The sequence below is a fragment of the Pseudomonas sp. BF-B-15 genome (genome assembly GCF_019946675.1).
Classification (GTDB): Bacteria; Pseudomonadota; Gammaproteobacteria; order Pseudomonadales; family Pseudomonadaceae; genus Aquipseudomonas; species Aquipseudomonas migulae.
This window is the reverse complement of record NZ_JAGYFZ010000003.1, coordinates 1-57,671: the sequence shown is the minus strand read 5'-3', so window position 1 is coordinate 57,671 and position 57,671 is coordinate 1. Positions and strand designations below refer to the sequence as shown.

53 protein-coding genes (1 of these 53 running past the window's edge) are annotated in these 57,671 nt (G+C 58.9%); 23 read left to right on the top strand and 30 right to left on the bottom strand.

Annotated elements, in window-relative coordinates; genetic code table 11:
* The 12 genes from tssG to tssA all read right to left on the bottom strand — a co-directional run.
* A protein-coding gene (tssG, locus tag KGA97_RS01850) for a type VI secretion system baseplate subunit TssG (protein ID WP_223434099.1) crosses the window boundary here: on the bottom strand, nt 1-741 show its 5' portion. Its footprint begins 267 nt before the window's first position; 741 of the gene's 1,008 nt are visible here — the first part of the coding sequence; it begins with the start codon at nt 739-741; the stop codon falls past the left edge of the window.
* Nucleotides 705-2,492 (bottom strand): type VI secretion system baseplate subunit TssF, encoded by a 1,788-nt coding sequence (gene tssF, locus KGA97_RS01845; RefSeq protein WP_207284967.1) that lies wholly within the window; start codon nt 2,490-2,492, stop codon nt 705-707. Before tssF ends, tssG begins: the two co-directional genes overlap by 37 nt.
* Nucleotides 2,493-2,561: 69 nt before the next feature.
* Nucleotides 2,562-2,984: a hypothetical protein gene (locus tag KGA97_RS01840; RefSeq protein WP_223480122.1), complete on the bottom strand. Its 423-nt coding sequence runs from the start codon at nt 2,982-2,984 to the stop codon at nt 2,562-2,564.
* Entirely contained in the window at nt 2,981-3,253 is a 273-nt protein-coding gene (locus KGA97_RS01835; protein ID WP_223480121.1) for a hypothetical protein, read from the bottom strand. The genes KGA97_RS01840 and KGA97_RS01835 overlap by 4 nt, the downstream gene beginning before the upstream one ends.
* Before the next feature lie 41 nt (nt 3,254-3,294).
* Entirely contained in the window at nt 3,295-3,681 is a 387-nt protein-coding gene (locus tag KGA97_RS01830; protein ID WP_223480120.1) for a hypothetical protein, read from the bottom strand.
* Nucleotides 3,678-4,670 carry a DUF6402 family protein gene (locus tag KGA97_RS01825; protein ID WP_223480119.1) on the bottom strand — a complete coding sequence of 331 codons (993 nt, stop codon included), beginning with the start codon at nt 4,668-4,670 and terminating at the stop codon, nt 3,678-3,680. Before KGA97_RS01825 ends, KGA97_RS01830 begins: the two co-directional genes overlap by 4 nt.
* Nucleotides 4,671-4,681: 11 nt before the next feature.
* On the bottom strand, nt 4,682-5,206 hold the full coding sequence (locus tag KGA97_RS01820; protein WP_223480118.1) for a PAAR domain-containing protein: 525 nt from the start codon (nt 5,204-5,206) through the stop codon (nt 4,682-4,684).
* Between the two features lie 43 nt (nt 5,207-5,249).
* Nucleotides 5,250-5,633 carry a hypothetical protein gene (locus KGA97_RS01815; RefSeq protein WP_223480117.1) on the bottom strand — a complete coding sequence of 128 codons (384 nt, stop codon included), beginning with the start codon at nt 5,631-5,633 and terminating at the stop codon, nt 5,250-5,252.
* Nucleotides 5,634-5,661: 28 nt separating this feature from the next.
* Nucleotides 5,662-6,069, bottom strand: coding sequence for a type VI secretion system baseplate subunit TssE (gene tssE / locus KGA97_RS01810; protein WP_008030677.1), 408 nt, complete (start codon nt 6,067-6,069; stop codon nt 5,662-5,664).
* Between the two features lie 13 nt (nt 6,070-6,082).
* Nucleotides 6,083-7,558, bottom strand: coding sequence for a type VI secretion system contractile sheath large subunit (tssC, locus tag KGA97_RS01805; protein WP_008030678.1), 1,476 nt, complete (start codon nt 7,556-7,558; stop codon nt 6,083-6,085).
* 25 nt (nt 7,559-7,583) lie between these two features.
* Nucleotides 7,584-8,087 carry a type VI secretion system contractile sheath small subunit gene (gene tssB, locus KGA97_RS01800; RefSeq protein WP_223480116.1) on the bottom strand — a complete coding sequence of 168 codons (504 nt, stop codon included), beginning with the start codon at nt 8,085-8,087 and terminating at the stop codon, nt 7,584-7,586.
* A gap of 32 nt (nt 8,088-8,119) precedes the next feature.
* Nucleotides 8,120-9,676: a type VI secretion system protein TssA gene (tssA, locus tag KGA97_RS01795; RefSeq protein WP_008038109.1), complete on the bottom strand. Its 1,557-nt coding sequence runs from the start codon at nt 9,674-9,676 to the stop codon at nt 8,120-8,122.
* 674 nt (nt 9,677-10,350) lie between these two features.
* Between tssA and tssI the strand changes: the two genes are divergently transcribed.
* From tssI to KGA97_RS01780, 3 genes are all read left to right on the top strand, one after another.
* Nucleotides 10,351-13,773 (top strand): type VI secretion system tip protein TssI/VgrG, encoded by a 3,423-nt coding sequence (gene tssI, locus KGA97_RS01790; RefSeq protein WP_223480115.1) that lies wholly within the window; start codon nt 10,351-10,353, stop codon nt 13,771-13,773.
* Nucleotides 13,766-14,434: a DUF2931 family protein gene (locus KGA97_RS01785; protein ID WP_223480114.1), complete on the top strand. Its 669-nt coding sequence runs from the start codon at nt 13,766-13,768 to the stop codon at nt 14,432-14,434. The genes tssI and KGA97_RS01785 overlap by 8 nt, the downstream gene beginning before the upstream one ends.
* Nucleotides 14,435-14,820: 386 nt before the next feature.
* Nucleotides 14,821-15,216, top strand: coding sequence for a DUF6124 family protein (locus KGA97_RS01780; RefSeq protein WP_223480113.1), 396 nt, complete (start codon nt 14,821-14,823; stop codon nt 15,214-15,216).
* A 389-nt stretch (nt 15,217-15,605) separates the two neighbouring features.
* On the opposite strand, the gene KGA97_RS01775 is transcribed toward KGA97_RS01780, so the two are convergent.
* The 3 genes from KGA97_RS01775 to KGA97_RS01765 form a co-directional block, all read right to left on the bottom strand.
* Nucleotides 15,606-15,881, bottom strand: coding sequence for an HU family DNA-binding protein (locus KGA97_RS01775; RefSeq protein ID WP_003213368.1), 276 nt, complete (start codon nt 15,879-15,881; stop codon nt 15,606-15,608).
* A gap of 192 nt (nt 15,882-16,073) precedes the next feature.
* Nucleotides 16,074-17,222, bottom strand: coding sequence for an NAD(P)/FAD-dependent oxidoreductase (locus tag KGA97_RS01770; RefSeq protein ID WP_207284973.1), 1,149 nt, complete (start codon nt 17,220-17,222; stop codon nt 16,074-16,076).
* Nucleotides 17,223-17,242: 20 nt separating this feature from the next.
* Nucleotides 17,243-17,410 (bottom strand): rubredoxin, encoded by a 168-nt coding sequence (locus KGA97_RS01765; protein WP_007954349.1) that lies wholly within the window; start codon nt 17,408-17,410, stop codon nt 17,243-17,245.
* A 201-nt stretch (nt 17,411-17,611) separates the two neighbouring features.
* On the opposite strand from KGA97_RS01765, the gene KGA97_RS01760 reads away from it, so the two are divergent.
* Together KGA97_RS01760 and ubiA are read left to right on the top strand one after the other, a co-directional pair.
* Complete coding sequence (locus KGA97_RS01760) at nt 17,612-18,163, top strand: chorismate--pyruvate lyase family protein (RefSeq protein ID WP_008038114.1); 552 nt, start codon at nt 17,612-17,614, stop codon at nt 18,161-18,163.
* Entirely contained in the window at nt 18,163-19,053 is an 891-nt protein-coding gene (ubiA, locus tag KGA97_RS01755) for a 4-hydroxybenzoate octaprenyltransferase (protein ID WP_223480112.1), read from the top strand. Before KGA97_RS01760 ends, ubiA begins: the two co-directional genes overlap by 1 nt.
* A gap of 66 nt (nt 19,054-19,119) precedes the next feature.
* Here the strand turns inward: ubiA and KGA97_RS01750 are convergent, their stop codons facing one another.
* Nucleotides 19,120-19,509: a hypothetical protein gene (locus KGA97_RS01750; RefSeq protein ID WP_223480111.1), complete on the bottom strand. Its 390-nt coding sequence runs from the start codon at nt 19,507-19,509 to the stop codon at nt 19,120-19,122.
* 153 nt (nt 19,510-19,662) lie between these two features.
* On the opposite strand from KGA97_RS01750, the gene phoB reads away from it, so the two are divergent.
* The 3 genes from phoB to KGA97_RS01735 all read left to right on the top strand — a co-directional run bounded on the left by phoB (nt 19,663) and on the right by KGA97_RS01735 (nt 23,184).
* Nucleotides 19,663-20,352, top strand: coding sequence for a phosphate regulon transcriptional regulator PhoB (phoB, locus tag KGA97_RS01745; RefSeq protein ID WP_007896474.1), 690 nt, complete (start codon nt 19,663-19,665; stop codon nt 20,350-20,352).
* Between the two features lie 81 nt (nt 20,353-20,433).
* On the top strand, nt 20,434-21,720 hold the full coding sequence (gene phoR / locus KGA97_RS01740) for a phosphate regulon sensor histidine kinase PhoR (RefSeq protein ID WP_219739792.1): 1,287 nt from the start codon (nt 20,434-20,436) through the stop codon (nt 21,718-21,720).
* A gap of 123 nt (nt 21,721-21,843) precedes the next feature.
* Nucleotides 21,844-23,184, top strand: a complete 1,341-nt coding sequence (locus tag KGA97_RS01735) for a hemolysin family protein (RefSeq protein ID WP_008030693.1) — start codon at nt 21,844-21,846, stop codon at nt 23,182-23,184.
* A 113-nt stretch (nt 23,185-23,297) separates the two neighbouring features.
* Here KGA97_RS01735 and KGA97_RS01730 read toward each other — a convergent pair whose 3' ends face one another.
* From KGA97_RS01730 to KGA97_RS01705, 6 genes are all read right to left on the bottom strand, one after another.
* On the bottom strand, nt 23,298-24,194 hold the full coding sequence (locus tag KGA97_RS01730) for a peptidoglycan DD-metalloendopeptidase family protein (RefSeq protein WP_223434113.1): 897 nt from the start codon (nt 24,192-24,194) through the stop codon (nt 23,298-23,300).
* Between the two features lie 206 nt (nt 24,195-24,400).
* Nucleotides 24,401-25,357: a response regulator gene (locus tag KGA97_RS01725; RefSeq protein ID WP_008038130.1), complete on the bottom strand. Its 957-nt coding sequence runs from the start codon at nt 25,355-25,357 to the stop codon at nt 24,401-24,403.
* A gap of 168 nt (nt 25,358-25,525) precedes the next feature.
* Nucleotides 25,526-26,287 (bottom strand): phosphate signaling complex protein PhoU, encoded by a 762-nt coding sequence (gene phoU / locus KGA97_RS01720; RefSeq protein WP_008030696.1) that lies wholly within the window; start codon nt 26,285-26,287, stop codon nt 25,526-25,528.
* Nucleotides 26,288-26,358: 71 nt separating this feature from the next.
* Entirely contained in the window at nt 26,359-27,192 is an 834-nt protein-coding gene (gene pstB, locus KGA97_RS01715) for a phosphate ABC transporter ATP-binding protein PstB (protein ID WP_008030698.1), read from the bottom strand.
* A 159-nt stretch (nt 27,193-27,351) separates the two neighbouring features.
* On the bottom strand, nt 27,352-29,022 hold the full coding sequence (pstA, locus tag KGA97_RS01710) for a phosphate ABC transporter permease PstA (protein ID WP_008030699.1): 1,671 nt from the start codon (nt 29,020-29,022) through the stop codon (nt 27,352-27,354).
* A gap of 15 nt (nt 29,023-29,037) precedes the next feature.
* Nucleotides 29,038-31,320 carry an ABC transporter permease subunit gene (locus KGA97_RS01705; RefSeq protein WP_008030700.1) on the bottom strand — a complete coding sequence of 761 codons (2,283 nt, stop codon included), beginning with the start codon at nt 31,318-31,320 and terminating at the stop codon, nt 29,038-29,040.
* 44 nt (nt 31,321-31,364) lie between these two features.
* Between KGA97_RS01705 and KGA97_RS01700 the strand changes: the two genes are divergently transcribed.
* Nucleotides 31,365-31,511 (top strand): hypothetical protein, encoded by a 147-nt coding sequence (locus tag KGA97_RS01700; protein ID WP_157222763.1) that lies wholly within the window; start codon nt 31,365-31,367, stop codon nt 31,509-31,511.
* Nucleotides 31,512-31,573: 62 nt separating this feature from the next.
* Here the strand turns inward: KGA97_RS01700 and KGA97_RS01695 are convergent, their stop codons facing one another.
* Complete coding sequence (locus tag KGA97_RS01695) at nt 31,574-32,575, bottom strand: phosphate ABC transporter substrate-binding protein PstS (RefSeq protein ID WP_008038131.1); 1,002 nt, start codon at nt 32,573-32,575, stop codon at nt 31,574-31,576.
* 232 nt (nt 32,576-32,807) lie between these two features.
* Complete coding sequence (locus tag KGA97_RS01690; protein ID WP_223450079.1) at nt 32,808-34,106, bottom strand: MFS transporter; 1,299 nt, start codon at nt 34,104-34,106, stop codon at nt 32,808-32,810.
* A 361-nt stretch (nt 34,107-34,467) separates the two neighbouring features.
* Between KGA97_RS01690 and KGA97_RS01685 the strand changes: the two genes are divergently transcribed.
* Both KGA97_RS01685 and KGA97_RS01680 read left to right on the top strand, forming a co-directional pair.
* Nucleotides 34,468-34,872 (top strand): acyl-CoA thioesterase, encoded by a 405-nt coding sequence (locus KGA97_RS01685; protein WP_007896491.1) that lies wholly within the window; start codon nt 34,468-34,470, stop codon nt 34,870-34,872.
* Nucleotides 34,873-34,929: 57 nt separating this feature from the next.
* Nucleotides 34,930-35,829, top strand: coding sequence for a D-hexose-6-phosphate mutarotase (locus KGA97_RS01680; protein ID WP_223480110.1), 900 nt, complete (start codon nt 34,930-34,932; stop codon nt 35,827-35,829).
* Nucleotides 35,830-35,949: 120 nt separating this feature from the next.
* On the opposite strand, the gene KGA97_RS01675 is transcribed toward KGA97_RS01680, so the two are convergent.
* From KGA97_RS01675 to purE, 4 genes are all read right to left on the bottom strand, one after another.
* Nucleotides 35,950-36,486: a DUF3299 domain-containing protein gene (locus tag KGA97_RS01675; protein WP_223480109.1), complete on the bottom strand. Its 537-nt coding sequence runs from the start codon at nt 36,484-36,486 to the stop codon at nt 35,950-35,952.
* A gap of 87 nt (nt 36,487-36,573) precedes the next feature.
* A complete protein-coding gene (locus KGA97_RS01670; protein WP_008030708.1) occupies nt 36,574-36,819 on the bottom strand; it encodes a GlsB/YeaQ/YmgE family stress response membrane protein in 246 nt (81 codons plus the stop codon).
* A gap of 110 nt (nt 36,820-36,929) precedes the next feature.
* Entirely contained in the window at nt 36,930-38,012 is a 1,083-nt protein-coding gene (locus KGA97_RS01665) for a 5-(carboxyamino)imidazole ribonucleotide synthase (protein WP_008030711.1), read from the bottom strand.
* Between the two features lie 11 nt (nt 38,013-38,023).
* Nucleotides 38,024-38,515 (bottom strand): 5-(carboxyamino)imidazole ribonucleotide mutase, encoded by a 492-nt coding sequence (purE, locus tag KGA97_RS01660; RefSeq protein WP_008030713.1) that lies wholly within the window; start codon nt 38,513-38,515, stop codon nt 38,024-38,026.
* Between the two features lie 389 nt (nt 38,516-38,904).
* Between purE and KGA97_RS01655 the strand changes: the two genes are divergently transcribed.
* Nucleotides 38,905-39,624, top strand: a complete 720-nt coding sequence (locus tag KGA97_RS01655) for a zinc-dependent metalloprotease (RefSeq protein WP_223480108.1) — start codon at nt 38,905-38,907, stop codon at nt 39,622-39,624.
* A gap of 140 nt (nt 39,625-39,764) precedes the next feature.
* Complete coding sequence (locus KGA97_RS01650; protein ID WP_223480107.1) at nt 39,765-40,361, top strand: zinc-dependent metalloprotease; 597 nt, start codon at nt 39,765-39,767, stop codon at nt 40,359-40,361.
* A gap of 55 nt (nt 40,362-40,416) precedes the next feature.
* Here KGA97_RS01650 and KGA97_RS01645 read toward each other — a convergent pair whose 3' ends face one another.
* Nucleotides 40,417-41,328, bottom strand: coding sequence for a LysR substrate-binding domain-containing protein (locus tag KGA97_RS01645; RefSeq protein ID WP_223480106.1), 912 nt, complete (start codon nt 41,326-41,328; stop codon nt 40,417-40,419).
* A gap of 180 nt (nt 41,329-41,508) precedes the next feature.
* Between KGA97_RS01645 and aspA the strand changes: the two genes are divergently transcribed.
* The 7 genes from aspA (at nt 41,509) to KGA97_RS01610 (ending at nt 54,291) form a co-directional block, all read left to right on the top strand.
* Nucleotides 41,509-42,933 carry an aspartate ammonia-lyase gene (aspA, locus tag KGA97_RS01640; protein WP_008030715.1) on the top strand — a complete coding sequence of 475 codons (1,425 nt, stop codon included), beginning with the start codon at nt 41,509-41,511 and terminating at the stop codon, nt 42,931-42,933.
* 501 nt (nt 42,934-43,434) lie between these two features.
* Nucleotides 43,435-44,886: an alanine/glycine:cation symporter family protein gene (locus KGA97_RS01635; protein WP_192228179.1), complete on the top strand. Its 1,452-nt coding sequence runs from the start codon at nt 43,435-43,437 to the stop codon at nt 44,884-44,886.
* Between the two features lie 141 nt (nt 44,887-45,027).
* Complete coding sequence (locus tag KGA97_RS01630; protein ID WP_008038134.1) at nt 45,028-46,032, top strand: asparaginase; 1,005 nt, start codon at nt 45,028-45,030, stop codon at nt 46,030-46,032.
* Between the two features lie 144 nt (nt 46,033-46,176).
* Nucleotides 46,177-47,169: an AraC family transcriptional regulator gene (locus KGA97_RS01625; protein WP_223480105.1), complete on the top strand. Its 993-nt coding sequence runs from the start codon at nt 46,177-46,179 to the stop codon at nt 47,167-47,169.
* Nucleotides 47,170-47,409: 240 nt separating this feature from the next.
* Nucleotides 47,410-48,447 carry a histone deacetylase family protein gene (locus tag KGA97_RS01620; protein WP_223480104.1) on the top strand — a complete coding sequence of 346 codons (1,038 nt, stop codon included), beginning with the start codon at nt 47,410-47,412 and terminating at the stop codon, nt 48,445-48,447.
* 5 nt (nt 48,448-48,452) lie between these two features.
* A complete protein-coding gene (locus tag KGA97_RS01615; protein WP_008038136.1) occupies nt 48,453-49,553 on the top strand; it encodes a polyamine ABC transporter substrate-binding protein in 1,101 nt (366 codons plus the stop codon).
* A gap of 151 nt (nt 49,554-49,704) precedes the next feature.
* Nucleotides 49,705-54,291: a dermonecrotic toxin domain-containing protein gene (locus KGA97_RS01610; protein WP_223480103.1), complete on the top strand. Its 4,587-nt coding sequence runs from the start codon at nt 49,705-49,707 to the stop codon at nt 54,289-54,291.
* A 28-nt stretch (nt 54,292-54,319) separates the two neighbouring features.
* Here KGA97_RS01610 and KGA97_RS01605 read toward each other — a convergent pair whose 3' ends face one another.
* Nucleotides 54,320-55,870, bottom strand: a complete 1,551-nt coding sequence (locus KGA97_RS01605; protein WP_223480102.1) for a PLP-dependent aminotransferase family protein — start codon at nt 55,868-55,870, stop codon at nt 54,320-54,322.
* Nucleotides 55,871-55,960: 90 nt separating this feature from the next.
* Between KGA97_RS01605 and KGA97_RS01600 the strand changes: the two genes are divergently transcribed.
* The 3 genes from KGA97_RS01600 to KGA97_RS01590 form a co-directional block, all read left to right on the top strand.
* Nucleotides 55,961-56,584, top strand: a complete 624-nt coding sequence (locus KGA97_RS01600; protein ID WP_207284980.1) for an FMN-binding negative transcriptional regulator — start codon at nt 55,961-55,963, stop codon at nt 56,582-56,584.
* A gap of 9 nt (nt 56,585-56,593) precedes the next feature.
* On the top strand, nt 56,594-57,040 hold the full coding sequence (locus KGA97_RS01595; protein WP_008038140.1) for a GNAT family N-acetyltransferase: 447 nt from the start codon (nt 56,594-56,596) through the stop codon (nt 57,038-57,040).
* A gap of 17 nt (nt 57,041-57,057) precedes the next feature.
* The coding region (locus KGA97_RS01590; protein WP_223480101.1) for a GNAT family N-acetyltransferase at nt 57,058-57,671 on the top strand (614 nt) is incomplete at its 3' end.

Genomic DNA, 57,671 nt, shown 5'->3' with positions numbered 1-57,671 from the left:
GCTGCGGTCGCGCACGTGTTCGCCCAGCACCAGGTCTTCGCCGAGCAGGCTGTTGGCGCGACCCAGACGGTTGCGCTGCTCGTCGAGAATTTCCACGCGGCGCTCGATGCATTGCTCGATGGTCAGCTCGGCGTGCTTGAAGTAGTAACGCAGCACCGCTTCGATCAGCGCCGCCGAGTGCGCCCGCAAGCTGAGCAAACCGAGGTACGGCAGCAGACGTTTCCAGTTCAGTTCCTGGGCCTTGCGGATCTCTTCGCCGCCAAGGCCGATCAAGGCAAACAGCTGCGCCGAGAACGGGTCGAGCGCGCCGCTCTGGAAGCTGGCGCGGTAGCGGTATTTGCGCCAGATCGGCAGCATCAGCCGTTGCAGGCGATGGTGAAACAGGTCGAGAAAATTGCGGGTCGGGTTGCCGTCTTCGCTGTCGCCCAGCGCCTGTTCGCCGTAGAACGCCGGCAGCGGCGAACCGGAACCGACCAGGCCGATCAGGTTGAACCGCAGGCGCGCACGCATGTGCCCGTGCTCATTGAAAAACTCCACGCGATCAACGTCGCTGCCAGGGAAACCCAGGCTCGGGTTGGCCTGGAACTCCAGCTGGTCGTACAGGTCGTCTTCGCTCAGGTGCGGGTGGGCCTCGCGCAGCCGGTCAATCACCAGCAGCACGGCCTGAAACAGCGAGTACTCGCGTATTCCTCGGGTCAGTCCGCTTAAAGAAGCGGCTGCAGGCCCATACGTGGTGTCCATTGGTACACCTCTCCCTGTGTGCTTTTTACCCGCAGCTCGTGGTACGAATTGAGACTGGCGTAAAGCGCGAAAAACTCGTTGAGAACCGAAGCGAAAACGAACAGATCGCCCTCGCCGATATACCCTTCCGGGTCGATGGTCAGCTCGGTGCGCAACCCGCGAACCGGCAACCCTCTGTGCAACCGGTCGACGTGGTGGTGCTTGATCGACTTGAGCCCGCCGAGCAGGCGCTTGCTGACTTTTTCCGCGTGTTGGTCGTAGTAGCGCGGCAAGTCGTAGGTTTCGAGAATCACCTTCAACGCATTGACGTCGGCCAGGGACAAATAGTTAAGCGACATGTTGCTGATCAACTTCCAGAGGAAGTCGCGGTTCAGCGGCGGCGCGAAACTCGACGTGGCCGGGGTGATGTTGCGGAAGCTCAAAAACTCCGGCGTCTCTTCGCAGGCCATGCAGATGTCGCCGAGCTTGAGCTTGCGCGGCAGGTTCTGGTTGGTGCACATCAGCTCGATCGACAGGGTTTCGTGGGCTTCGGTGTGGCGGATGCCGAAGCTCAGGTAGGTGTCGAGGCCGTCGTGCAGCAAGGAGGAACGCTGGCGAATGCTGTAATGGGGACGGCTGTTGGGCACGTCGAAACTCGGGTCGTGCTCGAAGGATTCGAACGGCACGTACTCCTGATAACCGAGGCCGCCGGGCTTCCAGCCGGTCACGGTTTCCACCGAGAACACGCCGCAATTTTGCAGATCGAATTCGGCGGGCAGCAGCAGGTATTCGTCCTGCTTGCCGTCGAGGCGGATCGGCAAGGCGTCGTGCTTGAACAGGTTGACGATGGGCGTGCAGTAGAGCTTCACGTTATCCAGCGTCGGACGCATGCGCATGATGCCGCTCTTGCGAATGTCGAAGCGCAATTCGAGGCCGCGCATCTGCTTGAGCGTGTCTTCCGGCAAGGCTTTGAGCAGGTCCAGACCGTTGATATCAACGAAGAGGAATTTGTCCTGGAAGGCGAAGTATTCCTGCAAGTAGCGGTAGCCGCGGAAGGTGTTCAGCGGATACGGGATCAACGCTTCTTCTTCGGCAAAACCCACCGGTTGCACACGGTCGCCAGGCATCTTGAACGCCATCGGCGTGCCGTTGACACCGTTGATGGGCTTACCGGCGCCGTCCAGCGGGATCAACTCGATGCCTTCCAGATTGCGCAGCAGGCTCAGGTACAGCATCTGGCTGATGTAGCGCTCACCGGCGAAGTGCAGACGCAGGCGGCTCAGTTCCAACTCACCGAGATGACCGTCAGCACTCATCTCCAAACGCAGGCTCAACAGCGAACCGTCGCCCTTCACCGAGTAATTCAGCGCGGCCAGATCCAGCGGCAACACCTCGGTTGGGTAGCAGGTGCGGAAGCGGCAACGCACGTCATCGATTGGCACGCTCTCGATCGGCGTGTCGCGCTCGACCATCAGCGCCGGACCCGAGCGTTTCAACGGGTCGAACTGCAAAATGCTGAACGCCGGCAGCGGCCGCATGTAGTTGGGCCACAGCAGGTGCATCAGGGAATGGCTGAGCTCCGGCAGCTCGTCGTCGAGCTTCTGACGCAGGCGGCCGGTCAGGAACGCAAAACCCTCCAGCAACCGCTCCACGTCTGGATCTCGGCCGGCCTGCCCGAGAAAAGGCGCCAACGCCGGGCTACGCTCGGCGAATCGACGACCTAACTGGCGAAGTGCGGTGAGTTCGCTTTGGTAGTAGTGGTTAAAGGACACGGGGTACCTTCCTGGTGGTGGATCTCATGAAAAAACTGTCCTGTGGATTTCGCTCGACGCTCGACCTGATCATTGGATGGCACCTGCAAGTCGGCTCGGCTGATTACGATCAGCGATGTTTCGCAATGACCAACGCAACTCGATGACTTGAGTAGCGAGAATCGCCAGCAGCGTGGCACTGCCTTGGGCCACGCCGTAAAACAAAGCTCTAAGCGGATTCTCTGGCAGCATCCAGAGCAAGATGAAGCCCACCATCAGACACAAGATCACAAGCTTGGCGATGAGGCTCGGAATCAACGCAGCGAACAGATTGACGCCCAGAAAAATATAAAACAGCGCGTAACTGGCCATGCCGATCGCAACACCGTGTGATGTGAAACCGCCATTCAGATTCTTGTAAGCATGCACAACCGCGTCATTCAAAAACGCGTAGGCCACACATCCGAAGGCATGGACAAACAGACACATGGCGAGACGGGCGTAGTTACTCATGCGGGCCTCAGATTCCCGTACCACGTACCAACGCCATGGATAACTACAACAACCGCCAGAACGAAAAGCGTTAGAACGCGGTGCAGGCGCGATTCCCGAGCAGTGCGATTCAGGGCCGTCACGAGCAATGCCAGGCTCAACAAGGCCAGACAGCCGAAAAGATCACTGTCGGCAACGACAGCCAAGTAGCCTTCAATTTCATATGCCCGGTACATGTCGATCAATTTTCCATGTGGGTATAAAGGTGTATTGTTAACATCAATTGCCATTCACACTTAATTAAAAGCTGGACAGCCCTTAACCTCAAAGATCAGCGACATTCTGGAACTATCCAACTTTCCCAACCTTCGGAGCCTGGATACACAATCATCTCACCACGAAACTCTGGAGCGACGCCGGCATTTCCTTCACTCATCCAGAGATACCATTCCGACGTTTTCAATAACTCATCATTCTTTGTGTAAACACGATAAAAATACGGACTACTGAAATACTTAAATATACGATCAGCCACTACGCCCAGAAACTTATAATCTGGTACATACGTACCGATGAAACATTCGCCCGAATCATTCCAATCCTTGTGCAAAGGCTTAGCAGCCCATGAGCTCTGCACCTTCAACCCAAGAAGGACGAATACCGGTAAAAGCATAAACAATGAGAGAATGATCACTCGTTTTCTAGGAGCAGCTCTCATGGCGCAACCTTAGGCTTGATTGACCGTTGCGAAAACTCGGAAAAATCTACAGAAGTAAAACGATGATGAATTGCTACGGGTATTTTTTTAACAGTTGAATACACAAACAGATCGCCACCCTTACCAAACTTATTACGATAGTTATTGTAACTATCATTGGTAACTTTGAAATAAACTTTCCCGTCAGTCTCGTAGGTTTCCGGCGCAGTGAAGAATGCAAAAACACTAGGTTTAACAACGCCAGTGTGGTTCCAGTACCCTAATAGCTGATCAGAGCCATCCTCATTCAAAAACTCATACGTATCACGCACATAACATCCAATCTCTTCAATTTGCAGTGTGGCCGCCATTCTTTTGGTCTTGGGCGTAGTAGTGAATTTTGTAACTGCAAACTTAATTACAAACCCCCCTAAAGTCCCGTACACATCATCTAGAGGATTATTCTTTTTTTCCGACGTCGATATCCCAATGGACTTGAAGTTATATTGCGTAGCGGTTTCCAGCATCCTCGCACTCAATGCACTGTAATCATGAATTCCCCCTACAAGATCCTGGTTTGCCTCATCGAGAATCCCAAGTTTTCTCATACACGTCATAAACTGCAAAAGACCTGGCGCCAGTTGCGTCAAACCTTTTTGACGACCGATAAGTTCATTGTATTGACTGGGATTTGTCGCCTTGGCGATAAGCCCTTTGATGAGTTCACCCGTGTGGGGTGAAGCAGTCGTGAGCCAATCAAAATTCAGATCATCGAACAGCTTCTCCTGGGTAATCTTGTCAACGGCCAGACGCCCCCGTTTTTCGTTTGAAGACATCACAAAAGGCGCACCGTCAAACCACCGCTGCATGAGCCGGGCGCTTTCCTTCCAGCCCATCTTCGTCATCACACCTGGAATATCCGTGATCTGGAACTCTTCCACAGTCGCCTCCACTGGCTTCTTGTCAGAAGAAGGAGTGAGTTGAGCTGTTACGGGGGCTGGTGCAGACATGTGATGGTCCCTTATGCAATCACGAGAGAAGACTGTGCTTCGAAGGTGAGCGTGACACTTTCAGCCAGGTGAGAAGCGATCGGTGCCGTTTTGCCCTGTGCATCCGTAACGCCTTTAATCTCTTTGCCAGAAGCCGTGCGCAAGGTGTATGCACGGTCAGCAACCGGCGCTCCGGTTTTCGGATTACGCACCACAAAGTGCTGGCTGAACGGCCACTTGATATCCACGGGCACCGGCGCCACAAATGGCACCGGCGAATGCGAATTCCCGATAATCACCGTCCCGGACCCGGCCGTAACCTTGTTGCCATGAGTCCCGACGGAATCCACTGTCGCAGCCGGTTTCCCGTTAATCAAAACCGTCGTCGCCAACTCGCCCGACATCGCACCACCACACGCCGAGGCATCGCCTTGGCGGGCGGCCGCGAGGCCGTCGAAGAAGACGTCGCCGGAACCGGCGGCGATCGGGTTGGTGCCGTGGCCGGGGAGCGGGCAAGCGGTGGGGTCGGATACGCGTGCTGCTGGTTTTCCTGACATTGGGCTCTCCTTAATTGACCTTGGCTTGATGACTGTTCATTGCTCAACCACACACTGGAATTTTCCAGCCCTCGTAACCCGTCACTGTCGGATAGATCGCATGAGCGTTTACCCATTGCGCCCGTTCATCCGTCGTGAATTCGTTCTGCCAGATCAACCATTCAGACGACTTCAACAACGTGCCGTCTTTTGCGTACACCCTGAAAAAGGCTTCACTGGTGAAAAGACGGAAGATCTTTCCGGGAATGCCAAGAGCCGAATACTGCGGAATGTAGGAATTGATGTAACAAGTCCCAGACTCGTTCCAGACTGTGGAGTACATGTGAGCGAGCCTTGAAGCCGTCACTTTCATGTAGCAAGCAGCCAACACCAGAGCAGCGGCAGTCAGGGCGATCAGCAGCAAAGCGCGACGCACGATCGTTGCCACGGTACTTAGCCCCCTCATTCGCATATCCCTAGCTCACCTTTACTTGACCGCTGCCATCCAGGCGCGCGGCGAAACTGACCTGGCGCTTGAAACCATCAACTTCCAGCAGGCCTTCGATGCTGAAGGACAGGCGAAGCTGATCGTTGTCACGCGGCAGGGAGATGACACGCACGTTGCTCAGGCGCGGTTCGTAGGCTTCGATGAAGCTTTCGATGGCCAGGCGGGCCTGACTCAGGGAGTCGTGCAGGCTCAGGCGCATGTCATTGAGATCGGGTAGCCCGTAATCGGACAGCGTTTGCACGCTGCCCGCACGGGTGCTGAGCATCTTGGCCAGATGGGCAGCCACGGACGCCATGGCGGAGACCTCGCGGCTCCAGCCGACGCGTTTGTCCGCGTCGCCACCCAGGCGTTCGAAAAGGCTGCCGTATCCAGTCATGAGTTAGCTCCGCTTACTCTTTGTCCAGCTTGCCAACCAGCGACAGGGTGAAATCGGCACCCATGTACTTGAAGTGCGGACGCACGTTCAGGCTGACGCGGTACCAGCCAGGCTCGCCTTCGACATCGCTGACGATGATCTGGGCAGCACGCAGCGGACGACGACCACGGACTTCGGCGCTCGGGTTTTCCTGGTCGGCCACGTACTGGCGGATCCACTTGTTCAGTTCCAGCTCGAGGTCGGTGCGCTCTTTCCACGAACCGAGTTGCTCGCGCTGCAGCACTTTCAAGTAGTGAGCCAGGCGGTTGACGATCATCATGTACGGCAGTTGGGTGCCGAGCTTGTAGTTCAGCTCTGCTGCCTTGCCTTCTGCGCTGATGCCGAAGAACTTCGGCTTCTGCACCGAGCTTGCGGAGAAGAACGCCGCGTTGTCGGAGCCTTTGCGCATGGTCAGGGAGATGAAGCCTTCCTCGGCCAGTTCGTATTCACGACGGTCGCTGACCAATACCTCGGTAGGGATCTTGGTTTCGATTTCGCCCATGCTTTCGAAGTGGTGCAACGGCAGGTCTTCAACCGCGCCACCGCTCTGCGGGCCGATGATGTTCGGGCACCAGCGGAATTTGGCGAAGCTGTCGGTCAGCTTGGTGCCGAACGCGTAGGCGGTGTTGCCCCACAGGTAGTGCTCGTGGCTGTTGGCGACGGTTTCTTTGTACACGAACGATTTGACCGGGTTTTCTTCCGGATCGTACGGGTTGCGCAGCAGGAAACGCGGCACGGTCAGGCCAATGTAACGGGAGTCTTCCGACTGGCGGAAGCTCTGCCATTTGGCGAATTGCGGACCTTCGAAGTGATCTTTCAGATCCTTCAGGTCCGGCAGGCCGGTGAAGCTTTCCAGGCCGAAGAATTTCGGGCCGGCGGCGGCAATGAACGGCGCGTGGGACATGCACGCAACGCTGGACACGTACTGCATCAGTTTCACGTCCGGCGAGCTTGGGGACATGAAGTAGTTAGCGATGATCGCGCCTACCGGCTGACCACCGAACTGGCCGTATTCAGCGGTGTAGATGTGCTTGTACAGGCCAGCCTGCATCACTTCCGGCGAATCTTCGAAGTCGTCCAACAGGTCTTCTTTGGAGACGTTGAGGATTTCGATCTTGATGTTTTCGCGGAAGTTGGTGCGGTCGACCAGCAACTGCAGGCCACGCCACGACGATTCCAGGGACTGGAAGTCCGGGTGGTGGAGGATCTCGTCCATCTGACGGCTGAGCTTGGCATCGATCTCGGCGATCATGCGGTCAACCATGGCTTTCTTGACCGGCTCACCGTTGTTCTGCGGCTTGAGCAGCTCTTCGATGAAGGCCGACACACCGCGCTTGGCGATGTCGTAGGCTTCGTCGTCCGGCGTCAGGCGGGTTTCGGCGATGATGCTGTCGAGAATGCTGTATTCGCCGTTCTCGTTACTCTTTTGCTGCGCTGCACTCGTGCTCATGTTGGCTTCCTTGGCTGATGTAGACTCAGGCGTCCTGGGCTGCGGCGTTCAGGCCCAGCTCACCCAGTACGCGACCGCGGGATTCGTCGTCGGCGAGAACGCCTTCGATGGCTTTGCGGAACGCAGGCGCGTTACCCAGCGGGCCTTTGAGGGCCACCAGCGCGTCGCGCAGTTCCATCAGTTTTTTCAGCTCAGGCACTTGCTCGACCAGGCTGGCCGGGTTGAAGTCCTTCATCGAGTTGACGCGCAGTTTCACGGCCAGTTCTTCAGTGTCGCTTTCTTCCTGAAGACGGTTCGGTACGCTCAGTGTCAGCTGCAGCTCTTGCTTGGCCAGCACCTCGTCGAAGGTCATCTTGTCGATGCTGATCGGCTTGCGATCTTCGACTTTGCGGTCGTCCTTGCGGTGGGTGTAGTCACCGATTGCCAGTAGTTTCAACGGCAGTTCGATCTCTTCCTGGGCACCACCGGTGGCAGGTTTGAACGTGACGTTGATGCGTTCCTTGGGGGCTACCGAGCCTTCTTTGGCCATGGCTTTTCTCCTTGCGGTTGTGGCCCTGGGGCCTATTCGAGTACCACTTCGAGATCGAGGTGGCACAGCCTGCGATAAATCTCTTCCTTGCGTTCACGTACGGCATGGTTCTGCGGCAACAACTCGCAGCAGCTATGCAGTAAATGCAGCACTTCCAGCGCAAGATCGGGCTCCCAGGCGTGCAGGCCTGAGTCCTGTAATGTTTGGTCGAGGGTTTCGAGTTGGGTCTTGGCCAGTTCGTATTTCTTGGCCATGAAGCACAGCCGCGCGAGGGCGAACTGCCAGAAGAACCGCACGCGCCCGCCGTTGGCGCTTTGCAGGCCCTGCTTGAGGATTTGCACAGCGGCCTTGAGGCCGTCCTTGCGCAGAATCGGCAGGACCTCTTCGAGGGCCAGTTCCCAGGCGGGCTGGGTGTCGGCGACTTCGACTTTGCGTGGCGCACTGGCGCTTTGCAGGTGCGGCATGACGTTGGCGCTGATCCAGGCGCGAGTGGCCGGATCGGCAAACGGCGCGCCGTCATGGAAACGCAATTCGACAATGCCGGGCAGGCGCTGAACCAAAAGCGCGAAGTGGATTTCCACTTCGCGCATCGCCATTTCTGCGTTGAGTGCCTGGAGGCATTCCCAGACCATTCGCTGGCCATCGAACCAGAACGGCGCCTTCGCCAGGCTCGCCTCCAGTTCCACCAACAGGTCAGCGTATTTGCCTTGGTCGTAACGGTCCTGATAGGCCTTGAGCTTGTCCGCCGGCAAGCCGCGCAGCACGGTGATCTGCTCGGCATTACGTTCGGGGACAGCGTCGATGGGCAACCACAACAGCGTGCGATTGAGGCGCAGGGCACGCAGGTCGGTGGCTTTCTGCTTGAGCCACCAGGCGCACAATGGCCGGGCGCTTTCTTGCTGGGCGCGCAGGGCTTTGTGGGCTTCTTTTTCGTTGTCGATCGGCGCGCCGGGCGTCAGCAGTTGCGTCGCGACTTGTTTGACCTGAGCCACGGCTGCACCGACCACGCCAGGTTCCGGCTGGTTGTCGGCGGCGCGTTGCACCATGTTTTTCAGACGGCGGGAGATTGGCAGCAGCAACGGCGCGTCGTCACCCAGGTGCTCGGTGCACGCGGCGTCGAGGCCTTCCAGGTGTTCCACCAGACGGCGGAACATCGGCAACTGCTCTTTGATCGCGACGTTTTCGGTCAGCACCTGCTCAAGACGCGGCACCAGCCAACTGATCGCAGCGGAGCGCGTACGTGCCTTGTTCGGGTGGACTTCAGCCCAGTGGCTTTCGCACAGGTAGTGCAGCAAACCGAGGCCGGCGAGCAGGCCTTGGAAGGATTCGCGCTGGTACAGGGCCCAGGTCAGCCAGGCGCCGACGCGCAAATCCTTGGACTGGGTGCGCAGCAGGTTTTCGCTGTTTTCACGGATTTTCAGCCAGTCGATCTGACCGCTTTCGTGCATGGACGAGGCTTTGGCCAGCTCGCTTTCCAGTGACTCATATTCGCTCGAAAAGCGAACATCCTCGCCCGCGAAATTCTCTTTGGAAACAGAGGCTTTTGCGAGATCGAGGTAATGAGCAGAAAGTTTGCTTGAGTAGGACATCCATGGCCTTTAGTTTGGATTACGGTCATACGCTCATTGGAGTTCCAACGGCGTGAGACAGAATCAAAGAGCTGCGAAATGTCTCATCCAATTGAGATCGTGCTCTTTCAAAGTGGGCGCATCGTACTCACGATGATGGCCACTAGCAAGCACCCGATTAAACAATAAGACGAAGCGCGTTTATCTCTCGTAGGAGATCTCCCTATATGTAGCAAGGGGATCCCTGATGTCAGTTTAATAATTCAGCGCTCGACCAAACGCCCTGAAACCGTTGAGGTAGAGGCCTCCGCTTCTTTCACCTGAATTAATCGCATATTCATTGCCGATTGCTCCCTTTGGCAGGCGCGCAGCATGCCAAAAACTAAAAAATATAAATGTAGGAGCATTCCGAAATGTTACGACATCGATGAATAAAGCGACGAGTGACAACTGCCGATAAGAAAAGTGCCATCACTATGATGGCCACTTTGAATTTAAAACAAAGTTCCAAAATGGAACTTCGGGTATCTGGGAAATATCACACCACTCTTCAAGATCCTTCCTACATCAATACTTTGCATGCCTTGTTAGCGTGCCCGGCATTTTGGCGACTTAATCCGGGCACGTATGGCTCGGTTTCGCCGATTTTTCTTTCAGCTTAAGGACGAGCGACTACGTAGCAAAAGGATAAGCGCATGCTTGCATCGGCCAACGTTGCCCACTTCACCCTCCTTATCCCGACGATTCGCAACGACTTCAAAGTGCTGGCCTTCGAAGGCACGGAAACCATCAGCGCCTTGTATTCGATCCAGGTTGACCTGGTCAGCGAGCATCCGGATTTCGATCTGGAAAGCTTGCTCAACCAACCCGCCTTTCTACAGTTCGGCCTCAACGGCGAGGGCATTCATGGCCATGTCACCAGGGTGTCCGTAGGCGAAGTCGGCAAGCGCCTGACCCGCTATCGCATGCACCTGGTGCCGGCGCTGCATGACTTGCAGTTCAGTCACGATCAGCGAATTTTCCAGGGCCTGACGGCGCCGCAAATCATCGCTCAGGTACTCAAGGGGCATGGCATTCAAGCCGATGCATTTAGCTTCCACGTCAGAACGAGTCCCGAGCGCGAATACTGCACCCAATATGGGGAAAGTTGTTTTGAGTTCGTCCGGCGACTGTGCGCCGAGGATGGCATTGCGTGGCATCACCAGCACTCACGGGAAGGCCATGTGCTGGTGTTCAGCGATGATCAGACCGCCTTTGCGAAATTGGGCGAAACGCCCTACCTGCAAGGCGCCGGCATGGTGGCGGAGCATCCGGTCGTCAGCCAGTTTTCCATGCGTTACAGCACTCGCCCCAGCAAAGTCACCCGCCGAAACTACGACCCGAAACACCCGAGCTTGCTGCTGGAAAGTCGCTTCATCGCCGAGTTCAGCCCCGAGCTTGAAGACTATCGTTACCCGCTGTTTTTCGAGACCGAAAAGCACGGCAAACAGCTCACTCGGCAAGCACTGGAGCGGCACCGCGCCGACTATCAATTGGCCAAGGGCAAAAGCGATCAACCGTGCCTGCGCAGCGGCCACTTTTTCAGCCTGACGGATCACCCACGCGCCACGTACAACGACCTGTGGCTGTTGCTCAGCGTTACTCATATCGGCAAACAGCCGCAGGTGCTGGAAGAGTCAATCACTGACACCGAGGGCAGTTTTACCCAGGGCTACCAAAACAGCTTCAGCGCGATTCCCTGGGACGTGTTTTATCGGCCGCCGATGCCCGCACAACGCCCCGTGCTCGTCTGCCAGACCGCCCGCGTCACCGGGCCTATCGGGGAAGAGATCTACTGCGATGAAGACGGTCGCGTCAAAGTCGAATTCCATTGGGACCGCGCTGAGCACAACAGCGAACAAAGCAGTTGCTGGCTGCGGGTGGCGTCCAGTTGGGCGGGGGATCATTTCGGCGCGGTGACCATTCCGCGCATCGGCATGGAAGTCCTCGTCACCTACCTCGAAGGCAATCCAGATAACCCACTCATAACCGGTTGCCTGATCAACAAGGTCACACCGGCGCCCTACCCCTTGCCCGAAAACAAAACCAGAACCGTGCTGCGCAGCCACAGCTCGCCGCATACCGGTGGCTATAACGAACTGTCGATCGAAGACCGCGCCGGGCTGGAGTTGATCTACCTGCGAGCGCAGCGGGACATGGAGCAGAAGGTCGGGAACGACAGCCGACTGGACGTGGGGAATGAGCGTCGGGAAGCGATCAAGGGCAACAGCATCGCGGTGCTCGGCGCGGAGGAACATCGCACGGTTACAGCGGATAGAAAGGTTCAGCTCAAGGCCAATGACTATCTGCAAATTGCCGGGAGTAGCCACAACCAGATTGGCGAAGCGTGGGTGGTTGAGGCCGGTGAGCACGTTCATATCAAGGCTGGCGCCCATCTGGTGCTGGACGCGGGCGCCAGCATTACGTTGAAGGCCGGTGGTCACCATGTCGTGATCGATGCGGGTGGGGTGTTCAGCAGTAGTGAGGTTGAGGTCGGTGGTTCGCCGGGAACGGGGATGGCGGCGCATGCGTTGTTGCCGGGGACGGTCGCGGGGTTGTTGGCGGCGGTTGTGCCTGAGCCGTTGGAAGAGGATGAGCTGGAGGAAGAAGAGGAAGAGGTTGAAGAAGAAGGGATTACGTTGCGGATCGGGGTGTTCTTCGATGGTACGGGGAACAACAAAGCCAACAGTGAGACCGTGGCAGCCTGCTATGCGCCGGACGCCAAATTGGAGGAGGCTGCCGAGGAGGTACAGAAGTATTGCGCGGCTTATGGGTATGACGGCAATGGGAGCTCGCCGGACAATAGTTATGGGAATGATGTGAGCAATATCGCGAGGCTTTATGACCTGTATGCAGATCACTCATCCAAACCTATTCCCGCGGACGAGGAAAAAGCCTTTTTGCGCATCTATGTGGAAGGAATCGGCACAAAAAGCAACGGTGAAGACTCGTACCACGGGCTTATCACAGGTAGGGGCGAAACTGGCGTAGTTGCCCGCGTTGAACAGACCCCTGCAAAAATCCTGGAGCAAATACGGTTGTTCCAAGAGGGAAACCCAAACGTAGTTATCGAAAAAATCGAGTTCGACATTTTTGGTTTTAGTCGAGGAGCTGCAGCGGCCCGGCATTTCGCGAACGAAGTGCTTAACGGTGAGAAAAGCGTTTTAGCGCTGGCACTCCCCGCTACGTCCACGATCTTTTCACGTAGTTTTAACTGGCGCATAAAAGCCGGGGTTGCCATCAATTTTATCGGCCTGTTCGATACCGTTGCAGCCATTGCCAAGCCTGGTTTTTTCGATTTTACGGTCGCCAACGGTAGAAACCCTGGAGTGAATCTGAGACTCCCCAACGGCTGTGCCAATAAGGTTGTGCACCTGGTCGCGCGAGACGAAGTTCGCGAAAACTTCGCTCTCAACAGCCTAGGTAGCACCGATCTGGTTTTGCCCGGCGTGCACTCAGACCTTGGCGGTGGTTATTTGCCAATAGCCCATGAAAAACTCCTGCTAGGTAAACCTACAACTAGCACAGTGAGCGAGAGCATGGCGGCAACCCGAAGTGCCGCTTACCTTTCCGCTGAAAAAGAGGCATTCGCCTGGTATGGAAAAGGCGTCATCGACGTAGAAGGTCCGCGTAACAATATCAAAGTGGCGTATTGGGAAAGGCCGGCGCCTTATTCAAAGGAGCTTGGTGGAACCAACACCGACCCACTGAAGAAGGTATACGCAGCTGCCTCCATCGAACGCCCGGTTCGTGGCGAACTGTCGTTAGTGTATTTGCGGATCATGCGTGAGTTGGCAGTTAGACACGATGTGCCGTTTGACCTTATCGATGCCAATGACCCGAAACTCGCCCTACCGTCCGATTTGGTTTCCATCCACAAAAAGCTGCAAGCCTACGCCCTTGGTGACACAGAGATCGAAGGACTGACGGTTGAAGAAAGAGCGGTGTTACGCAGTCGCTACATCCACCTTTCCGCTTGCTGGAACGCAGCTAGAGACTTTGATAGCAGCGACATGAACATCATGTTTATCAACCGGCCTGCCAATGGCGGCAAACGTGTGGTGCATTCTCATGAGTAATTTCCTCCGTCATTCAAAAATAAGCGTCGGTCTACTTTTAGGTTTGCTGCTGACCGCAAACCTACAAAGTTTAGCGCAATCAAGGCACGACGGGCCTTGGTCGCTGGGCTTCGGGGCGCCGGATTACATGGAAGTCTGGATTGAAACAGCGGACGTTGTAGATATCCGCGAACGTGTTTTTCGTCGTGCGGGCTCTGGGATCGCATCGGTACTAACCCCAAGAGACAACAAAGGAGAGCCCGCTGGTTGGCCCAAAAGTCCCGGCCGAGGTGCAGGTCGTGACGTAATTGGCGCGGACCTGCCTCGTCTGATTTACGTGCGCTGGCAGTCATTGGCGGAACCACAAACCTACGAGGCTTACATCGTCATACCCGAATCGGCGCGGGAGATCATGAGCAAACCTGAAAAGGCTTTTTGCAGAGCTGACAGTAAATGGATCACCGATTACCGCGATGACATTGGCATTGGTCTGGCGCCGGGCGGTATTGCCAAGATATGGCTGGGCGGTCCTTGCTTGAAGTCGGTCGAGATTGCTCGAGTCGAAGGAACCATTAACCCAAGGGGTCCCTATGAAGGAAAATCCGGTGGCAAGCATCGACCCTTGTCTGAGGCATCCAAGGCTTACGTAGAAAAGTTCGGAATCCCCTATGGAAGCTGGTAAGGAATGCCAACATTTCCGATGGTTAAACACCGATCAATAGCGCTTGTTTAAAACGCCTCAAGGTAACGTCCTGCAAGCTACAACACCTTGCGTCGTTGCCTACGGCTACGCCAGAATCCGCCGGCTTGTGCGCCTTGGGGGCGGTCGGTAACTTGGTTCGTGTCACTGCTCATCAGTGATCGGGTTTAGTCGCTCGCTGGTAATTGAAGATGCACAAGCGTCCGTCAGGCAGGTATTTCCAACCTGCATTTGATGGTGGCTGTGCGTAGGGCACCTTCGGGTGCGCCGGCTTCTTCAATTCCCCGGTCCGACTAACCTGCGTACAGCTGCCACCCCTTCGTTTAGTCGGCGAAGTGGTGTCGGCATCACTCAAGGAATTGAAGATCATGTTCAAGGTAACTCCCAACCCGCCAGACACCGACCCAATCTCCCCATACGAAAGCCCCGCCTCAAACAAACTCAACGAAGCCGCCGAACGCGCCCTCGACCATCACTTCCCGCCAACCGAACCCAAACCACCGAAACGCAACGGCCAGCTCTTCAGCGTCTGCCCCGGCATCAACACCGAAGCCCTCCTCGCCAACGCCTCGGAAGATCTGCTATCCATCAGCGCCATCGCCGCCGACCTTGCCGACGATGTGGACGGCTCACGCCGCTCCGTAGCCCTGGCGCTCAGCCGCATGGCCGACGGGGTGCATTTGTTGGTGGAGCGTGCGCTGGATCATCTGGATGAGCCCGAGATGGCGGCGGTTTTCGCCAAGCAACAAAGTCGGACCGTTTGATCCGTCACGCACGTATACCTGTAGGAGCCGGCTTGCTGGCGATGGCGGTGTGTCAGGCGACATTGATGTTGATTGATAGGACGCTATCGCCGGCAAGCCGGCTCCTACAGTGAGTGTTGTCGTTCGACATTCCGTTGGCATGCCCATTTTTATGTCGCGGCCTCGCCGCGCGGGAAGCCGGGGGATTCGCCCGGCACGCAGATCTGTAGGAGCCAGCTTGCTGGCGATGGCGGTGTGTCAGGCGACGTTGATGTTGGTTGATAGGACGCTATCGCCAGCAAGCCGGCTCCTACAAAGAGCACCTCGTCAGCCATAAAAAATGGGCACCCAACCTGGTTGGCGTGCCCATTTTTTGTTCCGCTCACCCGCTATGCGGGCGTCGGTGCGTGTTACGGATTAACGCTGTCTTTCAACGATTTGCCTGGCTTGAACGCAACGGTGTTGCTGGCCTTGATTTTTACTGGCTCACCGGTTTGCGGGTTTTTGCCGGTGCGGGCGCCGCGGTGGCGTTGCAGGAAGGTGCCGAAGCCGACCAGCGTCACGCTGTCCTTGCGGTGCAGGGCGCCGGTGATTTCTTCGAGAACGGCGTTGAGAACGCGGTTGGCCTGTTCTTTGGTGAGATCTGCTTTTTCCGCGATGGCGGCGGCGAGTTCTGGTTTACGCATTAGTGAAGCCCCTTTGACGGTTTTTTGTTGTTATGTCCGTGCTGTTCTCGTTGGAACAGCGCCCAAAGCGCCGCAGGTGCTCTACTCTGCGGCAGACGGGAGTGAGAATGGCACGCACGGAAGAGCCGCGCCAGTCTCGGCGCGACGTTTGTGGGGGCAAAAGAGGGGTGATTCCGACAGAACGACCGGTATTTACGCCAGCAGCGGTGGAAGCTCTTTGTTCAGTGCGAGTTTTTCCATCACCGCCGCGCCTGTCAGGGCATAACCGAGCAGTTTTCCGGCGGCATCGCGGCATAAAACCTTGATGTCAGCGCCCTGCCCTTCGACGGTCCAGACGCCCTCCAAACCCCGTGGCGGCGGCGAAACCACCAACGGGCAAACCGGCGTTTTGACGGTGATCGGCATCGCGCCGTAGCTCACGGCTGTCGGGTTGCCGGCGAGGGTTTGTGCCAGCGCTCTCGCACAGCTCATGAGGGGCATCACGTACAGCAAATTCAGCCCGTCGACTTCGGCGCAGTCGCCCAGGGCGTAGATGTTGGCGTGAGAAGTTTTCAGGTGGCGATCGACCACCACGCCGCGATTGACCTGCACACCGGCGGCGGCGGCCAGGTCGATGCGCGGACGCAGGCCGATGGCGGAGACCACCACGTCGCACGGGATGACCTGACCGTCAGACAGATGCGCTTCCAAACCCTCTTCAACACGCTGCAAGCGGTTGAGCACCGGCCCGAGGTGGAAACGCGCGCCGAGGCTTTCCAGCCCGGCCTGGACCGCAGCGGCTGCCGCCGGGTGCAGCAAGGTCGGCATGACCTGTTCGCACGGTGCAACCAGTTGCACCTCGTAACCGCCAAGGATCAGGTCGTTGGCGAATTCACAGCCGATCAGGCCGGCACCGAGCAACAGCACCCGGCGTTTGCCGGCCGCTGCCGCACGAAAGCGCGCGTAGTCTTCGAGGTCGTTGATCGGGAACACGGCGTCCGCCGCATCGCCTTCGATGGGCACACGCACGGTTTCGGCGCCCCAGGCCAGGATCAGGTCGCGGTAGATCACCGATTCTTCGCCGATCCACAGGCGCTTGTGGCCAGGATCGATGCCGCTGATGCGCGTGTGGGTGCGCACTTCGGCCTTCAGCTGTTCGGCCATGGCGCCGGGTTCGGCCATGCTCAGGCCGTCGGCGTCTTTGTTCTTGCCGAAGCCCGTGGAAAGCATCGGCTTGGAGTAGGAGCGCCCGTCATCGGCGGTAATCAGCAGCAGCGGGGTTTCGCTATCGAGTTTGCGAAACTCCCGGGCGAGGTTGTAGCCAGCCAGCCCGGTGCCGACGATCACGACAGGTGCGTTCATTCCTTACTCCTCTAAATGTCTTAGTTGATTTCGATCATTTCGAAATCCATCTTGCCGACGCCGCAGTCCGGGCACAGCCAGTCTTCCGGCACGTCTTGCCACAGGGTGCCCGGCGCAATGCCGTCATCCGGCCAGCCGTCGGCTTCGTTGTAGATCAGGCCGCAGACCACACATTGCCACTTTTTCATTCAGGTACATCCTCAGGATTCAGGCTTATTGCCGGCGCGAACGGTCGATGGTTGCAGCGCTGCCGTCCGGCTCAGGGCGTTTTGTACTGATCGGGCCCGGCAGATGCAAGCCTGTTCGACGCAATGGGGCGCCGGATCAATCAAAATCACCGACCGACATGGTAAGCTCGCCGCCTCATTTGCTGCCAATAATGACTCACTGTGCCGCACTCAAAACCTCCTTTCTGGCTTCCCCAAAGCCGACTTTCGCCGCTCCCCGACACGTCTACCCTCGACTGGTTGTTCGACGAAGGTTCGCTGACCCGACGGCTGACCCGCCTGTCGAATGACAGCTTCAGCGTCACGCCGCTGTTCGAAGGCTGGCAACCGCTGCGCGCGGACGAATGTGCGGCACTGGACCTGGCCGAAGACAGTGAAGGCTGGGTGCGCGAGGTGTATCTGCGCGGCCACGGTGAAGCCTGGGTGTTCGCCCGCAGTGTGGCGGCACGCAGCGCGTTGCAGGGCGACGGGTTGCACATGGACGAGTTGGGCAGCCGCTCGCTGGGCGAGTTGCTGTTTTGCGATCAGGCGTTTCAGCGTCGCGCCATCGAGGTTTGTCACTATCCTCAGGAGTGGCTGCCGGTGGAGTGCCGGGCACCTGAGTTGTGGGGCCGTCGCTCGCGCTTCGACCGTGGCGCCTTGAGCGTGCTGGTGGCCGAGATTTTCCTGCCGACCTTGTGGCACGCCACCCGCGCCCATCCGGAGAACTGCTGATGTACCAGAGCCTGCTCAAGTCCCTGAACCGCTTGAACCCTCGGGCCTGGGATTTCATTCAGTTGACGCGCATGGACAAACCCATCGGCATTTACCTGCTGCTGTGGCCGACGCTGTGGGCGTTGTGGATTGCCGGCAAAGGTTCGCCGTCGCTGGCCAACGTGGTGATCTTCGTGCTCGGCGTGGTGCTGACCCGCGCCGGCGGTTGCGTGATCAACGACTGGGCGGACCGCAAGGTCGATGGCCATGTGAAACGCACCGAACAGCGCCCGCTGCCGAGCGGCAAGATCAGCTCCAAAGAAGCCCTGGTGTTCTTTGCATTGCTGATGGGCGTGAGTTTCCTGCTGGTGTTGTGCACCAATGCGGCAACGGTGTGGTTGTCGTTCGGCGGTTTGGCGCTGGCCTTCACTTACCCGTTCATGAAGCGCTACACCTATTACCCGCAAGTGGTGCTGGGCGCGGCGTTTTCCTGGGGGATGCCGATGGCATTCACCGCCGAAACCGGCGAACTGCCGGCGGCGGCGTGGCTGCTGTGGATCGCCAACCTGCTGTGGACGGTGGGTTATGACACCTATTACGCGATGACTGATCGCGACGACGACTTGAAGATCGGTGTGAAATCCACGGCGATTCTGTTTGGCGAGGCGGACCGGGTGATCATCCTGACCTTGCAAGGGTTGGCGTTGGGTTGCCTGTTACTGGCCGGGTCGAAATTCGAGTTGGGTGGCTGGTTCCACCTGGGACTGCTGGCGGCGGCGGGCTGTTTTGCGTGGGAGTTTTGGTACACCCGTGACAAGGACCGGATGCGCTGCTTCAAGGCGTTTTTGCACAACCATTGGGCGGGGTTGGCGATTTTTGTGGGGATTGTTTTGGATTACGCGATGCGGTGAGGCGGCTGACGCCTTCGCGGGCAAGCCTCGCTCCTACGGAAACGAGGCCGCCGTTTCGGATCGGCCTTACATCTTCGGCCCTTGGAGCACGTGCCAGACGTCCTTCACTTTGTCGCCCGTTTTGTCACCCGGTTTCGCGTCCTTCTTGAAGTAGTACAGCGGTTTGCCCTTGTAGGCCCACTGCATCGTGCCATCGTCACGCTTGACGATTGTCCAGTCACCTTCGGCCTTGGCGCCCGCTTCCGCCTTGAACGGTGGCCAGTACTCTGCACATTCACCAGTGCACACCGACTTGCCAGCGGTGGTGTCCTTGTCGAACGTGTACAGGGTCATGCCCTTGTGGTCCGCCATCACACCGTCTTTCATCATCACAGGCTCAGCCGCGAAGGCCATTGCCGGCAACGCCAGGGCTGCGGTCAGCATCAAAGCCTTGAAGGAATGCGAGTATTTCTTCATGGAAACCTTCCTTTTGTGGTTGTCAGGATTCGGACTTAGAGCTTAGTTCAGGTTCGCGACAATCGCCGGGCGACTAAAATACTGTCACACGACTGCAATAATTCCGTTATCTAATGCGGCGCAAGACAGTTAAATGACAAGAGGATTAAAGGCATGGTTGGCAGGAGCATTCTGATCGTCGACGACGAAGCGCCCATTCGCGAAATGATCGCCGTTGCGTTGGAAATGGCCGGCTATGACTGCCTGGAGGCCGAAAATTCGCAGCAGGCCCACGCGATCATCGTCGACCGCAAACCGGACCTGATCCTGCTCGACTGGATGCTGCCCGGCACCTCCGGCATCGAACTGGCCCGCCGCCTCAAGCGCGATGAGCTGACCGGGGACATCCCGATCATCATGCTCACCGCCAAGGGCGAAGAGGACAACAAGATCCAGGGCCTGGAAGTCGGCGCCGACGACTACATCACCAAACCGTTTTCCCCTCGTGAGCTGGTTGCGCGCCTCAAAGCCGTGCTGCGCCGCGCCGGCCCTACCGATGGCGAGGCACCGATTGAAGTCGGCGGCCTGCTGCTGGACCCGATCAGCCACCGCGTGACCATCGACGGCAAACCCGCCGAGATGGGCCCGACCGAATACCGCTTGCTGCAATTCTTCATGACCCACCAGGAACGCGCCTACACCCGTGGTCAGTTGCTGGATCAGGTGTGGGGCGGCAATGTGTATGTCGAGGAGCGCACCGTCGACGTGCACATCCGTCGCCTGCGCAAAGCCCTCGGTGATGCCTATGAAAATCTGGTACAAACCGTGCGCGGCACCGGCTACCGGTTTTCCACCAAAGCCTGATTCAGCCCTTTCCCGCCCGACAAGCTGACAAGGACGCGCGTTCAAGTGAACCAAAACTGGCATGGCACCCTGATTCGCCACATGCTGCTACTGGTCACCGCCTGCCTGGTGATCGGCCTGATTACCGGCTACTACGGCTGGAGCCTCGCTGCGGGCCTGGGCCTTTACCTGGCCTGGACCCTCAAGCAATTGCTGCGTCTGCACGAGTGGCTGCGCCTGCACAAACCCGATGAAGCGCCGCCCGATGGCTATGGCCTGTGGGGCGAAGTGTTCGACAGCATCTATCACCTGCAACGCCGCGACCAACGCGTGCGCGGACGCCTGCAAGCGGTGATCGACCGGGTCCAGGAATCCACCGCCGCGTTGAAAGACGCGGTGATCATGCTCGACACCGACGGCAACCTCGAATGGTGGAACCGCGCCGCGGAAACCCTGCTCGGTCTCAAGACGCCGCAGGACAGCGGCCAGCCGGTGACCAACCTGGTGCGCCACCCGCGCTTCAAGGAATACTTCGAGCAGGACAGCTACGCCGAGCCGCTGGAAATCCCTTCGCCGATCAATGATCGACTGCGCATTCAGCTGTACATCACCCGTTACGGCAACAACGAACACTTGATGCTGGTGCGCGACGTGACACGCATCCATCAGCTGGAACAGATGCGCAAAGACTTTATCGCCAACGTTTCCCACGAACTGCGCACGCCGCTGACGGTGATCTGCGGGTATCTGGAAACCCTGCTCGACAACGTCGATGACGTGAACCCGCGCTGGACCCGTGCCCTGCAGCAAATGCAGCAGCAAGGCGGGCGCATGCAGACGTTGCTCAACGACTTGCTGCTGCTGGCCAAACTGGAAGCCACCGATTACCCGTCGGACAACCAGCCCGTGGCCATCGATGGCTTGCTGCAATCGATCAAGGGCGACGCCCAGCAACTGTCCGGGCAGAAAAACCAGCGCATCACCCTGGAAGCCGATCCGACGATTCTGCTCAAGGGCAGCGAAGCCGAATTGCGCAGTGCGTTTTCCAACCTGGTGTTCAACGCGGTGAAATACACCCCGGCCGAAGGCAATATCCGCATACGCTGGTGGGGCGACGAGCAAGGCGCGCACCTGAGCGTGCAGGATTCCGGCATCGGTATCGACAGCAAACACCTGCCGCGCCTGACCGAACGGTTCTACCGCGTCGATTCCAGCCGCAACTCCAACACCGGCGGCACCGGGCTTGGGCTGGCAATCGTCAAACATGTGCTGCTGCGCCACCGCGCACGGATGGAAATCAGCAGCGTGCCGGGGCACGGCAGTACGTTTACCTGCCATTTCGCGCCCGCCCAGGTCACCAAATCCCGAGTCATCAGCACGGCCGACTGATACCGGCCAGCATTCGCCACTAGGCAAGCACCCGGTCAGCCGCTACATTGGCTGACTTGTGCCTGCCCTTCAGGCACCGCATTGACCCCCTTTTCGAATACACGGAACCCGCAAAACTCCATCATGGACCCTTCCCCTGGCTTGACCCTCGCAACACTCTTTGCCGACTTCGGCATGATTCTTTTTGCTCTGATCCTGGTGTTGCTCAACGGATTTTTCGTTGCGGCGGAATTTGCCATGGTCAAACTGCGCTCGACCCGGGTCGAGGCCATCGCTGATAAAAACGGCTGGCGCGGGCACATCCTGCGCACCGTTCACAGTCAGCTCGATGCCTACCTGTCGGCCTGCCAATTGGGTATCACCCTCGCCTCCCTCGGCCTTGGCTGGGTCGGTGAACCGGCGTTCGCGCACATCCTCGAACCGCTGCTGGAAGCCGTCGGCGTGCAGTCGGCCGAAGTGATCAAGGCCGTGTCGTTCTTCGCCGCCTTCTTTGTCATCTCGTACCTGCACATCGTGGTGGGTGAACTGGCGCCGAAATCCTGGGCCATCCGCAAACCCGAATTGCTGTCGCTGTGGACCGCCGTGCCGCTGTACTTGTTCTATTGGGCGATGTACCCGGCGATTTACCTGCTCAACGCCAGCGCCAACACCATCCTGCGCATTGCTGGCCAGGGTGAACCCGGCCCCCATCACGAGCACCATTACAGCCGCGAAGAACTGAAACTGATCCTGCACTCCAGCCGTGGCCAGGACCCGAGCGACCAAGGCATGCGCGTATTGGCCTCGGCGGTGGAAATGGGCGAGCTGGAAGTGGTCGACTGGGCCAACTCCCGCGAAGACCTGGTGACGCTGGAGTTCAATGCACCGCTCAAGGAAATCCTGGCGATGTTCCGTCGCCACAAGTTCAGCCGTTATCCGGTGTACGACAGCGATCGCCAGGAGTTCGTCGGCCTGCTGCACATCAAGGACCTGCTGCTGGAACTGGCCGCGCTGGACCACATTCCCGAGTCGTTCAACCTGGCTGAGCTGACCCGACCGCTGGAACGCGTGTCGCGCCACATGCCGCTGTCGCAGTTGCTGGAACAGTTCCGCAAAGGCGGCTCGCACTTCGCACTGGTCGAAGAGGCCGATGGCAATGTCATCGGCTACCTGACCATGGAAGACGTGCTGGAAGTGCTGGTCGGCGACATTCAGGACGAACACCGCAAGGCTGAGCGCGGGATTCTCGCGTACCAGCCGGGCAAGTTGCTGGTTCGCGGCGATACGCCGTTGTTCAAGGTCGAACGTCTGCTGGGCATTGACCTGGACCACGTCGAAGCCGAAACCCTCGCCGGGCTGGTATATGAATCCCTGAAACGGGTGCCGGAGGAGGAAGAGGTGCTGGAAGTTGAAGGTTTGCGGATCATCATCAAGAAGATGAAAGGGCCGAAGATTATTTTGGCCAAGGTGTTGATGCTGGATTGATCGGCTGATCCGGAACCGCATCGATCCCATCGCGAGCAGGCTCGCTCCCACAGGGAAACGCATTCCAATGTGGGAGCGAGCCTGCTCGCGAAAGCGTCAGTCCGGACTACAAATCATTGCTTGCCGAGCGCAAAGTTCGGCAGGTTGCCCACCGGTTGATTGAACTGGTACGGAATCGACACCAGCCCCATCCCGGTATTGCGCTGCACCACGAAATGCAGGTGCGGCCCGCTGCTGTTGCCGGTGTTGCCCGACAGCGCCAGCGGACTGCCCACCGACACCCGCTGCCCCTCGCGAACACTCACCGAACCTCGCTTGAGGTGCAAGTACACGCCCATCGTCCCGTCATCGTGCAGCACCCGCACGAAATTGCCTGACGGATCGTTGCCGCGCCCGGTCTGGGCGTTCTCGGTTTTCACCACTACCCCGCCCCGCGCAGCAATGATCGGCGTGCCCTCAGGCATCGCGATATCCATCGCGTAGCGGTTCTTCGGGCCGAAGTGGCTGTATTGGCCATTGGCGCCCTGACTCAACCGAAACGGTCCACCGCGCCAGGGGAACGGGTATCGATAGGCCATGGCGGCCCCTGAGGGATCACCCAGGAAGTATTCAAATCTGGGGGTGTACGCGAGCGGCCTTTCAGCCCGCGTCGCCGTGAGCAGCGCCAAGCGAATGCTGCTGCGCGCCGGCATGACCCGGCGAATCGGTCGGCTCGGCGCACCGCTGACGTTCTGCAGCCCGGCAAAGCTCAACTCGATCTGTACCGGCGCATACAGGTCGTTGCGCACGTACACGCTGTCCACGCCTTTTTTCTTGGTGATGACGAGGTACACCTGACGCTCAAGGTGCTCGACCATGCGATCACGAAAAGTGAACACCTTGGCGCCTTTCGTGGGGCGGTCGCTGTAGGAGACCACGCCATTGGCATCGGTGGATTTGTAGATGGTCATGGCCATGGCCGTAGAGGACGCCATGAACAGACCACAGCAAAACAGCAGGCGCGCGAGCATGGGCAGGATTCTGTCGAGTAAGGCCTGGGGATGAGCCTAGCAGCTGCAATGGACCCGGGTAGTCGGCAGATGTTTCAAAATGGGCTGTTGCGCAGATGTGCGGTGTATGTGATGGCCCCATCGCTAGCAGGCTAGCTCCCACAGGGAAATGCATTCCAATGTGGGAGCTAGCCTGCTAGCGATGGCGGACTGTCAGGCGACGAAGGTTATGCGCCTGGAACGAAATGCTTCTGCGCCGTACCACGTGCTATCAAACGGGAGATGTAATCCAGTTTCTGCGCATCCTGGTCAACAAAGCGGAACGTCAGTTGCAGCCATTCGCTGTCGGGTTTCTGCTCGTGGGCGACGATGGCGTGCAGGTAACCGTTCAGGCGGGCGACTTCAGCGTTGTCGCCCTGCTCCAGATCGAGCACGGCGCTGTCGAGCACTTGCGGCAGGGCTTCGCTGCGTTTGACCACCAGCAGCGCTTCCTTGAGGCTCAACGCCTTGATCACGCATTGCTGAATGCCATTGGGCAGGCGCAATTGGCCTTGGCCACGACCACCGGTAGGTGCTGCAGACGCCGCCGGTGCTTTTACCGGCGGGCTGTTGAGCAGGCCACGGGACGGGGCAGCCGCCGCGGGTGCTGGCGCTGGTGCAGCGGCGGCAGGTCGGGCAATCGGTGCAGCAGCAGGTGCAACGCTGGCCATGGCAGGCTTGCCGCCGGTCAACGCGCTCAAGGAATCATTGCCGAACGCCGAGTTCATTTTGGTCGGTGCGCTGTTCATCAAGGTGTCGAGCTTGCCGACCTTGTTCAGCGCCTGCTTGACCTTGGTCAGCAGTTGTTCGTTGGTGAACGGCTTGCTGACGTAGCCGGATACACCGGCCTGAATCGCCTGGACAACGTTCTCTTTGTCGCCACGGCTGGTCACCATGACAAAGGGCATGGTCTTTAGATTGTCCTGCTCGCGGCACCAGGTCAGCAGTTCCAGGCCGGACATTTCCGGCATTTCCCAGTCGCACAGGACCAGATCGAACGCTTCCCGCGCCAGCAAGGCCTGAGCCTTCTTGCCGTTGACCGCGTCTTCGATCCGGATCCCCGGGAAGTAGTTGCGCAGGCACTTCTTCACCAGGTCACGAATGAACGACGCATCATCCACGACCAATACACTGACCTTACTCATCCATCACCCCTTTAAAAAATCCCGGCAAGCATACCGCTTTACTGATGGCGCATCGCCATAAACCTTCAGTCACGCCGGGACTTTTCGTTCGCGGGTGCTGCATTCAAATTCACAAACCCGTAAACAAAAACGCCCGGCCAAAAGGCCGGGCGCTTTACTTGGGCAATCTTACTTATCGTCAACTTTGCCCGGAACATTAGCGGTTTCACCACTTGTGCCTTCAACTTCTTCTTTCATGCGCTTGAGGCCCAAGTGACGCACGTCGGTGCCGCGCACCAGATAAATCACCAGCTCGGAAATATTGCGCGCGTGGTCGCCGATGCGCTCCAGCGAACGCAGCACCCAGATGATGCTCAAGACCCGCGAGATAGAGCGTGGGTCTTCCATCATGTAGGTGGCGAGCTCACGCAGGGCGGTCTTGTATTCGCGGTCGATGATCTTGTCGTACTGCGCCACCGACAACGCCAGGTCGGCGTCGAAACGGGCAAACGCGTCCAGTGCATCGCGAACCATGTTGCGCACCTGGTCGCCGATGTGGCGCACCTCGACGTAACCGCGTGGGGCTTCGCCTTCTTCACACAACTGGATGGCGCGACGGGCGATCTTGGTTGCTTCGTCACCGATGCGCTCAAGGTCGATCACCGACTTGGAGATGCTGATGATCAGACGCAAGTCGGACGCGGCCGGCTGACGACGGGCCAGAATGCGCAGGCATTCTTCGTCGATGTTGCGCTCCATCTGGTTGATCTGGTCGTCGATCTCGCGCACTTGCTGGGCCAGGCCGGAGTCGGCCTCGATCAGCGCAGTGACCGCGTCGTTGACCTGTTTCTCGACCAGCCCGCCCATGGCCAGGAGGTGGCTGCGCACTTCCTCGAGCTCAGCGTTGAACTGCTGGGAGATGTGATGGGTAAGGCCTTCTTTGCTAATCATGTTGGCGTCCTTGGAGCGTCCGGTAAGGTGCGGTGGACCGCAGCGTCAGTTCAGTGAGCAACAACAGCTTCCTAGCCGTAGCGACCAGTGATGTAGTCTTCGGTCTGCTTCTTCGCCGGATTGGTGAACAAGGTGTCGGTGTCGCCGAATTCCACCAGTTTGCCCATGTACATGAACGCCGTGTAGTCGGAAACCCGCGCGGCCTGTTGCATGTTGTGGGTCACGATGACGATGGTGAATTTCGATTTCAGTTCGTAGATCAGCTCTTCGACTTTCAGCGTCGAGATCGGGTCGAGTGCCGAGCACGGTTCGTCGAGCAGCAGCACTTCCGGCTCCACGGCGATGGTGCGCGCGATCACCAGACGTTGTTGCTGACCACCGGACAGGCCGAGTGCCGACTCATGCAGACGGTCTTTGACTTCGTCCCACAGCGCCGCGCCTTTCAACGCCCACTCGACGGCTTCGTCGAGGACGCGCTTTTTGTTGATGCCCTGGATGCGCAGGCCGTAAACCACGTTTTCGTAAATGGTTTTCGGGAACGGGTTCGGCTTCTGGAACACCATGCCGACGCGACGACGCAGCTCGGCCACGTCTTCGCCCTTGCGGTAGATGTTGTTGCCGTAGAGGTTGATTTCACCTTCTACGCGGCAGCCGTCAACCAGATCGTTCATGCGGTTGAAGGTGCGCAGCAGCGTGGACTTGCCGCAGCCGGACGGGCCGATGAAGGCGGTCACGCGCTGTTTCGGGATGTTCATGCTGACGTCGTACAGCGCTTGTTTGTCGCCGTAGAACAGGCTCAGGCCCGGCACTTCAATGGCCACGGTTTCCTGCGCAAGGCTCAGGCTCTGTTTGTCGCGGCCCAGGGCAGACATGTTGATGCCGTGGGTATGTGTTTCGTGCTGCATGGGAAGCTCCCTGTGCTGACAAATTCGGTTCGGTTGTCCGCTGGCCTCACATAATGGGCCAGCGGTGTTGCCGTCCTGTAGGAGCGAGGCTTGCCCGCGAAGGCGTCCTTGAAATCGCCTTCGCCGGCAAGCCTGGCTCCTACAGGGAGCGGCGCTAAATCAGCTATCCAGCGCTTTGTATTTCTCGCGCAGGTGGTTACGGATATAAACGGCCGACAGGTTCAATGTCGCGATCACCAGCACCAGCAGCAACGCTGTGGCGTACACCAGCGGTCGTGCGGCTTCGACGTTCGGGCTCTGGAAGCCGACGTCATAAATATGGAAGCCCAAGTGCATGATCTTCTGGTCAAGGTGCAGGTACGGGTAGTTGCCATCCAGCGGCAGCGACGGCGCCAGTTTCACCACACCCACCAGCATCAGCGGCGCCACTTCACCGGCGGCGCGAGCCACGGCGAGGATCATGCCGGTCATCATTGCCGGGCTGGCCATCGGCAGCACGATCTTCCACAGGGTTTCCGCCTTGGTCGCGCCGAGGGCCAACGAGCCTTCACGCACGGTGCGAGGAATCCGCGCCAGGCCTTCTTCGGTGGCCACGATCACCACCGGCACCGCCAGCAGCGCCAGGGTCAACGAAGCCCAGAGCAGACCCGGCGTACCGAAGGTCGGTGCCGGCAGCGCTTCAGGGAAGAACAACCGGTCGACCGAGCCGCCCAGCACGTAAACGAAGAAGCCCAGACCGAACACGCCATAAACGATCGCCGGAACGCCCGCCAGGTTGTTCACGGCGATGCGGATAATCCGCGTCAGCGTGTTCTGCTTGGCGTATTCACGCAGGTAAACCGCCGCCAGTACGCCGAACGGAGTCACGATCATTGCCATGATCAGGGTCATCATCACGGTGCCGAAGATGGCCGGGAAAATCCCGCCTTCGGTGTTCGCTTCACGCGGGTCGTCGCTGAGGAATTCCCAGACCTTGCTGAAGTAGAAACCGATCTTGGTCATCGTACCCATGGCGTTCGGCTGATAGGCGTGAACCACTTTGCCGATGCCGATTTCAATCTCTTTGCCGTTGGCATCGCGGGCCGTCAGGCTATCGCGATTGAACTGGGCGTGCAGGTCGTTCAGGCGTGCTTCGATGTCCTGATAACGTGCGTTCAGCTCGGCGCGCTCGGATTCCATGTCCGCTTGCGCGGTGGCATCGAGCTTGCCGGCCAGTTCAAGTTTGCGACCGTGCAGACGGATGCGTTCGAGGCCTGAGTTGATCGCGCCGATGTCGACTTTTTCCAGGGTCTTGAGCTGAGAGGCGAGCTGGTTGACGCGGGCAACACGGGCCTGCAACTCAGGCCACGCGGCTTCGCCTTCAGCGATGACCTTGCCGTCCTGCTTGACGTTGACCAGGTAGCCGTAGAAATTGCCCCACTCGCGACGCTCGATGGCCATCAGCTCAGGCGGCGTCTTCTGGTTGGTCAGCCACTCGCCGACGATCCAGGTGAAGTCGTTGCCATTCAAGTCGCGGTTGCCGACCTTGATCAGCTCGCGGGTCATGAACTCCGGGCCTTCGTCAGGCACTGGCAGCCCGGCGCTTTTCAGGCGCGCGCGCGGCACTTCTTCTTTCTGTACCACTTCGCCGATGACCAGGTGATTGGCCTGGCCCGGCACGTCGTAGCTGGCGTGAATCAAATCAGCCGGCCAGAAGTGACCCAGACCGCGCACGGCAATCACCGCCAGCAGGCCAATGGTCATGATGACCGCGATGGACACCGCGCCACCGCTGATCCAGACGCCGGGGGCGCCGCTCTTGAACCATCCATTCAGGGAGTTCTGTTTCACAGACTTCTACCTTTCTTAAAGCGACGAGTATTTCTTGCGCAGACGCTGACGAATCAGTTCTGCGAGGGTGTTCATGACGAAGGTGAACAACAGCAGCACCAGCGCCGAGAGGAACAGCACGCGGTAGTGGCTGCCGCCGACTTCCGATTCGGGCATTTCCACCGCGACGTTGGCCGCCAGGGTGCGCAGACCTTCGAACAGGTTCATTTCCATGACCGGGGTGTTACCGGTGGCCATCAGCACGATCATGGTTTCACCGACCGCGCGGCCCATGCCGATCATCAGCGCCGAGAAGATGCCCGGGCTGGCGGTGAGGATCACCACGCGAGTCATGGTCTGCCACGGCGTGGCACCGAGGGCCAGGGAACCGAGGGTCAGGCCACGCGGCACGCTGAACACGGCGTCTTCGGCGATGGAGTAGATGTTCGGGATCACCGCGAAGCCCATGGCCAGACCGACCACCAGTGCGTTGCGCTGGTCGTAGGTGATGCCCAGGTCATGGGAGATCCACATGCGCATGTCGCCGCCGAAGAACCAGTTCTCCATGAACGGGCTCATGTACAGGGAGAGCCAGCCCACGAACAGGATCACCGGAATCAGAATCGCGCTTTCCCAACCGTCCGGCACTTTCAGGCGGATCGATTCAGGCAGGCGGCTGAAGACGAAGCCGGCCACCAGAATGCCGATCGGCAAGAGCATCAGCAGGCTGAAGATGCCCGGTAAATGTCCTTCTACATACGGTGCGAGGAACAGACCGGCGAAGAAACCGAGGATCACCGTCGGCATCGCTTCCATCAGCTCGATCACCGGCTTGACCTTGCGGCGCATGCCCGGGGCCATGAAGTACGCGGTATAGATCGCCGCAGCGACGGCCAGTGGCGCGGCCAGCAGCATGGCGTAGAACGCGGCTTTCAGGGTGCCGAAGGTCAGCGGAGACAAGCTCAGCTTCGGTTCGAAATCGGTGTTGGCGGCGGTCGATTGCCAGACGTATTTAGGCTCGTCGTAGTTCTCGTACCAGACCTTGCTCCACAGCGCGCTCCACGACACTTCCGGGTGCGGGTTGTCGAGCAGCAGCGGTTGAATCTTGCCACCGGCTTCCACGATCACGCGGTTGGCCCGTGGCGACAGACCGAACAGGCCCTGGCCTTCCACGACCTGGTCCACCAGCAAGGTGCGGTGCGCGGTGCTGTGGAATACGCCGAGCTTGCCGGATGCGTCGAGGGCGATGAAGCCTTTGCGACGCTCTTCGGCAGTGATTTCAACGATTGGCGTGGTGCCCATCTGGAAGGTGCGGATCTGCTTCAGGCGCAGTTCGCCATCCGGGTCGCGAGCCATGAACCACTGGGCCAGGCCACCTTTGGAGTCGCCGAGGATCAGTGAGATACCGCCCACCAGTTGGGTGCTGGCGGTGATCTCGGCTTCGCCGTTTTCGAGCAGCTTGTAGCGACCGTTGAGGCTCTTGTCGCGCAGGCTGAACACGTCGGCTTGCGCACGACCGTTAATCACATACAGCCACTGCTGGCGCGGGTCGACGAAGATGTTCTTCACCGGCTCGGTCATCTGCGGCAGATCGATGCGTTTCTGCTCGTTGGTGATTTCGCCGGTCATCATGTTCTCTTCGCTGGTCAGCGACAGAACATTGAGTTGCGAACCGGTGGAACCGACCAGCATCAGGGTCGAATCGGTGGCGTTGAGGCTGACGTGCTCCAGCGCACCGCCCGCCTCGTTCAGCGCAATCGGGGTTTCGCCGTACGGATATTCGACGGCCGGCGAGATGGTCTTCTTGCCGTCCGGGTAGCTGACTTTATAGGTGTGACGGAACACCAGCGCCTGGCCATTGGAGAAGCCCACCGCCACCAATGGATGGCCCGGTTGGTCTTCGCCGATGGAGGTCACGGTAGCGCCGGCCGGAACCGGCAGATCGACGCGCTTGAGTTCGGCGCCACTGTCGATGTCGAAAAACAGTGCCTGCCCTTTGTCGGAAACCCGCATGGCGACCTGGTTCTGCTCTTCCAGGGAGATCATCAGCGGCTTGCCGGCGTCCTGCATCCAGGCGGGCGTGATGGATTCCTTGGCGGTCAGGTCGGCACCCTGGAACAGGGGCAGGACGACGTAGGCAAGGAAGAAGAAGATCAGCGTGATCGCGCCGAGAACGGCAAGGCCGCCAACGAGGACGTACCAGCGGGTCAGGCGATCTTTGAGCGCGCGGATGCGGCGCTTGCGTTGCAACTCAGGCGTATTGAAATCAATTCGCTTGGGGGGATTTGTAGTCATGGTGGAATTGGCCAGATCATTCATGCGCACACCCTAGCGATCCTGTATGACAGAAAGATGACAATGCAGTGACGCAACAAATCCGCCGCCAGCGGGAACTGGCAGTGGATCAAAAATTTGGGGAGGCCGGGCTGCCGGAAATGGCAACCCTGAGCCTTGTAGGAGCGAGGCTTGCCCGCGAATGGGTCGTCACATTCAGTATCAATGTCGACTGACCCACCGCGTTCGCGAGCAAGCTTTGCTCCTACAGGTCCGGGATCAACCCGGACCTAGGGTTTTACTTTTTTGCGACTTCAGCGCCGCCTTCTTGCAGACCCAGGTCAGCCAGTGCTTTTGCAGCAACCTTGGCCGGCAGTGGGATGTAGCCGTCTTTCACTACAACTTCCTGGCCCTGTTTGGACAGAACCAGTTTCACGAACTCGGCTTCCAGCGGGGCCAGAGGCTTGTTCGGGGCTTTGTTGACGTAAACGTAGAGGAAGCGCGACAGCGGGTATTTGCCGTTCAGGGCGTTTTCTTCGGTGTCTTCGATGAAGTCCTGGCTGCCTTTCTTGGCCAGGGCCACAGTCTTCACGCTAGCGGTTTTGTAGCCGATGCCCGAGTAACCGATGCCGTTCAGCGAGGAGCTGATCGACTGCACGACCGAAGCCGAACCTGGTTGTTCGTTGACGTTTGGCTTGTAGTCGCCTTTGCACAGGGCTTCTTCTTTGAAGTAGCCGTAGGTGCCGGATACCGAGTTACGACCGAACAGTTGAACCGGCTTGTTGGCCAGGTCGCCGGTCACACCCAGGTCACCCCAGGTTTTCACGTCGGTTTTAGCGCCGCACAGACGAGTGGACGAGAAGATCGCGTCGACTTGCTCCATGGTCAGGTGCTGGATCGGGTTGTCTTTGTGAACGAAGACAGCCAAGGCGTCCACGGCAACCGGGATAGCGGTTGGCTTGTAGCCGTACTTCTGCTCGAAGGCAGCCAGTTCGGTGTCCTTCATCTTGCGGCTCATCGGGCCCAGGTTGGAGGTGCCTTCAGTCAGCGCAGGTGGCGCAGTGGCGGAGCCAGCGGCCTGAATCTGGATGTTTACGTTCGGGTATTCTTTTTTGTAGTTCTCAGCCCACAGGGTCATGAGGTTGGCCAGGGTATCGGAGCCGACGCTGGACAGGTTGCCCGACACACCAGTGGTCTTGGTGTAGCTCGGGATAGCAGGGTCAACAGCGGCGAACGCGTTGGCAGTCGCAACGCCAGCAGCGACAAAAGTCATTGCCGCCATCAAACGCTTCAGTTTCATGCCTTACTCCTAGCAGATAGGGTGTGTTAGTCGGGGCCAAGTATCAGCAGGCCGTGTGAACACTCTATGGCTGAAATATGACAATTGGATGAAAGGCCAGTATTCGAGTTTTTACCGGATAATTCATGCGCCCCAAATCGCTAGCAGGCTAGCTCCCACATTGGAATGCATTTCAATGTGGGAGCTAGCCTGCTAGCGATTTGGGCCGGTACAGCTACAGACAATTTCGGGATCAGCGCCCCTTCTTCCAGAGATACGCACCCACCAAAATTCCGACCCCGCACAGAACCGCGACGTAATACGCCGGGCCCATCGGGCTTTCCTTGAGCAGCAGGCTGACGATCATCGGCGTCAGGCCACCGAAAATGGCGTAAGCCACGTTGTAAGAGAACGACAGGCCGCTGAAGCGCACCACCGGCGGGAATGCCTTGACCATGACATACGGAACTGCACCGATGGTGCCCACCAGCAGGCCAGTCAAGGCGTACATCGGGAACAGCCAGTCAGGATGCTCCGCCAGGCTGTGGTAGAAGGTCCAGGAGCTGGCCAGCAAGGCGGCACAGCCGAACACGAACACTCGGCCCGCGCCGAAACGATCCGCGAGGGCGCCGGCAATGATGCAACCAATGCTCAGGAACACGATCGCCACGCTGTTGGACTGCAGGGCGGTGGTGGGCGAGAAGTGGTGGACCGTCTGCAACACCGTCGGGGTCATCAAAATCAACACCACGATGGCGGCGGACAGCAACCAGGTCAGCAGCATGGAAATCGCGATCGCGCCACGATGGTCGCGCAATACGGCACGCAACGGCACTTCCTCGGCCAGGGCCTTGCGCAGTTGCAGCTCAGCGAAAACAGGGGTTTCGTGCAGCCAGCGGCGCAGGTAAACCGAGAACAGGCCAAACACGCCACCGAGCAGGAACGGGATCCGCCAGGCGTAATCGGACACTTCCACCGGGGTGTAAATGCTGTTGATCGCGGTGGCGACCAGCGACCCCAAAAGGATCCCCGCCGTCAGACCGCTCGTCAGGGTGCCGCAGGCGTAGCCGATATGCCGCTGCGGCACGTGTTCGGAAACGAAGACCCATGCGCCGGGCACTTCACCGCCAATCGCTGCGCCCTGAATCACGCGCATCAGCAGCAACAGGATCGGTGCCCACATGCCGATCTGCGCGTACGTCGGCAGCAAACCCATGATCAGGGTCGGCACCGCCATCATGAAAATACTCAGGGTGAACATCTTCTTGCGACCCAGCAGGTCGCCGAAGTGCGCCATCACAATGCCGCCCAGCGGACGCGCCAGGTAACCGGCGGCGAAGATGCCGAAGGTCTGCATCAGGCGCAGCCACTCGGGCATGTCGGCCGGGAAGAACAGCTTGCCGACCACCGTGGCGAAAAACACGAAGATGATGAAGTCGTAGAACTCCAGCGCACCGCCAAGGGCGGACAGCGATAAAGTCTTGTAGTCATTGCGGGTCAACGGACGTGCGGGCTGGGTCGGCTGCGCGATGCTCGAGGGCGCTGTGGTCATGGCAAGGCTTCTCTTATAGTCGGATCTGCAACCTCAACAACGCTGGCGGAGGCTTGGGCAGGTCCGGCACGATAGCAAATTGTTCGAAAAAGCACATAGAGGTGCGTATTTGACGGTCAAAATGAGAACCGGACGGTCGTCTCGGAGTCTACCGACCGATATACTCGGGATATTGCAACAGTTTGAAAGGGTTGCTGTGCGAAGACGCTGCTGGCCTACCAGTCGATTTCGCAGAGTTTCCCTTTAGGCGCCTTACGAAAAACGTGACGAACGTAGTATGTTCGGGGCTGAATCGTTTTTTCTGAGACGGCTATTCACCTGAAGTACCAATGAAGAGTCACGGGTCAGAGGCACCCCCGGAATGATAGAGCTCGAACAAGAAGATCCAATCCCGCAAGGCGACCTGGCCCTGCAAATCACCGCGCTTCCGCGTGAAACCAACGGTTTCGGCGATATTTTCGGCGGCTGGCTGGTGGCGCAGATGGATTTGGCCGGCACCGCAATGGCCAGCAAAGTCGCGGGCGGACGCGTGGCGACCGTGGCGATCGACCGTATGGCGTTCCTGGTTCCAGTGGCGGTGGGCGCTCAGCTCTCCTTCTATACCCAGGCACTGGAAATCGGCCGCAGCTCGATTCAGATGATGGTCGAGGTCTGGAGCGACGATCCACTGTCCAGCGAGTGGCGTAAAGTGACTGAAGCCGTGTTTGTGTTCGTGGCCATCGACGGCAGCGGTCGCACCCGTTCGGTTCCGCCACGCGCACGTTAAACACGGCGAGCGTTTTGCGGTCCATTGCAGTCATTGTTCCTGATCGAGAATTGCCCCATGAGCACGCCCAACGTTGAAGCCGTGAAGCTGGATGAACTGAACTGCTGGCGCATCCGCCACGGTCAGGCCGAATTGCTGGTCGCCCAGCAAGGTGCGCACATCCTCAGTTATCAATTGGCCGGCCAACCGCCGCTGATCTGGCTCAACGATGAGGCCGTGTTCAAGACCGGCAAGAACATCCGCGCCGGCGTGCCGGTGTGCTGGCCGTGGTTCGGCAACCTTGCGCGCAACCCGCAAAGCGTTCAGGCGATGCGCGTCAGCAACGAACCGCCGAGCGCCCACGGTTTTGTACGGGCGATGGACTGGGAACTGGGCGGCATCGAAACCGAAGGTGAAAGCCTGAAGGTTGAGTTCGTCCTGCCCTACCCCGATGGCGGCTTCCCCGGCTGGCCGCATCAGGTGGATTTGAAGTTGAGCATTCGTCTGGATGAGCAACTGCACATCAGCCTGACCAGCCACAACCAGGGCTCGGAAAAAGTCACGATCAGCCAGGCGCTGCACAGCTATTTCGCGGTCAGCGATGTGCGCAATGTGCATGTTGATGGGCTGGATGGCTTGAAGTACATCGAGACGCTGGAAGACTGGAAAACCAAGACTCAGACCGGCGACCTGCGTTTTGCCGGCGAGACCGATCGCATCTACCTCAATACCCCGGCGAAGCTGAGCATTGTCGACCCGGCCTGGGAACGGCGTATCGAGCTGACCAGCAGTGGTTCGCGCTCGGCGGTGATCTGGAACCCGTGGATTGATCGCGCAGCGGCGTTCAGCGACATGGCTGATGATGGCTGGCAACGGATGCTGTGCATCGAGACGGCGAATGTGATGGATGATGTGGTGACGCTGGCGCCGGGTGCGAGCCATACCCTCGGCGTAAGCATCGCCAGCACACCGCTATAAGCAACACCGCAAAACCAAATGTGGGAGCGAGCCTGCTCGCGAATGCGTCGTGTCAGACACCATTGATGTTAACTGACACACCGCTTTCGCGAGCAGGCTCGCTCCCACAGTTTTGACCGCCTACAGATCCGATTCCTTCACCACCCGCACTTGCGCCGCATCGAGCGCATACGCCGCATCAGCCAGGTCGTTGTTGACCTTCTCGATCTTCAACGTGCCGGTCACCCACAGCGGCGTGTAGATATCATTGAGCTTCAACCCTTTCGGATAACGCACCAGCACCAACTGGTTAGGCGGCGGTGGCGGCACGTGGATGCAGGCGCCCGGATACGGCACGAGGAAGAACAGCGTGCTGTGGCCCTTGGCGTCGGACTCCAGCGGCACCGGATAACCACCGATGCGGATGTTCTTGTCGTTCATCGACGCCACGGTCTTGGTCGAGTACATCACCGCCGGCAAGCCCTTGCTCTGCTTCATGCCACCCTTTTCGGTAAAGGTGCCATTGGCTTCGGGGGAGTTGTGATCGATTTCGGGCATGGCCTCGAGGGCTTTCTGGTCCGACTTGGGCATCAGTTCGAGCCAGTCGGTTTCCGGCAGTTCGCCGGCATGGGCAAGGCCCGAACCCAGTAAAAGGACAGTCAACAGAAGACGGCGCATGGAGGTGCTCGGTAAAGGAAGGACGATAAGTCGCCGAGCATTCTAGCCCTCCCGGACTGCGCAGCCGAGAGGACTTTGTCGCCTGAATCAGTTCTTTTTGATCAAGCCGTAGATCACCAGCAACACCACGGCGCCGACCAGCGCACCGATGAAGCCCGCGCCTTGGCCGGCCTGGTAGATGCCCAGGGCCTGACCGCCGTAAGTGGCCGCCAGCGAACCGCCGATACCGAGCAGGATGGTCATGATCCAGCCCATGCTGTCATCGCCCGGTTTCAGGAACCGCGCCAGCAGGCCAACGATCAAGCCGATAAAGATGGTTCCGATAATTCCCATGGCATTTCCCTCTGATTGGATGGCTATGCCAAAGCCTAGTCAGACTTTGGCATCCTGCCATGAGAGAACGGCGGCCCCTGAATGGTTCCGCCGCTGCCACATGAAACTATTTATTCGGCGATGAGGGCTTCGACCTTGAGGATCTGTGCCGCCAGCGTCTCGCGGTCCGCGCAACGCAGGTTGGCGTGACCGACCTTGCGGCCGACCTTGAACGCCTTGCCGTAGTGATGCAGATGGCAATCGGCGATGGCCAGGACCTTTTCGGTGTCCGGCACTTTACCGATGAAGTTGAGCATCGCGCTCTCGCCGACCTTGGCGGTCGAACCCAACGGCAGGCCGGCTACGGCGCGCAGGTGGTTTTCGAACTGGCTGCATTCGGCGCCTTCAGTGGTCCAGTGCCCGGAGTTGTGCACGCGCGGGGCGATCTCGTTGGCCTTGAGGCCACCGTCGACTTCAAAGAACTCGAACGCCATCACGCCAACGTAGTTCAACTGCTTGAGCACACGGCTGGAGTAGTCTTCGGCCAAGGCTTGCAGCGGGTGGTCGGTGCTGGCCACGGACAGCTTGAGGATGCCGCTGTCGTGGGTGTTGTGAACCAGCGGGTAGAACTTCGTTTCGCCATCGCGGGCGCGCACGGCGATCAGCGACACTTCACCGGTGAACGGCACGAAGCCTTCCAGCAGGCAGGCAACGCTGCCCAGTTCAGCGAAGGTGCCGACCACGTCTTCAGCGGTGCGCAGGACTTTCTGGCCCTTGCCGTCGTAACCCAGGGTGCGGGTTTTCAGCACGGCCGGCAGACCGATGGAGGCCACGGCGGCGTCCAGATCGGCTTGCGACTGGATGTCGGCGAACGCCGGGGTCGGAATCCCCAGGTCCTTGAACATGCTCTTCTCGAACCAGCGGTCACGAGCGATGCGCAGGGCTTCGGCGCTCGGGTAGACCGGAACGAATTGCGACAGGAACGCCACGGTTTCAGCCGGGACGCTCTCGAACTCGAAGGTCACCAGATCGACTTCATCGGCCAGTTGGCGCAGGTGATCCTGATCGCCGTAATCGGCCCGCAGGTGTTCGCCCAACGCGGCTGCGCAAGCATCCGGCGCGGGGTCCAGGAAAGCGAAGTTCATGCCCAGCGGAGTGCCCGCCAGCGCCAACATGCGACCCAACTGGCCGCCACCGATTACACCGATCTTCATCGTCAACAACCTCAGGCGATGCGTGGGTCTGGATTGTCCAGGACGCTGTCTGTCTGCTCAGCGCGGAAAGTCTTCAGCACTTCGTGGAACTGCGGGTGCTTGGCGCCGAGGATGCTCGCCGACAGCAGCGCGGCGTTGATCGCGCCGGCCTTGCCGATGGCCAAAGTGGCAACCGGAATGCCTGCTGGCATTTGCACGATAGACAGCAGCGAATCGACGCCCGAGAGCATCGCCGACTGCACCGGCACGCCCAGCACCGGCAGGTGGGTCTTGGCCGCACACATGCCTGGCAAGTGGGCCGCGCCACCGGCACCGGCGATGATCACCTCGATGCCACGCGCCTCGGCCTCTTCGGCGTACTGGAACAGCAGGTCCGGGGTGCGGTGGGCAGAGACCACTTTCACCTCGTAAGGGATGCCGAGCTTTTCCAGCATATCGGCGGTGTGGCTAAGGGTGGACCAATCGGACTTGGAGCCCATGATCACGCCAACCAGTGCACTCATCGTCGTGCCTCTTCTCTCTGGGCGCCCGCAGGCGCGTCAAAAAACAACAAGCCACGCAAAATGCGTGGCTTGATTGTACGAAAAATGGCCGGACGAACCGGCCGAAGGCCGCGCAGTATACCTCAATGAAGCAGATAAACAGCCCCTCAAGCGACCATCTGTCATGGATCGTGAAAACGCCCACTTGTTGACTCAGGGGTTAAAAAATAAGCCGCTTCAGTATTCGCATCCACATAACTCAACAGTACTAGATATAACTATATTTTACTGAACGAAACTTACATAGCGACAAGCAAGAAATAAAAACAAGCAACTTTCAACTTGCCACCCCATCTAACAAGTTTTATTTTTCAATCTTAAGCAAATCACTAAAAACAAAGGAATGTAAGGTGAAAAAAGATCAAACAAGTACACGAGACAAGCGTTCGCTGATGGATGAAAACCCTGAGATCTCCAACAACCCTGTCCTCCTGATGGTGTATATACACAGCGACCTCGATGGGTACGACATCGATAAACTTAACAAAGACTATTTCTCCTGGGCGAGAACCGAGCTGCAGAACATATCCAATCGTAATATTGATATGATTCTAATTACCAAATCCACATCACCGGAAATGGCCAATTTTGACTACAAAAATGTAAGTTCTGCATACTCACTCCATCGCTGGAGTCAATTGGTTGACAAGACGTCTTTGAGGATACCGGCAGCACAATCATACCACCCAGAACTGATCAAACACCTTTTGTTAACCCGCGACCTAATTAACAGCAAAGTCGCCGGAATTGCTTATAACAAAGGTCAATTTGGAATTTCCTCGATCAATGACTACATGACACCCGCACACGAGATTGCGCACATGTTTGGTGCTACCCATGAAGATGCTGAAGTCATCTACAACCGCTGGCCGCACGCCCCAGTTATACCCACACTCGCTATTGGGCACTTGTTCGGTGCCGTCGACGAGGATACTGAAATCTTCTACAACGGCTGGTGGTACAACACAATTATGAATGATGGCAAAAATACTGCCTTTAAAGGCAATGCCTACCGCTTCAGTGACAAAAATAGAGAAAACATCCGTAAGTACCTCAGTCAATACGACTGAAATTTTCTAAAAAATGGGCGAAAGTCATTAGCATGGACTCCCATCCGGCTCACGAAGCAGGACCGGCGCCCTGCCTTCCAGCTAACAACCAGACTTTCTCAGCCAATTGCGTACGGAGAAGCTTTTAAAAGGATGTAAAAATGTCTTCAACTATTAACCCAACACAAAAAAACTCCATCACCATTATTGCCGTCGTTCATAACGACGTGCCGAAATCAAAAAGAGAAACCATTTACGCCGATCATTTCTATCCATTGGTCAAAGAACTGCAAAACTTCACTGAGCGTAAAGTCCACGTCGTCTTCGCCGGCGGCGAACCCTATACTCACTTTGATTACAAAGGCACTGATACGCTAAATACCCTGCGGCGATGGGAGTCGCTGGGCTTCAGGCTTCAAGATGAGATGAGGAAAGAAGGTTTAACCACCAACGTATTGACTAAAGTAATCCTGGTCACCAATGACCTGTTGGACGCCGGAATAGCGGGCGTGGCGCTTACATGGCCACCGACTAATGCCGGTATGTTTGCAATCGCCTCCCTGACCAGCTACATGAATGTCGGCCATGAAATCGGTCATTTGCTAGGTGCCAGGCATGAAGACTGGGAAGTCCAATTTAACGGTTGGTGGGCCGAAACGTATATGACGCCACAGCGAGAACTTGTCCGATCCATTTCTTACACGTTCAGCGCCGCCAACCGGAAGAACATCAATAACTATCTTTCTACCAAACCTTAACGGTTCAATCAGATACTTCAGAGGCGGTTGCATTAACGCCTCTGTCTGCTGCCGCTTAAAGGTTAGGGCTAGCCGCCCCGCCTTCCAACTTGCGCCACAACAATCGTACGTTGGCCTTGCGCACCAACGCGCAGCGATACAGGCGAATTTCCAGCGGCACATGCCATTGCGGGCCGCCGCAGACCACCAGCTCACCGCGGGCCAGTTCGGCACGCACACTCAGTTGCGGCACCCAGGCGATGCCCAGGCCTTCCAGCGCCATGCTTTTCAGGCTGTCGGCCATGGCGGTTTCATACACCGTGGTAAACCGCAACGCACGCTGGCGCAGCAAGCCGTTCACCGAACGCCCGAGAAAGGCGCCGGCGCTGTAGGCGAGCAACGGAACACTGGCTTCGCCTTCCAGATCGAACAGCGGCTTGCCGTCGGCATCTGCTGCGCACACCGGCAACATTTCCGTATGTCCCAGGTGCAGCGACGGGAAAATTTCCGGGTCCATCTGCATCGCGGCGTCCGGGTCGTAGAACGCCAGCATCAAGTCGCAACCGCCTTCGCGCAAGGCATGCACCGCGTCGCCAACGTTGGTCGCCACCAGTCGCGTGGCGATGTTCAGCCCTTCATTGCGCAATTGCGCGATCCAGCGCGGAAAGAAACCCAAAGCCAAGGAGTGAGCGGCCGCGACTTGCATCACTTCGCCCTGCCCGCCTTCCAGGTGATGAAGGTGGCGCAGCACTTCGCCGAGCTGTTCGACCACGGTCCGCGCGGTGACGAGGAACAACTGCCCCGCCGCCGTCAGCTCGATCGGCGTGCGCGAACGATTGACCAGTTGCAGCCCCAGCGCGGCCTCAAGACTGCGGATCCGACGGCTGAACGCCGGCTGCGTCACGAAGCGGCGTTCGGCAGCCTGGGAGAAGCTGCGGGTGGCGGCCAGAGCACTAAAGTCCTCAAGCCATTTGCTTTCCAGATTCATCAAGTCCTCCCGGACACGCACCAAATTAGGTCACACGTTCGCCACAGACACGGCGTCACACGGGCATTATGCCGAATATGCATAGGCCAGTGTTTAACAGCATTGGCCGAAAATTCTCTACAAGCCTAGCATTTGCGGTGTTCCGGCACAGACCGGGTCCATATTGAGATGATTTCTATCATGTCCTCCGCTGCATCATTCCGCACAGAAAATGACCTGCTTGGCGCTCTCGAAGTACCGGCTCAAGCGTATTACGGTATCCAGACCCTGCGAGCGGTGAATAACTTCCGCCTTTCGGGCGTTCCGATTTCGCACTACCCGAAACTGGTTGTCGGCCTGGCCATGGTTAAACAGGCCGCTGCTGACGCCAACCGTGAGTTGGGTCACCTGAGCGAAGCCAAGCACGCTGCCATCAGCGAAGCCTGTGCACGTTTGATCCGCGGCGACTTCCACGAAGAGTTCGTGGTGGACATGATTCAAGGCGGCGCTGGCACTTCGACCAACATGAATGCCAACGAAGTCATCGCCAACATCGCGCTGGAGGCCATGGGTCACCAGAAAGGCGAATACCAGTACCTGCACCCGAACGACGACGTGAACATGGCGCAGTCGACCAACGACGCCTACCCGACCGCGATCCGCCTGGGTCTGCTGCTGGGTCACGACGCTCTGCTGGCCAGCCTCGACAGCCTGATTCAGGCATTCGCGGCCAAGGGTCAAGAATTCAACCACGTCCTGAAGATGGGTCGTACCCAGCTGCAAGACGCCGTGCCGATGACCCTGGGTCAAGAGTTCCGTGCTTTCGCCACCACGATGGGTGAAGACCTGGCCCGTCTGAAGACGCTGGCCCCGGAACTGCTGACCGAAGTCAACCTGGGCGGCACCGCGATCGGTACCGGCATCAACGCCGACCCGCGTTATCAGGCCCTGGCCGTACAGCGTCTGGCGCTGATCAGCGGTCAACCGCTGGTTCCAGCCGCCGACCTGATCGAAGCCACCTCCGACATGGGCGCCTTCGTGCTGTTCTCCGGCATGCTCAAGCGTACCGCGGTCAAGCTGTCGAAGATCTGCAACGACCTGCGCCTGCTGTCCAGCGGCCCACGCACCGGCATCAACGAGATCAACCTGCCGGCGCGTCAGCCAGGCAGCTCGATCATGCCAGGCAAGGTCAACCCGGTGATCCCGGAAGCCGTGAACCAGGTTGCGTTCCAGGTCATCGGTAACGATCTGGCGCTGACCATGGCAGCCGAAGGCGGCCAACTGCAGCTGAACGTGATGGAGCCGCTGATCGCTTTCAAGATCCTCGACTCGATCCGCCTGCTGCAACGCGCCATGGACATGCTGCGCGAGCACTGCATCGTCGGCATCACCGCCAACGAAGCGCGCTGCCGTGAACTGGTCGAACACTCGATCGGTCTGGTCACCGCACTGAACCCGTACATCGGCTACAAAAACGCCACCCGCATCGCCCGTATCGCCCTTGAAAGCGGCCGTGGCGTGCTGGAACTGGTGCGCGAAGAAGGCTTGCTCGACGAAGAAATGCTCGCCGACATCCTGCGCCCGGAAAACATGATTGCTCCGCGTCTGGTTCCGCTTAAAGCCTGAACCGACGCGTTACTTGTAGCACCGCTCACCAGGTCGAGGGACTAGACACCTCTCACCTTTTGAGGGCTTGGGGATTTACTCCCCAGGCCCTTTTTTTTAACTCTTTTGCAACAACCCAGAACCTGTGGGAGCGGGCTTGCCCGCGATGAACGACAACGCGGTTTACCTGAAAGACCGCAGCGTCTGCATCGCGAGCAAGCTTGCTCCTACAAGAGCCCGACGCCGGTAACGTCGGGTGTTTCAAAGGCTTCGCTTCACCGAATGCACCACAATCGTGCAGACGGACGGCACTGTCATCGGTATAGTGCCGCCCCTCTTCGCGTGAGCGGTCGTCGGTAACGAGGCCCAAACCCATGCGAAACCCGAACTAATAACAAACCCGCAATATGAAATCGGGACGAACCTTCGCCTCGCCTGTTGTGCCGTGCGCACAGCGGTGTAACGCGATGTTTCCGACCGTCCAGCATTTGCCTACACAAAAAAAACAGCGAGGAATAATCCATGCTCGAAGTCATTAACGACTTCCTCTCAGGGAAAGTACTGATCGTGCTCATTGTCGGGCTCGGTAGCTACTTCACGATCCGCTCGCGTTTCGTTCAATTGCGTCACTTCTTCCACATGTTCGCGGTGTTCCGCGACAGCCTCAAAAGCAGCGCCGGTCAACTCAGCTCCTTCCAGGCCCTGATGCTCAGCCTCGCCGGCCGCGTCGGTGCGGGCAACATCGCCGGTGTCGGCATTGCCGTAACCCTCGGCGGGCCAGGTGCGGTGTTCTGGATGTGGGTGACCGCGCTGGTCGGCATGTCCAGCAGCTTCTTCGAATGCTCCCTCGGCCAGCTCTACAAACGCGCCGACGCCGACGGCACTTACCGTGGCGGCCCGTCCTATTACATCCAGCACGGCCTGCAGAAACGCTGGTTGGGCATGATCATGGCGTTCCTGCTGCTGATCACCTTCGGGTTTGCCTTCAACGGCCTGCAATCCCACGCCGTGACTCACTCGCTGAACAACGCGTTCGGCTTCGACACCACCTGGACCGGTCTGGCCCTGGCGGTGTTGCTGGGCCTGGTGTTCATCGGCGGGATCAAGCGCATTGCCAAGGTCGCTGACCTGTTGGTGCCGGTGAAAACCCTGGTGTACATCGGCGTGACCATCTACGTGATCGTGCTGCAATTCGACCACGTACCGGCGATGCTGATGACCATCGTCAAAAGCGCGTTCGGTCTGGACCAGGCCTTCGGTGGCCTGATCGGCAGTGCCATCGTCATGGGCGTGAAGCGTGGCGTGTTCGCCAACGAAGCAGGCCTGGGCAGTGCACCGAACGTAGCGGCCGTGGCGTCGGTTGAACACCCGGTGTCACAAGGCGTGGTTCAGGCGTTCAGCGTGTTCCTCGATACCTTCGTGATCTGCACCTGCACCGCGCTGCTGATCCTGCTTTCGGGTTTCTACACCCCGGGCTTCGAAGGCGACGGCATTGCCCTGACCCAGAACTCTCTGGCCGCTGTGGTGGGTGACTGGGGCCGGATGTTCATCTCCGTGGCACTGGCGCTGTTCGTGTTCACCTCGATTCTCTACAACTACTACCTGGGCGAGAGCAACCTGCGCTTCCTGATCGGTGAAAACCGCAAGGCGCTGATCGGCTACCGCGCACTGGTACTGGTGTTGATTTTCTGGGGTGCGATCGAGAACCTCGGCACGGTGTTTGCGTTTGCCGACATCACCATGACTCTGCTCGCATTCGTGAACCTGATCGCGCTGTTCCTGCTGTTCAAGGTCGGCATGCGCATCCTGCGTGACTACGATGACCAGCGCGCTGCCGGCATCAAGACCCCAGTGTTCGATTCGAGCAAGTTCCCGGACCTGGACCTGGATCTGAACGCTTGGCCAGCCAACCCGCCAGCGGTTGCCACCAAGGCTGAAGCTGAAGCGCAAGGCGTACCCGCAGCGCAACGCTGATCGGTTAAAGTGCGAAAAACCCTGTAGGAGTGAGCCCGCTCGCGATGAGGGCGTGTCAGGCGACATTAATGCTGGCTGATAGACCGCTATCGCGAGCAGGCTCACTCCCACAGAGGAACTCATCGTTCTCGGAGCATCTCCATGAATTCCTCGACCTACCCTGCCGCCCAGCACGTCATGGTGCTCTACACCGGCGGCACCATCGGCATGCAAGCCAGCGAACACGGCCTGGCTCCGGCCTCCGGTTTTGAAGCGCGGATGCGTGAATACCTGCACAGCCAGCCTGAGCTGGTGGTGCCGCAGTGGCGCTTTCGCGAGATGTCGCCGCTGATCGACAGCGCCAACATGTCCCCGACCTATTGGCAGCAACTGCGTGAAGCAGTGGTCGATGCCGTCGACGTTCAGGGCTGCGACAGCGTGTTGATCCTGCACGGCACCGACACCCTCGCCTACAGCGCGGCGGCCATGAGCTTTCAATTGCTCGGCCTTAATGCGCGGGTGTGCTTCACCGGTTCGATGTTGCCGGCCGGCGTGACCGACAGCGATGCCTGGGAAAACCTCGGCGGTGCTCTGGTTGCTTTGGGCCAAGGTCTGGCGCCGGGTGTGCATCTGTACTTCCACGGCGAGCTGCTGGCGCCAACCCGCTGCGCGAAGGTGCGCAGTTTTGGTCGGCATCCGTTCAAGCGCCTGGAGCGTCAAGGCGGCGGAGCGAAGGCCCCGTCACTGCCAGCAACATTGAACTACAACCAGAGCAAGCAACTGGCGAAAGTCGCTGTGTTGCCGCTGTTCCCCGGCATTGGCGCCGAGCAACTGGATGGCGTGCTGAACAGCGGCATCCAGGGCCTGGTGCTTGAGTGCTACGGCAGCGGCACCGGGCCGAGCGACAACCCCGAGTTTCTCGCCGCGCTTTCGCGGGCACGGGACAACGGCGTGGTGGTCGTTGCAGTGACGCAGTGCCATGAAGGTGGCGTTGAACTGGACGTTTACGAGGCCGGCAGCCGGTTGCGGGGTGTCGGTGTATTGTCCGGTGGCGGCATGACCCGTGAAGCGGCGTTCGGCAAGTTGCATGGGTTGCTGGGTGCAGGTCTGGACACCGCTGAAGTGCGGCGACTGGTCGAACTCGACCTCTGCGGCGAACTCACCTGACCCTGTAGGAGCCGGCTTGCTGGCGATTCATGCAACGCGGTGTGTCTGGAAAACCGCGTCGACTGGATCGCCAGCAAGCCGGCTCCTACAAGTGCTCGGCATGTAATTTGCTGCGTTCCAGCCATCCCAAGGCTGGAAGCCGCCATGCTGCACTCCCACCTCACCACCCTCAATGCTGTCTCTCTGGTGCTCAACGCCTTCAAGGCCGAAGGCCTGTCCAGCGACGCCTTGCTCGCGGGGAGCGGCATCAGCGCAGCGGACTTGAACCGTGCCGACACGCGCATCACCACCAACCAGGAAATGCAGGTCTGCGCCAACGCGGTCGCGCTCAAGCGTGACATCGGCCTGGAGCTGGGTCGGCGCATGCACGTTTCCTGCTACGGGATGCTCGGTTATGCGCTGCTCACCAGTGCCACCTTCGGTGACGCTTTGCGCCTGGCGATACGTTTTCCGGCGCTGTTGGGAACACTTTTCGAGCTGAGCCTGGAGGACGACGGCGAACGCATCTGGTTCGTCGCCGCCGACTACCGGGAGAGCCCGGCGATGGCGGTGTTCAATGCCGAGTTCTGCCTGGTGTCATTGAAAGTCACCTGCGACGACCTGCTCGGTCACCCGCTGCCGTTGATCGCCGCACGCTTCGAACATGCCGCGCCGGACTACCAAGCGACCTACGCCGCACACTTCAACTGCCCGCTGCACTTCGAAGCGCGGGACAACGCCTTTGCTTTCGACAAGTGCTGGCTCGACCAACCCCTGCCGCTCGCGGATGTCATCACCCATCAGGCCATGGCCGAACGCTGCCGCAAACAGAACCTCGAGTTCACCGGGCGTCAGGCGTGGCTGGGGCGGATTCGCCAGTTGCTCAGCGCGCAATTGAATGCCGCACCGGGGCTCGAAGGATTGGCCGAGCAGATGAATTGCTCGGCGCGAACATTGCGTCGCCACCTCAAGGACCTGGGGTGCAGTTATCAGGAGTTGCTGGATGAGCTGCGATTCGAGCAGGCCAAGCAACTGCTCTGCGAAGACCAGATGCCGATCTACCGGATCGCCGAAGTGCTGGGCTTCAGCGAGACCGCGAGCTTCCGCCATGCCTTTGTGCGCTGGAGCGGCGTGGCGCCCAGCCAGTTCCGCCCATAGCGAAGACCTTGTAGGAGCCAGCTTGCTGGCGAAGAACGGTAACGCGGTGTGCCTGATACACCGCGTTAACCGGATCGCCAGCAAGCTGGCTCCTACTGGACCGTCGTCATGCCAACAAGGGGCGAATTTCGGTCAACTATTTTGGCCACATCGATCCCCTTTTGGCCTTTCCTGCCGTTCTCCGAATCGCCATCCGCCGCAAGACTGTGTTCAACCGAATCAGCCTGCGGAGAACAAGAAATGCTGACAATCTACTCGGACGATCACCACCTGCACCACGGCCGTTGTGAATTGATAGACGGGCAACTCAAGCCCTGCTTCGAAATGCCCTCGCGCGCCGACCATGTGCTGTCACGGGTGCAAAACCAGAAGCTCGGCCCGGTAGAAGCGCCGAAGGATTTCGGCCTCGACCCGATCGCACGCATTCACAGCCGCGACTACCTCGACTTCTTCAAAGGCGCCTGGGCACGCTGGACCGAGTTCAACACCGACGGCGACTTGCTGCCTTACACCTGGCCGGCCCGTACCTTGCGCCGCATCAAACCCACCAGCCTGCACGGCGAACTGGGTTATTACAGCTTCGACGGCGGCGCCCCGATCACCGCCGGCACCTGGCAAGCCGCGTACAGCGCAGCCCAAGTGGCGCTCACCGCCCAGGCGGAAATCCAGCGTGGCACGCGCAGTGCCTTCGCGTTGTGCCGTCCACCGGGACACCATGCCGCCAGCGACTTGATGGGCGGTTATTGCTACCTCAACAACGCCGCCATCGCCGCTCAGGCGTTCCTCGATCAGGGCCACAAGAAAGTCGCGATCCTCGACGTCGATTACCACCACGGCAACGGCACCCAATCGATTTTCTATGAGCGCAGCGACGTGCTGTTCACCTCGATCCACGGCCATCCGGAAGCCGAGTTTCCGTTTTTCCTCGGTTATGAAGACGAACTCGGCGAAGGCACGGGCGAAGGCTTCAACTTCAACTACCCGTTGCCCGCCGGCAGCGGTTGGGAGACCTGGAGCGCCGCACTGGAACAAGCCTGCAAAGAGATCGAAAAGTACGGTGCCGAGATCGTCGTCGTGTCCCTGGGCGTCGATACGTTCAAGGACGATCCAATCTCCCAGTTCAAGCTCGACAGCCCGGATTACCTGGCGATGGGCGAGCGCATCGCCAAGCTGGGCGTGCCAACCCTGTTCGTGATGGAAGGCGGTTACGCGGTCGAAGAAATCGGCATCAATGCCGTGAACGTTCTTGAAGGTTTTGAAAGCGCCCAAGGGAAATAACAACAATGAACACACTCAAGCGTTTCATCGTGCCCGCGCTCTGTGCCACGGTGCTCAGCGGGGCCGCTCACGCCGAAGAGCGCACGTTGCGCGTCTACAACTGGTTCGACTACATCACCCCCAAAGCGCTGGAAGACTTCAAGGCGCAGAACACCCAGACCAAGCTGATCTACGACATTTTCGACACCAACGAAGCGCTGGAAGCCAAGCTGCTGACCGGCAACTCCGGTTACGACGCGGTGGTGCCGTCCAACGTGTTTCTCGCCAAGCAGATCGAGGCCGGTGTTTTCCAGCCGCTGGACCGCAGCAAACTGCCGAACTGGAACCACCTCGATCCCAAGCTGATGAAGCTGATCGAAGCCAACGACCCCGGCAACAAATTCGCCGTGCCGTACATGTACGGGACCATCCTGATCGGCTTCAACCCGGACAAGGTCAAAGCAGCGCTGGGCGCCGACGCGCCGGTTGACAGCTGGGACCTGATCTTCAAGGAAGAGAACATCAGCAAGCTCAAGCAGTGCGGCGTCGCCCTGCTCGATTCGCCGTCGGAAATCCTGCCCCTGGCCCTGCAACACCTCGGCCTGGACCCCAACAGCAAGAAGCCGGCGGACTACGAAAAGGCTGAAGCGCTGTTGATGAAGATCCGGCCGTACGTCACGTATTTCCACTCCTCCAAATACATGGCCGACATCGCCAACGGTGACATCTGCGTCGCGGTCGGTTATTCCGGCAGCTTCTCCCAGGCGGCCAACCGCGCCAAGGAAGCAAAGAACGGGGTGACCGTCGACATGCGCCTGCCGAAAGAAGGTGCGCCGATCTGGTTCGACATGCTCGCGATTCCGAAGGGCGCGAAGAACACCGAGGACGCCTACACCTTCATCAACTACCTGCTGCAACCGCAGGTGATCGCGCCGGTCAGTGACTTCGTCGGTTACCCGAACCCGAACAAGGACGCCACGGAACTGGTCGACCCGGCGATCCGCAACAACCCGAACCTGTACCCGACCGAAACGGCCATGGCCACGCTTTACACCCTGCAACCGCTGCCGCGTGATGCCGAACGTGCCCGCACGCGGGCCTGGACCAAAATCAAGTCAGGGACCTGAAACCACCTCTGAAAACTGAAGACCCGCCGTGATGCGGGTCTTTTTTGCCTGCGATATTTATGTACCGCCAGACACCGGGGCCCGCCCGATACCGTCCCCTGATCCAGCGCTGCGCAATCAACAACAGCGCACCCTTAATCAGGAGACGACCATGTCCGATACCCTTTCCCCGAGTGCAGAAAATGTACTGACCCAACTGGTCACCGGCCCCTCGATCAGAGAGGTTGCAGCGACTGCATTGGCGCCTGCACTCAACGCGCTTTACCCGCACTTGAAGATTGATCCGACGCTCGCCACGGTCGTCACTCCGACCTGGGTCGATACCGGCAGCGAGGTCGTGCCGGGCAATAATCTGTATGAATCGCTCACCGACGTGTTGGTGCGGCTCGGGTTGTCGGGTTCGACGGTGATGCTCATCGATGGCGAGCATTTCCTGACCCTGCAACCGGGCGTTGTACCGCCGGCTCAACTGCCCGTGAACATCACGGCCATCGGTTCACTGATCAATACGCTCGCACCGCAGCTATTCATCGCCTACCAGCAACAGCAACTGGATTACTGGAATCAGCAGACAAGCCCTTCGACCCCGCGCTGGCATCAGCTCTCGCAGGCGCTGCAGGACATCTGGAACCTCGATGCGACCACCGACTGGGATGCCGATCAAAAAGCAATGGCCCTTGCCGTGTTCACTCAGCCGGATCGGGCAGCACGGCGCTCACAGGACAAGTACCTGACCAAGGCCTGCCTGATCGATACCGAACACGTTGAAAGCGCGCAGAGCAAACATCTGCGGGTTCTGGATATCGCCGTGTTTGTGGGTACGTTGGACAGTCGAACCCTGGTGCTGACCCACTCGATTACCGAAGGGTTCAGGCGTTACGACTCTGTTGCGGCGCTGGGCGAAACATTGTTTGCAAACCCTGGGGCGTCGAGCACCGGGCAGACCCTGCAATGGCGCCTGTATGAACCCGAGGGCAATTTCTTTCATCATCAGGCGTGTGCGCTGATCGCACTCGAAGCCGAAGCCATCGGTGCCTTCAATACATTCCAGAGCACTACGCCAACCAGGCTTTCACCGCAAATCAGCGCGGCGGCGAAGAGTTTCACTGAATTTGAAGCCCTGCCTTCGTCGCGCTTCAACCAGGTTCAGGGGTTACTGACAGGCTGGCTGAGCAATGCATCGTCAGCGGACCTGACCCGTTACAGCCGACACCTGATGGACCTGGCGCAGTTGCGAGAGCAGGACGCTGGAAAAACCTTCGACGAAGGCATCGCTTCACTGCCGGAGTTTGCCCTGCAAACCCTGCGAGAGCAGATGATCAAGGATCATCCAACGGCAGCGGACCTGAATCTGAAAGACATTCAAATCAGCATCACCAGCCTCATCGTGCTGGGCACTTTCGTGGTCCCCGGCAAGACGCAGACCGTTACGTTGTCGCTGATCGAATTGGCACTGCAAAACCTGATTGCCGTTCCGTTGGGCAACAAGACGGTGCAGTACAAAAACGGCGACCCTGTGCCCGCCTGGATGACACCCGCCTACCTGGAAAACCTCGTCACCCAGGTCGATATCGGTGCGGTTTACCCGGCACTGATCAAGCGCAAGTTGCTGGATGACTCGCGAGAATCGTTGCGCCGACAAACGCTCTACACGCGTCATCTGCGCACCCAGTTGCCCTTGCAGGCGCTGCAACACAAGATGCGCGGCGAAGCCGGCATTGATGAACAAGGCTACCAATTCGTCAACGCAGCCCTGCAGCAAAGCGCGGCCGACCGCCGAGTGAACGGGCACGAGATTGTCATTCGCCCGCTGGCTTTTATCAGCAGTGAAAGCGCCGACAACAAGGGCGACGAAGTCGCCAATATGTTCGTCATCGGTCCGCGCTCCACTGATCAGGGACCGTGCCTGCTCTACCGGCCATTGCTCGTGCCCTCGCTGACGCAGTACCCGAACGAAGCCAATCTGCTGTACGCGATCAAGCATGAAAAAACCCTTCGCCAATCGGTCCTGGCGTGGCTGGCCGACGACGTGCGCTTCAACTATTCCCAGTATGTGTTTTCCGGTGAGTTGCCTTCGGTCTGGACCCTGACCCAATTGCTGGTCGATCCCACCTCGGCGTTGGGCAAGATGGGCGCGGTGTCGCTCAGTGCAGCAGCCCTTGATGATGATTCACTGGCGCCGCTGTTCAAAGCCAATGCCAACGCCATGATGACGTTGGCTGACCGTCAATCAGTGTCCAATGCACAAGCTCGCTGGGAAACGTTCAAGCACGGTGCATGGATGCTGTTCAACGTCGCCTTGCCCTTCCTCGGGCGCACTGCCGGGGTTGCCGCGTGGATCTGGCAGATCATGGACGACTTGCAGGAAATCACCGATGCCGCAGAAAGCGAAGACAGCCAACTTGCCTGGTCTGCCGTGACCGATTTGCTGTTGATGCTCGGCATGGTACTGGCTCATCGGGCTGCCGCTCGCCATAAACCGGTCTCGCGATTAGCCGAGAAACTCGAGCCACCACCGGTCACACCGCCCATCAAGCCTGCGCAGAAAATCACGGTCACTCGCCTGCCCGACCTCAATCAACTGCCTCACGACCATGAGACGTCTTTGCACGCCGTCGCCACACTGCCGCCTCTAGCGTTGGGCACCTTGCTGGATGAACTGGCCATTGCCGAACCCAAGGGAATGGCCGTCGCCTCCAGCGCGGCCGGCCCTCACCAACACCTCAATTCACTTAACGGAAAATGGTATGCGAAGGTCGGCCAGCGATGGTTCGAAGTCACCCTCAACGACAATAACGACGTGCAAATCATTGACTCACGCCAGTCCCCCACGCGCACCGGGCCGTTGCTGATCAAGAACGCCAGCGGCGAATGGTTTATCGATACGCGGCTGAGGCTGCGGGGCGGGGGCAGGGAGAGGCAGCGGCTGGAACAGCAAAACAAAGTGCGTCTGGCTGAACTGAAACAGCAAATGACAGCGTTCGAAAGCCAGGTCAAAAGCCGGGAAACAGAACTCAAGGAAGCTGAAAAAAACGCGAAGGCACCAACCGCCACCGCCACCCATCGCCGCTTGTACCTTGAAATGCTCGATGCGCAGATGTCACTCATCGGCGCCAACATTGAGCAGATGAAAGCGTTCAATGCTCGCGAAGCCATTCCCAATTTCCGAAAAGCGATGATCAGCCGTCTGGATTTCCAGCTATCGCTGCTGGAGAAATGGTTCGACCACCAGCGTCCTGTTTTCGACAATCAAATGCGTCTCTCCCTCAATCTTCTCGACACACAACCAACGGAAAACACGCAGGCCGCCCGACAGACCTTTCAACACATGAGCGATCTGACCGAGGGCTACATCAACAAAATCGAATTCGCGCAATCGCGCTTCGAGCAACTGAACCTGCTCGGCAAAGAAGCCGTGGAAGTGATCCGCGACGTCAAGGCCAACATACCGACGTTCGATTTACAGGACCTCAAACTGTTCCAGATCACGCTGGCCCAGGAATTGTGCCTCGCCCCCTCGGTCGCGCTCACGCATGAAGCTCGCCCGGCGCTGGAGAGCGTTGTCGAAAACGCAGCGCTCGCCATCCAGGCGTCACTGGATCTGGCCGCTGACGAAGACGTGTTGCGCTTGCCGGAGCGAATAGAGGGGCTCAGTGATCTGGTGGAGCAACTCACGGTCACCGATCAGCGCATCATCGATCTGCCCGGCGAATTTCCCGGTCAGTTCCTGCAACCCGCGCTCGACCTGATGCGCAAACGCATCGACGCGTTTCAACAGCGCACCGTGAAACACCTGGCGAGCCTGCTGCGCGAGCGCCAGGCGCTCGAACCGCAACCTGGCCCTTCCCGTCTGCCGACCGCTCCTGTCAAACGCATCATCAAGACCCGTTACAACGGCACGGTGGTCGGCCAACTACGCGCCGATGCCGTGGCGGACGGATCAGAACTGGTCGACGTAACCTCGACGCTGACAGGCAAAGTCATCTCGACCTTTCATGAGAAAACCCCAGGAGTGTGGGTTGAACGAGTGGCCGCGAAACCGGATTCCCCTGTTGTCATCCGACCCGATTTGGGTACAAGCGTTGTTCAAGGTCAGGCAATGCTGGACGGGCTGGAGGCATTCATCCGTCGAACGGACGCCCATTCAAAAGGAGCGCGGCGAATTCCCGTGGAAATCGAGGAAATGTTCCATCAGCAGGCCCATCGACTGCAGGAGGCCGCCAAGGCAATCGACGAAGCGCTGATTTCCAGCAACGCCACCGATGACGGTCCGGGGTCTGCCGTGACACTGGTCAAGCAGCTGAATGACGGAGCAACCCGCCTCTACAGTCAGGGACGCACAATGCGAATCAGCATGACAAAACTGCAGCCGCCGACGGCCGAGCGGGTCCAGTGGCTGCAAAGCGAAGGTCAGGTCGACATCGTCAGGAACCCCGGCCGACGCTTGCTCAAAAGCCGTAAAAAAGACTACCTCGAGGAATATGAAGTCCGTGACCACACCAGCAAAAATGTTCTGTGGTATGCACACTTTCACTACGCGCAGCCCGAGTCGCCTGTCCAGACGTTCACGGCGGCGCATCTGAAAACCGTGCAGCAACGGCTGCTGGGCGGCGCATCCGAGGCGCGCAGTGCAAATGACGATCTCCACGCGATTGCGATTTATCGCAGCGAAATCAGCCCACAACTGGCGACTGCACTGTTTTTCGCGAAGGTGCTGCCGTCGGCCTCAAAATCGTAAGTCTTGCGTCGGGGTGAGCCGTGACGGCTTAACGCCGCCAGACCTTTTCCAGTCGCCCGAGTGCGGTGCTGATGGCCGCCTCGGGCACGGCCGCGAAACCCAGGACCAGCCCGGCACGCTGGTCCACCGGTTTCTGCGAGTCCGGCAACCAATAGCTGCTCAGCGCATTGATCTCGACATCGACGCTGGCGGCTTTTTCTATCAGTTCGTACTCGCGCACCTGTGAGTTGACCGCCACTGTCAGATGCAACCCTGCGGCGACACTCGGCAGGCTGCCGATGCCGGGGATGTTCTGCGGCCAGCCCGCCAGCAACGTATTGCGTCGACTCAGGGCAGCACGGCGCATGCGGCGGATGTGCCGCTGGAAATGCCCGGTGGCCATGAACTCGGCCATCACTGCCTGGGTGCTGACTTCAGAATGTCGAACGTCCACTGCTCGACGCTGAGAAAACGCCTGCACCAGTGCCGGCGGCAACACCAGATAACCCAGGCGCAACGCCGGGAATGCGACCTTGCCAAAAGTCCCGACGTACAAGACCCGGCCCTGCCGATCGAGTGCCGCCAACGGCGCCAGGGGTGCGCCGCTGTAACGGTATTCGCCATCGTAGTCGTCCTCGACGATCCAGCCTTGGTTACGCTCCGCCCAAGCGAGTAATTCAAGTCGCCGCGCCAGGCTCATTACCACGCCGGTCGGGTATTGATGCGAAGGCGTGACATAGGCCAGTCGACAATCGCTGAGCCGGGCCAGTTCGGTGCAGTCGATGCCCTCGCCGTCCACCGCCACCCCATGCAATTTCGCCCCGGCCACGGCGAACGCATGACCTGCCGCCCGATACCCCGGATTTTCAATCGCCACCCCGTCGCCCGGCTCCACCAGCAGCTGTGCACAAAGGCTAATCCCCTGCTGTGCGCCGCTGGTGATCACTATTTGCTCAGCCGTGCACTGCATCCCCCGCGAACTGCGCAAATAAGCGGCGATCAGGCCGCGCAAGCGCGCATCGCCTGCCGGATCGCCATAACACAGCTGCTGCAAATCCGGTTTACGCCAGAAAGCCGCATTCAGCTTGGCCCACACCTCGAAGGGAAATAGGTCGAACGCCGGAACGCCCACCCGAAAAGCCCGAGGCGGACCGCTGGGCGGCGTGGCCAAATGGTTCTTTTCAACGCGCCCCAGCGCTCCGCTGTGGATAACTTTACTGGATGAAATTACAGGTAAATCCAGCCAATTTGTGGATAAGGCTGTGGATAACCCTGTTGACAACCCTGTGGATACTTTTGTGGATAGTTTTTCCGTGGGCAACGCCGCTTGAGGCAATTGCGCGACGTAAGTCCCGTCCCCGACACGTCCCTCGATGAAGCCTTCTGCGTAGAGCTGATCGTAGGCGCGAACCACGCTGTTGCGGGAAATCGCCAACGCCGCCGCCAGATCCCGGCTGGCCGGCAATCGAGTGCCACTGGCCAATCGCCCGTCGAGCACCCGCAGGCGCAAGGCCTGATAGAGCTGACGACTAAGCCCCTGACGGCGGTCAAGTTCGATACCGGCGGGGTTGAACGACAGGGAAAGCGGCGCTTCGCTCATGGCAATGGACCTATGAAATTGGTCGTTAATGGCTCTTACAACAGACCAATAGCCTGCCTAGGATGGATGCATTCGCCAAGGAATTTTTCCATGTACAACCCCAGCGGCTTTGCCATCAAAGATTTGCATGAACTGCAGCAGCAGATACTCGACACACGCCTGGCCGTGGTGATCACCCACGACGAGCAAGGCTTGCAAGCCAGTCACCTGCCGTTGTTGTTCAGCCCTGACCAAGGTCCGAATGGCACCCTGTACGGTCATTTCGCCCGGGCCAACCCGCACTGGAAGGCACTGCAAAACGGTGCCGAAGCGCTGGTCATTTTCGCCGGTGCCGACGCGTACATCAGCCCGGGCTTTTATCCGAGCAAAGCCGAGCACGGCAAAGTCGTACCGACCTGGAACTACGTCGCCGTACACGCTTACGGCACCGCAGAGGTTTTCACCGACGCCGACCGCCTGCTCAATCTGGTCAGTGCGTTGACCGATCGCCATGAAGCCGGTCGCGCCCAACCATGGACAGTCGCTGAAGCACCCGCCGACTACATCGACGGCATGCTCAAGGCCATCGTCGGGTTTGCCCTACCGATCCAGCGCCTGGAAGGCAAACGCAAACTCAGCCAGAACCGCAGCACCGCAGACATCGCCGGTGTGCGCGAGGGGCTCGCCGCCAGCCCCGACGTGCACGACCAGGCCCTCGCCCACTTGATGCGCTAAGGATTGAACATGAGTCAGATTGAAATCCGCCAGGTCACCGCTGCTGATCACGCTGCGTGGCTGCCGTTGTGGCAAGCCTACCTGCGCTTCTACAACACCGAACTGCCTGAGGCGGTCACGGACAGCACATGGCAACGCCTGCTCGACTCGAATGAACCGACTCATTCGGCATTGGCGTGGAGCGACGGCAAAGCGGTCGGCATGGTGAACTTCATCTACCATCGGTCGAACTGGAGCATCGAAAACTCCTGCTACCTGCAAGACCTGTTGGTAACACCCGAAACCCGCGGCACCGGCGTCGGCCGCAAACTGATCGAATTTGTCTACGCGACCGCCAAAGCGGACGGCTGCTGCAAGGTCCACTGGTTGACCCACGAAACCAACGCCACCGCGATCCAGCTCTACGAGCGCATCGCCGAGCGCCCTGGTTTCATCCAGTTCCGCAAAGCCCTTTAAGGTTCAAGGAGAACGACATGACGACTTCACTCGCAGACTGGAAAGGCGTCCCGGCGCCAACGGTGCAAACCATCGAAGGGCGCTTCATCCGCCTGGAAAAACTCGACCCGGCGCGCCATGGCGACGGTTTGTTCAAAGCCCTGCAAGGTCCGGGCGCCGACCCGAAACTCTGGGATTATTTGCCTTACGGTCCTTTCCCGGAGCGCAGCGTTTTCAACGACTGGCTGAACAATCACGCGGCCAACAGCGACCCGTATTTCTTCAGCGTGATCGACCGTGCCAGCGGCGATGTGCAAGGCATTCTCAGCTTGATGTCGATCGTTCCGTCTCAGGGCCGTATTGAAATCGGCCACGTCACCTTCGGTGCGCCGATGCAGCGTTCGCCGAAAAGTACCGAGGCGGTGTATCTGCTGGCGAAAGAGTCGTTCGCGCTGGGCTACAGGCGTCTGGAGTGGAAATGCAACAACGGCAACGCTCGCTCCAAGTACGCGGCTGAGCGCTTGGGGTTCAGTTTTGAAGGGGTGTTCCGCCAGCACATGGTGGTCAAGGGGCAGAACCGGGATACGGCCTGGTATTCGATTCTGGATTCGGAATGGCCGGTGGTTGGGGCGGGGTTTGAGCGGTGGTTGAG

Coding starts and splice junctions, on each gene's coding strand:
- KGA97_RS01840 (WP_223480122.1), bottom strand. CDS start 2,984: ATGAGTAACTACGCCCGTCTCGCCATGTGTCTGTTTGTCCATGCCTTC.
- KGA97_RS01835 (WP_223480121.1), bottom strand. CDS start 3,253: ATGGCAATTGATGTTAACAATACACCTTTATACCCACATGGAAAATTG.
- KGA97_RS01830 (WP_223480120.1), bottom strand. CDS start 3,681: ATGAGAGCTGCTCCTAGAAAACGAGTGATCATTCTCTCATTGTTTATG.
- KGA97_RS01825 (WP_223480119.1), bottom strand. CDS start 4,670: ATGTCTGCACCAGCCCCCGTAACAGCTCAACTCACTCCTTCTTCTGAC.
- KGA97_RS01820 (WP_223480118.1), bottom strand. CDS start 5,206: ATGTCAGGAAAACCAGCAGCACGCGTATCCGACCCCACCGCTTGCCCG.
- tssE (WP_008030677.1), bottom strand. CDS start 6,069: ATGACTGGATACGGCAGCCTTTTCGAACGCCTGGGTGGCGACGCGGAC.
- tssC (WP_008030678.1), bottom strand. CDS start 7,558: ATGAGCACGAGTGCAGCGCAGCAAAAGAGTAACGAGAACGGCGAATAC.
- tssB (WP_223480116.1), bottom strand. CDS start 8,087: ATGGCCAAAGAAGGCTCGGTAGCCCCCAAGGAACGCATCAACGTCACG.
- tssA (WP_008038109.1), bottom strand. CDS start 9,676: ATGTCCTACTCAAGCAAACTTTCTGCTCATTACCTCGATCTCGCAAAA.
- tssI (WP_223480115.1), top strand. CDS start 10,351: ATGCTTGCATCGGCCAACGTTGCCCACTTCACCCTCCTTATCCCGACG.
- KGA97_RS01785 (WP_223480114.1), top strand. CDS start 13,766: ATGAGTAATTTCCTCCGTCATTCAAAAATAAGCGTCGGTCTACTTTTA.
- KGA97_RS01780 (WP_223480113.1), top strand. CDS start 14,821: ATGTTCAAGGTAACTCCCAACCCGCCAGACACCGACCCAATCTCCCCA.
- KGA97_RS01775 (WP_003213368.1), bottom strand. CDS start 15,881: ATGCGTAAACCAGAACTCGCCGCCGCCATCGCGGAAAAAGCAGATCTC.
- KGA97_RS01770 (WP_207284973.1), bottom strand. CDS start 17,222: ATGAACGCACCTGTCGTGATCGTCGGCACCGGGCTGGCTGGCTACAAC.
- KGA97_RS01765 (WP_007954349.1), bottom strand. CDS start 17,410: ATGAAAAAGTGGCAATGTGTGGTCTGCGGCCTGATCTACAACGAAGCC.
- ubiA (WP_223480112.1), top strand. CDS start 18,163: ATGTACCAGAGCCTGCTCAAGTCCCTGAACCGCTTGAACCCTCGGGCC.
- KGA97_RS01750 (WP_223480111.1), bottom strand. CDS start 19,509: ATGAAGAAATACTCGCATTCCTTCAAGGCTTTGATGCTGACCGCAGCC.
- phoB (WP_007896474.1), top strand. CDS start 19,663: ATGGTTGGCAGGAGCATTCTGATCGTCGACGACGAAGCGCCCATTCGC.
- phoR (WP_219739792.1), top strand. CDS start 20,434: ATGCTGCTACTGGTCACCGCCTGCCTGGTGATCGGCCTGATTACCGGC.
- KGA97_RS01735 (WP_008030693.1), top strand. CDS start 21,844: ATGGACCCTTCCCCTGGCTTGACCCTCGCAACACTCTTTGCCGACTTC.
- KGA97_RS01730 (WP_223434113.1), bottom strand. CDS start 24,194: ATGCTCGCGCGCCTGCTGTTTTGCTGTGGTCTGTTCATGGCGTCCTCT.
- KGA97_RS01725 (WP_008038130.1), bottom strand. CDS start 25,357: ATGAGTAAGGTCAGTGTATTGGTCGTGGATGATGCGTCGTTCATTCGT.
- phoU (WP_008030696.1), bottom strand. CDS start 26,287: ATGATTAGCAAAGAAGGCCTTACCCATCACATCTCCCAGCAGTTCAAC.
- pstB (WP_008030698.1), bottom strand. CDS start 27,192: ATGCAGCACGAAACACATACCCACGGCATCAACATGTCTGCCCTGGGC.
- KGA97_RS01705 (WP_008030700.1), bottom strand. CDS start 31,320: ATGAATGATCTGGCCAATTCCACCATGACTACAAATCCCCCCAAGCGA.
- KGA97_RS01695 (WP_008038131.1), bottom strand. CDS start 32,575: ATGAAACTGAAGCGTTTGATGGCGGCAATGACTTTTGTCGCTGCTGGC.
- KGA97_RS01690 (WP_223450079.1), bottom strand. CDS start 34,106: ATGACCACAGCGCCCTCGAGCATCGCGCAGCCGACCCAGCCCGCACGT.
- KGA97_RS01685 (WP_007896491.1), top strand. CDS start 34,468: ATGATAGAGCTCGAACAAGAAGATCCAATCCCGCAAGGCGACCTGGCC.
- KGA97_RS01680 (WP_223480110.1), top strand. CDS start 34,930: ATGAGCACGCCCAACGTTGAAGCCGTGAAGCTGGATGAACTGAACTGC.
- KGA97_RS01675 (WP_223480109.1), bottom strand. CDS start 36,486: ATGCGCCGTCTTCTGTTGACTGTCCTTTTACTGGGTTCGGGCCTTGCC.
- KGA97_RS01670 (WP_008030708.1), bottom strand. CDS start 36,819: ATGGGAATTATCGGAACCATCTTTATCGGCTTGATCGTTGGCCTGCTG.
- KGA97_RS01665 (WP_008030711.1), bottom strand. CDS start 38,012: ATGAAGATCGGTGTAATCGGTGGCGGCCAGTTGGGTCGCATGTTGGCG.
- purE (WP_008030713.1), bottom strand. CDS start 38,515: ATGAGTGCACTGGTTGGCGTGATCATGGGCTCCAAGTCCGATTGGTCC.
- KGA97_RS01650 (WP_223480107.1), top strand. CDS start 39,765: ATGTCTTCAACTATTAACCCAACACAAAAAAACTCCATCACCATTATT.
- KGA97_RS01645 (WP_223480106.1), bottom strand. CDS start 41,328: ATGAATCTGGAAAGCAAATGGCTTGAGGACTTTAGTGCTCTGGCCGCC.
- aspA (WP_008030715.1), top strand. CDS start 41,509: ATGTCCTCCGCTGCATCATTCCGCACAGAAAATGACCTGCTTGGCGCT.
- KGA97_RS01635 (WP_192228179.1), top strand. CDS start 43,435: ATGCTCGAAGTCATTAACGACTTCCTCTCAGGGAAAGTACTGATCGTG.
- KGA97_RS01630 (WP_008038134.1), top strand. CDS start 45,028: ATGAATTCCTCGACCTACCCTGCCGCCCAGCACGTCATGGTGCTCTAC.
- KGA97_RS01625 (WP_223480105.1), top strand. CDS start 46,177: ATGCTGCACTCCCACCTCACCACCCTCAATGCTGTCTCTCTGGTGCTC.
- KGA97_RS01620 (WP_223480104.1), top strand. CDS start 47,410: ATGCTGACAATCTACTCGGACGATCACCACCTGCACCACGGCCGTTGT.
- KGA97_RS01615 (WP_008038136.1), top strand. CDS start 48,453: ATGAACACACTCAAGCGTTTCATCGTGCCCGCGCTCTGTGCCACGGTG.
- KGA97_RS01610 (WP_223480103.1), top strand. CDS start 49,705: ATGTCCGATACCCTTTCCCCGAGTGCAGAAAATGTACTGACCCAACTG.
- KGA97_RS01605 (WP_223480102.1), bottom strand. CDS start 55,870: ATGAGCGAAGCGCCGCTTTCCCTGTCGTTCAACCCCGCCGGTATCGAA.
- KGA97_RS01600 (WP_207284980.1), top strand. CDS start 55,961: ATGTACAACCCCAGCGGCTTTGCCATCAAAGATTTGCATGAACTGCAG.
- KGA97_RS01595 (WP_008038140.1), top strand. CDS start 56,594: ATGAGTCAGATTGAAATCCGCCAGGTCACCGCTGCTGATCACGCTGCG.